Annotated in this window: 49 protein-coding genes and 1 tRNA gene (2 of these 50 running past the window's edge); 24 read left to right on the plus strand and 26 right to left on the minus strand. The window is 67.6% G+C overall.

Annotated elements, in window-relative coordinates:
• The 3 genes in view from ACWDSI_RS03190 to ACWDSI_RS03200 are tightly spaced (at most 30 nt apart) and all read right to left on the minus strand, a layout consistent with a single transcriptional unit that may run on beyond the window.
• A protein-coding gene (locus ACWDSI_RS03190) for a hypothetical protein (protein WP_449755633.1) crosses the window boundary here: on the minus strand, positions 1–99 show its 5' end (the start). The gene continues 198 nt to the left of window position 1, outside the view; the window shows 99 of its 297 coding nt (coding positions 1–99); it begins with the start codon at positions 97–99; its stop codon lies off the left edge, out of view.
• Positions 100–129: 30 nt separating this feature from the next.
• Positions 130–843 (minus strand): TIGR03089 family protein, encoded by a 714-nt coding sequence (locus ACWDSI_RS03195; RefSeq protein ID WP_449755634.1) that lies wholly within the window; start codon positions 841–843, stop codon positions 130–132.
• Positions 843–2,873: an LCP family glycopolymer transferase gene (locus ACWDSI_RS03200; protein WP_449755635.1), complete on the minus strand. Its 2,031-nt coding sequence runs from the start codon at positions 2,871–2,873 to the stop codon at positions 843–845. The genes ACWDSI_RS03195 and ACWDSI_RS03200 overlap by 1 nt, the downstream gene beginning before the upstream one ends.
• Before the next feature lie 279 nt (positions 2,874–3,152).
• Between ACWDSI_RS03200 and rfbD the strand changes: the two genes are divergently transcribed.
• The 3 genes from rfbD (at position 3,153) to ACWDSI_RS03215 (ending at position 6,204) form a co-directional block, all read left to right on the plus strand.
• On the plus strand, positions 3,153–4,121 hold the full coding sequence (gene rfbD, locus ACWDSI_RS03205; protein ID WP_449755636.1) for a dTDP-4-dehydrorhamnose reductase: 969 nt from the start codon (positions 3,153–3,155) through the stop codon (positions 4,119–4,121).
• Between the two features lie 53 nt (positions 4,122–4,174).
• Positions 4,175–5,050, plus strand: a complete 876-nt coding sequence (locus tag ACWDSI_RS03210; RefSeq protein WP_449755637.1) for a glycosyltransferase family 2 protein — start codon at positions 4,175–4,177, stop codon at positions 5,048–5,050.
• 83 nt (positions 5,051–5,133) lie between these two features.
• Positions 5,134–6,204 carry a sugar phosphate nucleotidyltransferase gene (locus ACWDSI_RS03215; RefSeq protein ID WP_449746230.1) on the plus strand — a complete coding sequence of 357 codons (1,071 nt, stop codon included), beginning with the start codon at positions 5,134–5,136 and terminating at the stop codon, positions 6,202–6,204.
• Between the two features lie 51 nt (positions 6,205–6,255).
• Here the strand turns inward: ACWDSI_RS03215 and ACWDSI_RS03220 are convergent, their stop codons facing one another.
• The gene (locus ACWDSI_RS03220; protein ID WP_449755638.1) at positions 6,256–6,915 is read right to left on the minus strand and encodes an O-methyltransferase; all 660 of its coding nucleotides are present in this window, start codon (positions 6,913–6,915) and stop codon (positions 6,256–6,258) included.
• 288 nt (positions 6,916–7,203) lie between these two features.
• On the opposite strand from ACWDSI_RS03220, the gene sigE reads away from it, so the two are divergent.
• The 4 genes from sigE to tatB all read left to right on the plus strand — a co-directional run bounded on the left by sigE (position 7,204) and on the right by tatB (position 10,580).
• Positions 7,204–7,854 (plus strand): RNA polymerase sigma factor SigE, encoded by a 651-nt coding sequence (sigE, locus tag ACWDSI_RS03225; RefSeq protein WP_449755639.1) that lies wholly within the window; start codon positions 7,204–7,206, stop codon positions 7,852–7,854.
• Positions 7,855–7,977: 123 nt separating this feature from the next.
• On the plus strand, positions 7,978–8,523 hold the full coding sequence (locus tag ACWDSI_RS03230) for a hypothetical protein (RefSeq protein ID WP_449746020.1): 546 nt from the start codon (positions 7,978–7,980) through the stop codon (positions 8,521–8,523).
• A 3-nt stretch (positions 8,524–8,526) separates the two neighbouring features.
• Positions 8,527–10,086: a trypsin-like peptidase domain-containing protein gene (locus ACWDSI_RS03235; RefSeq protein WP_449755640.1), complete on the plus strand. Its 1,560-nt coding sequence runs from the start codon at positions 8,527–8,529 to the stop codon at positions 10,084–10,086.
• 59 nt (positions 10,087–10,145) lie between these two features.
• Complete coding sequence (tatB, locus tag ACWDSI_RS03240) at positions 10,146–10,580, plus strand: Sec-independent protein translocase protein TatB (protein ID WP_449746018.1); 435 nt, start codon at positions 10,146–10,148, stop codon at positions 10,578–10,580.
• Between the two features lie 71 nt (positions 10,581–10,651).
• Here tatB and ACWDSI_RS03245 read toward each other — a convergent pair whose 3' ends face one another.
• The 4 genes from ACWDSI_RS03245 to ACWDSI_RS03260 form a co-directional block, all read right to left on the minus strand.
• The gene (locus ACWDSI_RS03245; RefSeq protein ID WP_449746017.1) at positions 10,652–11,797 is read right to left on the minus strand and encodes an Mrp/NBP35 family ATP-binding protein; all 1,146 of its coding nucleotides are present in this window, start codon (positions 11,795–11,797) and stop codon (positions 10,652–10,654) included.
• Between the two features lie 54 nt (positions 11,798–11,851).
• Positions 11,852–12,919: a lytic transglycosylase domain-containing protein gene (locus ACWDSI_RS03250; RefSeq protein ID WP_449746016.1), complete on the minus strand. Its 1,068-nt coding sequence runs from the start codon at positions 12,917–12,919 to the stop codon at positions 11,852–11,854.
• Positions 12,920–13,228: 309 nt separating this feature from the next.
• Positions 13,229–13,789 (minus strand): DUF1003 domain-containing protein, encoded by a 561-nt coding sequence (locus ACWDSI_RS03255; RefSeq protein ID WP_449746015.1) that lies wholly within the window; start codon positions 13,787–13,789, stop codon positions 13,229–13,231.
• A complete protein-coding gene (locus tag ACWDSI_RS03260) occupies positions 13,786–15,108 on the minus strand; it encodes a magnesium transporter MgtE N-terminal domain-containing protein (RefSeq protein WP_449755641.1) in 1,323 nt (440 codons plus the stop codon). The genes ACWDSI_RS03255 and ACWDSI_RS03260 overlap by 4 nt, the downstream gene beginning before the upstream one ends.
• Before the next feature lie 34 nt (positions 15,109–15,142).
• On the opposite strand from ACWDSI_RS03260, the gene ACWDSI_RS03265 reads away from it, so the two are divergent.
• From ACWDSI_RS03265 to ACWDSI_RS03285, 5 genes are all read left to right on the plus strand, one after another.
• Positions 15,143–15,631 (plus strand): general stress protein, encoded by a 489-nt coding sequence (locus ACWDSI_RS03265; protein ID WP_449746013.1) that lies wholly within the window; start codon positions 15,143–15,145, stop codon positions 15,629–15,631.
• Between the two features lie 265 nt (positions 15,632–15,896).
• Complete coding sequence (locus ACWDSI_RS03270) at positions 15,897–17,282, plus strand: extracellular solute-binding protein (RefSeq protein WP_449746229.1); 1,386 nt, start codon at positions 15,897–15,899, stop codon at positions 17,280–17,282.
• A complete protein-coding gene (locus ACWDSI_RS03275; RefSeq protein ID WP_449755642.1) occupies positions 17,279–18,451 on the plus strand; it encodes a carbohydrate ABC transporter permease in 1,173 nt (390 codons plus the stop codon). Before ACWDSI_RS03270 ends, ACWDSI_RS03275 begins: the two co-directional genes overlap by 4 nt.
• 6 nt (positions 18,452–18,457) lie before the next feature.
• Positions 18,458–19,288: a carbohydrate ABC transporter permease gene (locus ACWDSI_RS03280; RefSeq protein WP_449746011.1), complete on the plus strand. Its 831-nt coding sequence runs from the start codon at positions 18,458–18,460 to the stop codon at positions 19,286–19,288.
• 4 nt (positions 19,289–19,292) lie between these two features.
• Positions 19,293–20,471, plus strand: a complete 1,179-nt coding sequence (locus ACWDSI_RS03285; RefSeq protein WP_449746010.1) for an ABC transporter ATP-binding protein — start codon at positions 19,293–19,295, stop codon at positions 20,469–20,471.
• Between the two features lie 33 nt (positions 20,472–20,504).
• Here the strand turns inward: ACWDSI_RS03285 and ACWDSI_RS03290 are convergent, their stop codons facing one another.
• Entirely contained in the window at positions 20,505–21,362 is an 858-nt protein-coding gene (locus tag ACWDSI_RS03290; RefSeq protein WP_449746009.1) for a chromosome partitioning protein ParB, read from the minus strand.
• Entirely contained in the window at positions 21,352–22,038 is a 687-nt protein-coding gene (locus ACWDSI_RS03295; RefSeq protein ID WP_449755643.1) for a metallophosphoesterase family protein, read from the minus strand. Before ACWDSI_RS03295 ends, ACWDSI_RS03290 begins: the two co-directional genes overlap by 11 nt.
• Before the next feature lie 332 nt (positions 22,039–22,370).
• On the opposite strand from ACWDSI_RS03295, the gene ACWDSI_RS03300 reads away from it, so the two are divergent.
• Positions 22,371–24,110 carry a purine-cytosine permease family protein gene (locus ACWDSI_RS03300; RefSeq protein ID WP_449755644.1) on the plus strand — a complete coding sequence of 580 codons (1,740 nt, stop codon included), beginning with the start codon at positions 22,371–22,373 and terminating at the stop codon, positions 24,108–24,110.
• Between the two features lie 119 nt (positions 24,111–24,229).
• Here ACWDSI_RS03300 and ACWDSI_RS03305 read toward each other — a convergent pair whose 3' ends face one another.
• On the minus strand, positions 24,230–25,294 hold the full coding sequence (locus tag ACWDSI_RS03305; RefSeq protein ID WP_449755645.1) for a substrate-binding domain-containing protein: 1,065 nt from the start codon (positions 25,292–25,294) through the stop codon (positions 24,230–24,232).
• A 184-nt stretch (positions 25,295–25,478) separates the two neighbouring features.
• On the opposite strand from ACWDSI_RS03305, the gene ACWDSI_RS03310 reads away from it, so the two are divergent.
• The gene (locus ACWDSI_RS03310) at positions 25,479–25,925 is read left to right on the plus strand and encodes a MarR family transcriptional regulator (RefSeq protein ID WP_449755646.1); all 447 of its coding nucleotides are present in this window, start codon (positions 25,479–25,481) and stop codon (positions 25,923–25,925) included.
• A 369-nt stretch (positions 25,926–26,294) separates the two neighbouring features.
• Here ACWDSI_RS03310 and fmdA read toward each other — a convergent pair whose 3' ends face one another.
• Complete coding sequence (fmdA, locus tag ACWDSI_RS03315) at positions 26,295–27,548, minus strand: formamidase (protein ID WP_449755647.1); 1,254 nt, start codon at positions 27,546–27,548, stop codon at positions 26,295–26,297.
• A 163-nt stretch (positions 27,549–27,711) separates the two neighbouring features.
• Between fmdA and ACWDSI_RS03320 the strand changes: the two genes are divergently transcribed.
• Together ACWDSI_RS03320 and ACWDSI_RS03325 are read left to right on the plus strand one after the other, a co-directional pair.
• Positions 27,712–27,999, plus strand: coding sequence for a zinc ribbon domain-containing protein (locus tag ACWDSI_RS03320; protein ID WP_449746003.1), 288 nt, complete (start codon positions 27,712–27,714; stop codon positions 27,997–27,999).
• A gap of 23 nt (positions 28,000–28,022) precedes the next feature.
• Entirely contained in the window at positions 28,023–28,601 is a 579-nt protein-coding gene (locus ACWDSI_RS03325; RefSeq protein WP_449755648.1) for a suppressor of fused domain protein, read from the plus strand.
• A 47-nt stretch (positions 28,602–28,648) separates the two neighbouring features.
• Here the strand turns inward: ACWDSI_RS03325 and ACWDSI_RS03330 are convergent, their stop codons facing one another.
• Complete coding sequence (locus ACWDSI_RS03330; protein ID WP_449746228.1) at positions 28,649–29,731, minus strand: magnesium and cobalt transport protein CorA; 1,083 nt, start codon at positions 29,729–29,731, stop codon at positions 28,649–28,651.
• A 101-nt stretch (positions 29,732–29,832) separates the two neighbouring features.
• Here ACWDSI_RS03330 and ACWDSI_RS03335 point away from each other — a divergent pair, with 101 nt between their 5' ends.
• Positions 29,833–30,453: a MarC family protein gene (locus tag ACWDSI_RS03335; RefSeq protein WP_449746001.1), complete on the plus strand. Its 621-nt coding sequence runs from the start codon at positions 29,833–29,835 to the stop codon at positions 30,451–30,453.
• 69 nt (positions 30,454–30,522) lie between these two features.
• Positions 30,523–31,476, plus strand: coding sequence for a glycine betaine ABC transporter substrate-binding protein (locus tag ACWDSI_RS03340; RefSeq protein WP_449746000.1), 954 nt, complete (start codon positions 30,523–30,525; stop codon positions 31,474–31,476).
• 22 nt (positions 31,477–31,498) lie between these two features.
• On the opposite strand, the gene ACWDSI_RS03345 is transcribed toward ACWDSI_RS03340, so the two are convergent.
• From ACWDSI_RS03345 to ACWDSI_RS03365, 5 genes are all read right to left on the minus strand, one after another.
• Positions 31,499–32,065 (minus strand): NifU family protein, encoded by a 567-nt coding sequence (locus ACWDSI_RS03345; protein WP_449745999.1) that lies wholly within the window; start codon positions 32,063–32,065, stop codon positions 31,499–31,501.
• 10 nt (positions 32,066–32,075) lie between these two features.
• Positions 32,076–34,106 (minus strand): ferrous iron transporter B, encoded by a 2,031-nt coding sequence (gene feoB, locus ACWDSI_RS03350; RefSeq protein WP_449755649.1) that lies wholly within the window; start codon positions 34,104–34,106, stop codon positions 32,076–32,078.
• Complete coding sequence (locus ACWDSI_RS03355; RefSeq protein ID WP_449745997.1) at positions 34,103–34,366, minus strand: FeoA family protein; 264 nt, start codon at positions 34,364–34,366, stop codon at positions 34,103–34,105. Before ACWDSI_RS03355 ends, feoB begins: the two co-directional genes overlap by 4 nt.
• A gap of 146 nt (positions 34,367–34,512) precedes the next feature.
• Positions 34,513–35,343, minus strand: coding sequence for an SDR family NAD(P)-dependent oxidoreductase (locus ACWDSI_RS03360; protein ID WP_449745996.1), 831 nt, complete (start codon positions 35,341–35,343; stop codon positions 34,513–34,515).
• Between the two features lie 36 nt (positions 35,344–35,379).
• Entirely contained in the window at positions 35,380–37,005 is a 1,626-nt protein-coding gene (locus ACWDSI_RS03365; RefSeq protein WP_449745995.1) for a flavin-containing monooxygenase, read from the minus strand.
• 104 nt (positions 37,006–37,109) lie between these two features.
• On the opposite strand from ACWDSI_RS03365, the gene ACWDSI_RS03370 reads away from it, so the two are divergent.
• A complete protein-coding gene (locus ACWDSI_RS03370) occupies positions 37,110–37,691 on the plus strand; it encodes a TetR/AcrR family transcriptional regulator (protein WP_449746227.1) in 582 nt (193 codons plus the stop codon).
• Between the two features lie 70 nt (positions 37,692–37,761).
• On the opposite strand, the gene ACWDSI_RS03375 is transcribed toward ACWDSI_RS03370, so the two are convergent.
• From ACWDSI_RS03375 to ACWDSI_RS03400, 6 genes are all read right to left on the minus strand, one after another.
• A complete protein-coding gene (locus ACWDSI_RS03375; RefSeq protein WP_449755650.1) occupies positions 37,762–38,133 on the minus strand; it encodes a hypothetical protein in 372 nt (123 codons plus the stop codon).
• The gene (locus ACWDSI_RS03380; protein WP_449745993.1) at positions 38,130–39,647 is read right to left on the minus strand and encodes an APC family permease; all 1,518 of its coding nucleotides are present in this window, start codon (positions 39,645–39,647) and stop codon (positions 38,130–38,132) included. The genes ACWDSI_RS03375 and ACWDSI_RS03380 overlap by 4 nt, the downstream gene beginning before the upstream one ends.
• 262 nt (positions 39,648–39,909) lie before the next feature.
• Positions 39,910–43,836 carry a multifunctional oxoglutarate decarboxylase/oxoglutarate dehydrogenase thiamine pyrophosphate-binding subunit/dihydrolipoyllysine-residue succinyltransferase subunit gene (locus tag ACWDSI_RS03385; protein WP_449745992.1) on the minus strand — a complete coding sequence of 1,309 codons (3,927 nt, stop codon included), beginning with the start codon at positions 43,834–43,836 and terminating at the stop codon, positions 39,910–39,912.
• A gap of 178 nt (positions 43,837–44,014) precedes the next feature.
• Complete coding sequence (locus ACWDSI_RS03390) at positions 44,015–48,019, minus strand: ABC transporter ATP-binding protein (RefSeq protein WP_449755651.1); 4,005 nt, start codon at positions 48,017–48,019, stop codon at positions 44,015–44,017.
• Positions 48,016–48,813: a hypothetical protein gene (locus ACWDSI_RS03395; protein WP_449755652.1), complete on the minus strand. Its 798-nt coding sequence runs from the start codon at positions 48,811–48,813 to the stop codon at positions 48,016–48,018. The genes ACWDSI_RS03390 and ACWDSI_RS03395 overlap by 4 nt, the downstream gene beginning before the upstream one ends.
• Positions 48,810–49,844, minus strand: coding sequence for a glutathione S-transferase family protein (locus ACWDSI_RS03400; RefSeq protein WP_449745989.1), 1,035 nt, complete (start codon positions 49,842–49,844; stop codon positions 48,810–48,812). The genes ACWDSI_RS03395 and ACWDSI_RS03400 overlap by 4 nt, the downstream gene beginning before the upstream one ends.
• 99 nt (positions 49,845–49,943) lie before the next feature.
• Here ACWDSI_RS03400 and ACWDSI_RS03405 point away from each other — a divergent pair, with 99 nt between their 5' ends.
• The 5 genes from ACWDSI_RS03405 to ACWDSI_RS03425 all read left to right on the plus strand — a co-directional run bounded on the left by ACWDSI_RS03405 (position 49,944) and on the right by ACWDSI_RS03425 (position 56,626).
• The gene (locus tag ACWDSI_RS03405; protein ID WP_449745988.1) at positions 49,944–50,618 is read left to right on the plus strand and encodes a PadR family transcriptional regulator; all 675 of its coding nucleotides are present in this window, start codon (positions 49,944–49,946) and stop codon (positions 50,616–50,618) included.
• Positions 50,615–52,126, plus strand: coding sequence for an MFS transporter (locus ACWDSI_RS03410; protein WP_449745987.1), 1,512 nt, complete (start codon positions 50,615–50,617; stop codon positions 52,124–52,126). Before ACWDSI_RS03405 ends, ACWDSI_RS03410 begins: the two co-directional genes overlap by 4 nt.
• Positions 52,127–52,301: 175 nt before the next feature.
• On the plus strand, positions 52,302–53,534 hold the full coding sequence (locus ACWDSI_RS03415) for an exonuclease SbcCD subunit D (RefSeq protein WP_449755653.1): 1,233 nt from the start codon (positions 52,302–52,304) through the stop codon (positions 53,532–53,534).
• Entirely contained in the window at positions 53,531–56,497 is a 2,967-nt protein-coding gene (locus ACWDSI_RS03420) for an AAA family ATPase (RefSeq protein ID WP_449755654.1), read from the plus strand. The genes ACWDSI_RS03415 and ACWDSI_RS03420 overlap by 4 nt, the downstream gene beginning before the upstream one ends.
• A gap of 56 nt (positions 56,498–56,553) precedes the next feature.
• A tRNA-Arg gene (locus tag ACWDSI_RS03425) sits at positions 56,554–56,626 on the plus strand.
• A 74-nt stretch (positions 56,627–56,700) separates the two neighbouring features.
• Here ACWDSI_RS03425 and ACWDSI_RS03430 read toward each other — a convergent pair.
• Together ACWDSI_RS03430 and ACWDSI_RS03435 are read right to left on the minus strand one after the other, a co-directional pair.
• Positions 56,701–57,270 carry a dihydrofolate reductase family protein gene (locus ACWDSI_RS03430; protein WP_449745984.1) on the minus strand — a complete coding sequence of 190 codons (570 nt, stop codon included), beginning with the start codon at positions 57,268–57,270 and terminating at the stop codon, positions 56,701–56,703.
• Positions 57,261–57,671, minus strand: partial view of a TetR/AcrR family transcriptional regulator gene (locus tag ACWDSI_RS03435; RefSeq protein WP_449745983.1) — the 3' portion only. It continues 138 nt past the right edge of the window; 411 of the gene's 549 nt are visible here — the last part of the coding sequence; the start codon falls outside the window, past its right edge; the stop codon is at positions 57,261–57,263. The genes ACWDSI_RS03430 and ACWDSI_RS03435 overlap by 10 nt, the downstream gene beginning before the upstream one ends.

A 57,671-nucleotide genomic window follows, 5' to 3' on the forward strand; every position in this document is an offset into this window, starting at 1 on the left:
CGCCGATGTGGGCACGCTCGACGGGCGGGTGGGCACGCTCGACTCGGTTGTGGGCACGCTCGACTCGGTTGTGGGCACGCTCGACTCGGTTGTGGGCACGCTCGACCTGTGCTCGGAGCCCCGCGGGCATCAGCCCAGAACGACGTCCGCCTTCTCCGCGGCGGCCCGCGCGGCGAGGTCGGTGGTGTCGGCGGGTGCCACCCAGACCAGGCTGGCGCCCACACTGAGCGGGGCCAGCAGGTTCGCGACGACGCCGTCGTGGGTGTGCCACTCGCGGGTGGAGAACACACGACTTCCCGGCGCGATACCCGAATCCGCGGCGGCGGCACGGGCATCGGCCACAATCTCACGCCCGGTCCGGCCATCGAATGCGGCTCCGGCGTACCGCAGTCCGGGGTACTGATCGCCGTGCACCCGGACCGCCGACGCATAGTCGCCGACGCCCACCGGCAGATCACGGACGCCCAGCGCGAACGGATCGAGCGAAGCCACCAGCACCTCGTCGGCGTCGGGGTACCGATCGAGTCGTTCACGGCTGGTCAGCACCACCACGGCCTCGTCGGCATCGTCACCGTCGAGCTGCACCTGAGCCCCCGACCACCACGCACCCAGCAGGATTCCAGCGGTCTGCCAGTGTTCAGGAAGATCGACGACGACGAGATCGCCTGGGAGCACACCGATCTCGGCCACCAGGAAGTTCGCGGTCTTGGCTGCCCAGTTGCCGAGCGTCGCCGCCGACAACTCGGTACGTTCACCGGTCCGATCGTCGTAGAAGGTGAGAAGCGGCCGCGTCCAGTCGGTGACCGTGGCGAACAAGTCATCGGTCAGGGTGTCGCCGGCCATCAGTTCACGCAGACCGGTCCGTCGGTGCCTGCCGTGATCGGCGGCGCATTGTTCCCCACGCGCTCGCTGGCGGGCGTGTTGTCGGCCTGCGTTCCGGTGTCCGAGATCGATCCGGGGCCGTCGAAGGTGTTGGTCAGCAACAGTTTCAGCTGATGTTCGGGCAGTGAGGGGTCGGCCACCACACGCATCCCGCCGAGATCGCGGGACAGCAGCAGCGCACCGGCGTCGTCGGCGGAGCGTGCGTAGATCGCCGAATCCTGGATGTTGGCGGGTGTGCTGCTGGTCTTACCGGCCTGGAAACCCTTGTTGGTCAATATGTTCGACACGTTGCCGGCAAGTCCGTCGATGGTGCCGGCGTTGTTCACATCCACCTTGTAATCGCTGCGCTGGGTGGGAGCGTCCGGACGCTGCCCATCGAGCAGTTTGGTGGTGAATGCCTGTACCGCATTGGGGTCCACGGTCACCACGCTCTGCTGACCATCCTCGCTCCAGCCCTGCTCGTCGACCACCGGGATCGTGGCGAACTTGACCCGGCCGCCCGAGAGGTCTTTGAGCTGCTCGGCGAATTGGACGATGTCCCAGTCGTTGTCGATCACCACAGATCGCGACACCGCGTTCTCGAGGTCGCCGAGTTTGGAGGGATCGGTGAGCGTGTGCGCGGAGAGGATCTTCTGCGTCAACGACGCCATGTACACCTGTTGGCGCGTGATGCGGTCGAGGTCACCGCGCGGCAGATCATGGCGCTGCCGAACGAAACTCAGAGCCTGCGGCCCGTTGAGGGTTTGACGCCCGGCCCGGAACTTGGCACCCGAGAGCGGTTCGTCCACCGGCTCCTTCAGGCACACATCCACCCCGCCGACGGCCTTTGTCAGGAGGGCGAAGCCGAGCAATCCCACCTCGGCGTAGTGGTCGACGTGCACCCCGGTCAGATCCCCAACGGTGTCGATCAGGGCCTTGCGGCCGGCGAGGGTGCCTTCGCGCTCGGCCTCCGGCTCGCTCTTGCCCGCTTCCACCGCGCGGCGGCGAACGCCCTCCCGAGTGGTTCCGTAGGCCGCATTGATCTTGGACTTGCCGATTCCGGGCACCTCGACATATGAGTCGCGCGGGATCGAGATCGCCGTCGCCGACGATCCGTCGTTGGGGATGCGGATCAGCAGGATGGTGTCTGTGCTGGTGGATACGTCGTCGCCGGCACGCAGCCAGCGCAACTCCTGCTCCGACAGCGGATTGCCCTTCGCGTCGGTGCGTGAATCCATTCCCACCAAGAGAATGTCGACGGCCCCGTCGTCGGCGCCACCGAGGCCCAGTCCGGCGAGCTGGGTGATGCTGTTGGAGAGCCCGTTCATGCTCTTCCACGCGTAACCCGTGCACAGCAGCACGGCGACGGAGACCAGCGCCACCAGGCCGCGTCCCCAGGTCTTACGCGAGTCGAACCCGCCGAGGGACAGCCGACCGCGACGCCCCGGGGGTGCCGGCGGCGCAGTGGCGCCCGCCGTGTCGGCATCGGGCGACGCCGGTGGCGCCTCCCGCCGAGCAGCCGTCGGCTGAGCAGGCGTCGGCTGAGCAGTTGTGGACCGAGCAGGCTTGGTCCGGGGTTTCCCGGCCTTCTGCCGCCCGTCGCGGGTGTGGATCTCACCCGACGTGCGCTGTTTCGACGCCCGCCCGGGCCGCGCGGCCGGTCGCGTGGCGTCGGCGTCGACGGGCCGTGGCCGCTGCCCGGACTCGCGCTGCGACTGCGCCGGCCCACGCTGCTGCTGCGCAGACCCACGCTGTGCCGACCCACGCTGCGCAGACCCACGCTGTTCTGTCCCGCGCGCCGATTCCCCCCGTGCGCTCGTCTCGACACGGGGCTGCTGTTTGCGGGCCCGCGGAGTGGTCTCGTCCGGTCGCGGCTGTGCGCGCCGCGCACGCGGGGATGATCCCTGGTCACGACCGTCGGCCGCCGGTGGACGCCGACGTCGCGCGGCGTGGGGCTCGTCGCCGCGCGGAACGCCGGGTCGGCGTCGCGCGCCTTCGGGTCGAGACTCCACGGGTGGGTGATCCTTTGCGTTCGTCGAAGCCTGGCAGCACCGGCGGTGAAAGCCGGGCACCCACCGGCGTCGCGTTGCCGACGGGACACATGAGCATGCCGTTGTTCGAGTGGTGGCCGTTACTGATGTTGTTGTTCTGACGCCAGGCTACTGAAGTGAACAAAGAATCCACCGACGCAACGCCGACACCCGACCAGACGGCCCGACCAGACGACGCGGCATCGGTCACATCACAGCGCTCGGCGAGCGATCGCAGGTGCGGTACGGCACGATGTGCACATGCACGAGTCGGCCACCGGGGGGTCAGCGTTTCCCGTGGGCAGGCTCTGGGTGGTGGGAGCGGCAGGTCAGGTGGGATCCGCCCTGCTCAACGACCCACGCCCCGGATGGGAGATCGTCCCTCTCACCTCCGCGGACATCGACATCACCGACGCCGCGTCGGTACGTACCGCACTCGCTGACCTGGCGCGCGGCGACGTGCTGATCAACTGTGCCGCCTACACCAACGTCGACGGCGCCGAATCCGACCCCGAGGGCGCCGCTCTGGTCAACGCAATCGGACCGGGGCACCTTGCCACCCGCACCGCGGGAGTGGGGGCGTGGCTGATCCACATCTCCACCGACTACGTCTTCGGTGGTGCCGCCGCGGGCGGGCGCAGCGAAGATGCGCCGGAAATGCAGGTCAGGACCACCCCGTACGAGCCGGATGACGTGGACCTCACGGTCACCCCCGACACCGTCTACGGGGCCACCAAACTCGACGGCGAACTCGCCGCCCGTGCCGCCGACCCCCACACCACCGTGGTACGCACCGCGTGGGTCTACACCGGTGGTCCCGGCAGCCGCGACTTCGTCGGCACCATGCGCCGCCTCGAATCCGAGCGGGACGTCATCAGCGTCGTCGACGACCAAACCGGGTCGCCCACCTATGCACGTGACCTTGCCGCCGGTCTGTGGGAGCTCGCCGCACGCGCAGGCGACGAAACCGTCACCGGACGCGTCCTGCACGCCACCAACACGGGCGCGGCGACCTGGTTCGAGGTGGCGCGTGCGGTGTTCGCCGAACTGGGCGCCGACCCCGCCCGTGTCCATCCGGTGACCACCGACGAGTTCCCGCGGCCGGCACCGCGGCCGGCCTATTCGGTGCTCTCGCCCGCGGCGTGGACGTCGGCCGGATTGACGCCGCTGCGCGACTGGCGCGAGGCGTTGGCCGCCGCGGTGGCCCACGACGCCGTCGAGACCGGATGACGCGGCCCGGAGCGGTGCACGGCGACGTGCAGACGGTTGGTTACCCTGACCGAATGACGTCCCAGCTGGCCGTGGTCACGGTCACCTACTGGTCCGGCGGATACCTCGAGACCTTCCTGAAGAGCCTCGAGCACGCCAGCTGCGCGCTTCCGCCCGTGGTGATCGCCGACAACGGCTCCGGCGACGGCGCCCCGGAGGCCGCCGCCCGCGACCATGCGAACGTCCGGGTGATCGACACCGGCGGCAACCTCGGATACGGGGGCGGCATCAACCGCGCCGTCGCCGAACTCGACCCGGACATCGACCTCGTGGTGATCGCCAACCCCGACGTGGAATGGCAGCCGGGCGCGATCGACGAACTCGTCGCCGCGGCCGCGAGATGGCCGCGGGCAGGATCGCTGGGACCGCTGATCCGGGAACCCGACGGTTCGGTCTACCCGTCGGCGCGTCGTGTCCCCGACCTGGTGTCGGGCACCGGCCACGCCGTGCTCGGCTCGATCTGGAAATCCAACCCGTGGACGGCCACCTATCGGGCCGACGACGTGGCGCCCAGCGAGCGGCCGGTCGGCTGGCTGTCGGGTTCGTGCCTGCTGGTCCGCCGGGAGGCGTTCGACGCGATCGGTGGCTTCGACGAGCGGTATTTCATGTACATGGAAGACGTCGACCTCGGCGACCGGCTCGGCAAGGCCGGATGGCTCAACGTCTATGTGCCCGGAGCAGAGGTGGTGCACACCAAGGGGCACAGCGCCGGACGTGAACCCGAGTCGATGCTGCCCGCGCACCACCGCAGTGCCTACCGGTTCCAGGCCGACCGCAATCCCGGATTGCTGCGCGCCCCGCTGCGATTGGCGTTGCGTGCGGGACTCGCGGCGCGCTCGTGGCTCGCCGTGCGCGCTGCCCGCCGATCGACCGACCGCACCGTCCACTGACCACCGAAGAGGAGCCCTACGTGACCGGATTCAACGTCCCGGCGACGCACACACCTGCCGCGCAACCTTCCGTCGACGTCGACATGTCGCAGGTGCAGGCGGTGGTCCTCGTCGGCGGTAAGGGCACCCGACTGCGGCCACTGACCCTGTCGGCGCCCAAACCGATGCTGCCCGTCGCCGGTCTGCCGTTCCTCACCCACCTGCTGTCGCGGATTCGCGCGTCGGGCATCCGCGACGTGATCCTGGGGACCTCGTTCAAGGCCAACGTGTTCTCCGAGTACTACGGCGACGGCTCCAAACTCGATATGCGACTGCGCTACGTCACCGAGGACGAACCACTCGGCACCGGCGGCGGAATCCGCAACGTGCTCGACGAGCTCACCGCACCCGACATCGTGGTGTTCAACGGAGATGTGCTGTCGGGCACCGACATCCAGCAGGTCGTCGCCACCCACAAGAACACCGAGGCAGACGTCACGCTGCACCTGGTGCGCGTCGGCGACCCGCGCGCCTTCGGTTCGGTGCCCACCGACGACGAGGGCCGCGTCACCGCGTTCCTGGAGAAGACCCAGGATCCGCCCACCGACCAGATCAACGCGGGTACCTATGTGTTCAAACGGGAGATCATCGAGATGATCCCCGCGGGTCGTGAGGTGTCGGTGGAACGCGAGGTGTTCCCCAAACTCCTCGCGGAGGGCAGACGCGTTCAGGCCTACGTCGACAACACGTACTGGCGCGACATGGGCACCCCCGAGGATTTCGTTCGCGGGTCGGCCGACCTCGTGCGCGGGATCGCGCCGTCGCCCGCGCTCGGTGACCGCCACGGGGAATCGCTGGTCCATGAGGGAGCGGGCGTGGGACCCGGTGCGGTCCTCATCGGCGGCACCGTCGTCGGCCGCGGCGGCGAGATCGGTCCGCGGGCACGGCTCGACGGGGCGGTGATCTTCGACGGCGCAGTCATCGAGGCCGGCGCGGTGGTGGAACGCAGCATCGTCGGCTTCGGTGCGCGCATCGGCCCCCGGGCGCTCATCCGCGACACCGTGATCGGCGACGGAGCCGAGGTGGGCGCGCGCTGCGAACTGTTGCGTGGTGCCCGGGTGTGGCCCGGCGTGCAGCTTCCCGACGGTGGGGTGCGGTTCTCCACCGACGTCTGATTCTGCCGGCCAGGCGGTTGACCGGGACCGCGCGGGGATCAGGTGCGGGCGTCAGCGCGCCTTCGCGGCCGCCAGCACGCCCTCACCGAGCGGGATCACCACCGGCAGCAAACGGTCGTCGTCGGCGATGGCCAGCGCCGCCTCACGGGCCGCGGTGGTCAGCGGATCGGTACGGTCCGGATCGCCCACCGCACCCGACGCGGTCGCATTGTGGACCACCACCACACCACCGGGGCGCAGCATGCGGACGGCCTCGCGGACGAAGGCGGGGAGATCGATCAGCGGTCCGTCGATGAACACCAGGTCGTAGGACGCATCCGACAGTCGCGGCAACACCTCGCGGGGAGCGCCGTTGATCAGCCGCGTGCGACCGGGCGCGATGTCGGCGCCGGCGAACGATGCGCGCGCTGCCCGATGATGTTCGAGTTCGGGATCGATGGTCGTCAGCACCCCGTCGGAAGCCATCCCGCTCAACAGCCAGAGTCCGCTCACCCCGGTGCCGGTGCCGATCTCGGCGACCGCGCGTGCGTTGCCGCTGCGTGCCAGCAACGCGAGCAGCGCGCCGACCGCGGGGCTCACCGGGGATGCCCCCAACTCGGTGGCACGAGCGCGTGCGGCCACCAGCGCGTCGTCCTCCACGATCGCCGATTCCGCGTAGTCGATCATCGCGGCGGCCGGTGCGCCGGCGCCGTCCGGGCCTGAGTCGGTCATGCCAGTGACCTTAGGCCGCTCCGGCGGACAACCGGGAGCGGCGCGCCCTACCAGCGCGATCACGGGAAGCACCCATCCGCTTCGACGGCGGCTCCGACTTACTCAGTGAAACCTCAGGCACCTCACACGGCGACCACGGAACGGTGGGAGAAGGTGAGTCCACACCCCCGGAACGGGCACGGAATACCGCGTCGCTATCCGGGGTTCACCACAGTAAACATGCATCGGAGGGGATGGACGTGATTTCGGCACCCGACGATCATCGCGAGAAAGGAACCGGCCATCACCGTGTCTGATTCCGTGTCGCAGTCTGATGCCACGTCGCAGTCTGATGCCACGTCGCTCCCCGGCGAGATCGTCGATCCGCCGACCGGTACCGCCGGATTCGACGCGACCGGCGACAGTTACCTGATGCCGTCCTGGGACGAACTGGTCCGGGAGCACGCCGACCGGGTGTACCGCCTCGCCTACCGACTGTCGGGCAATCAGCACGATGCCGAGGATCTCACCCAGGAGACCTTCATCCGGGTGTTCCGCTCGCTGTCGAACTACCGTCCCGGCACCTTCGAGGGCTGGCTGCACCGCATCACGACCAATCTCTTCCTGGACATGGTGCGGCGCCGCAACAAGATTCGCATGGAAGCGCTGCCCGAGGAGTACGACCGGGTTCCGGCCGACACCCCTGATCCCGAACAGGTCTACGCCGATGCCAATCTGGACCCGGACCTGCAGGACGCGCTCGATTCGCTCACGCCGGATTTCCGCGCCGCCGTTGTGTTGTGCGACATCGAAGGTCTGTCGTACGAGGAGATCGCCGCGACCCTCGGTGTGAAGCTGGGCACCGTGCGCAGTCGCATCCACCGCGGCCGGCAGACCATTCGCGATCATCTCGCCGCCCGCGGCCACGACAATCGTCGTTCGGTCGCCGTCGGCTCCTGACACGACCCGGGGAACCCCTCACGACGCTGATCCGTTGGCAGCTTCGGATAGGCTGTGGTGCCGACACACCGCGCATGAATCCGTGCGACGAATGCCAGCCCGTGGAGAGGGGTGAGGGGACAGATGATGGACGGCCGACGGGGTCGACAGGATTCCGGAACGCTCGGCGACGACGTGACGCCGGAGAACCTGCGCCGACGTCGTCGCTCCGCATGGAATCCCTCGAGCTGGACACCGGCCACCACATCCTTCTCCGCAAACCCGACGCATCAGCAGCCCCGCACGCGCGGTGGCCAGCGGTTCGCCTCCACCGAGCACCTGGCACCCGAGGCCGTCGCCGCGTTCGTCGACGGTGAGCTCGGCATGACCGCCCACGTGCGCGCCACCCACCACCTCACCCTGTGCCCGGAGTGCATGTCCGCGGTCGACGCCCAGCTCGCCGCGCGCACCCGGCTGCGCGAGTCCGGCGCGGTGTCGGTTCCCGATTCGTTGCTCGGCCAGCTGGCCGAGATCCCGACCCGCGAGATCGATCTGTCGGAGATCCGCGCCGACCATCGTGCCGGCCGCGGCCGCCCGGCCCAGCAGCCCCCGATGTCCTTCCCCGCCGGCCTTCCCCCGGTCGATGTGCCGGGCACGCGAGGCCGCATGAACCGCTGGCGAGGCCGCTGACACGTGGCCGACGACGACACGACCTCCCCCGACAACACGACCACCCCCGACAACACGACCACCCCCGACAACTCACCGTTCAGCCGCGAAAACGCGGCGCGTACCGGCGGTACGGTGTCGCAGGTCGATTCCCACGACGCGGCACCCCGGCACGCTCCGGTGTCACCGTCGACGGCCCAGGTCTTCGGCCGGCCCGCCGGAGTGGACGGCTCCTTCGCGAACGCTCCCGGGGAGACCCGCGGGCCGCAGCCGCAGATCGCGCCGCCGGATCCGGTGCTGGCCGAGGCCTTCGGGCGTCCCGAGGGCACCACCGACACGCTGCAGCGCGACCCGCTCGCCACCTTCGGCGTCGACGAGCAGCCTGCGTCGTCGCCCGACCCGTGGCGCGACCCGGAGAGCCCCGCCTCCCTCGACACCCCTGCTCTCGCCCCTCCGACGCGGGAGGCACCTACCGTCGCAGGACCCAAGTTGTCGGTGAAGGATGTGCTGTTCGGTAACAAGATCGCGTGGCATGCCTTGGCGTCGCTCGCGGTGATCGCCTTGTTGATCGGGGTGGTCGGCGGCCTGGTGGGCCGGTACACCGCCGAGGTGGCCGCGCCGCTGAACAGCGACACGGTGACCCTCTCCACGGGTGGTTCCGATTCCGGTGACCAGCCGAGATCCGCGGTGGCGAAGGTTGCGCAGGCGGTGGAGAAATCGGTGGTCTCCGTCGACGTGCGCACCGCGAGCGCCTACGGCACCGGATCGGGTTTCGTCATCGACAAGGCCGGCTACATCCTGACCAACAATCACGTCATCTCCATGGCCGCCAACGACACCAGCGCCAAGCTCGAGGTGGTGTTCTTCGACCGTCAGCGCGTGCCCGCCCGCATCGTGGGACGCGACATCCGCACCGACTTGGCGGTTCTCAAGGTCGACAACGTCGACAACCTGACGGTGGCGAAGATCGGCAACTCCGACGATTTGCAGATCGGTGAGGAAGTGGTGGCCTTCGGCTCGCCCCTGGGCCTCGACCGCACCGTCACCAGCGGCATCATCAGCGCCACTCACCGCGCGGTGCCCTTGGCGCCCGACGCCGACTCCGACACCGACGCGGTGATCGACGCGATCCAGACCGACGCGTCGATCAACCCGGGCAATTCCGGTGGGCCGCTGGTGAACGAGTCGGCGGCCGTCATCGGCATCAACACCGCGATCGCCTCCGGCGCCGGGGGATCGGTGGGCCTTGGCTTCGCGATCCCGATCAATCAGGCCATCCCGATCGCGCAGACGCTCATCCGTGACGGCAAGGTGAATCATCCGCAGATCGGGGTGAGTGCGAGTTCGGTGCGTAACGACCGTGTTCTCGGGGCTCAGATCCGCAACGTGGTCGACGGGGGTCCGGCGGCGGCCGCCGGGGTCCGTGAAGGCGACGTGATCACCTCGTTCAACGGCCGTACCATCGAGAGCGCCGACGAATTGACGGTGGCCGTGCGCACGACGAAGATCGGTCAGCAGGTGCCGTTCACCTACTGGCGCGATGGCCGCACCTTCAACGGCACCATGACGACCGCCAGCGACTAGGGTGGGCGACGTTCGTATCCGGATCGCCGGGTGCGGTTCGCGACGAGCAGGGAAGTGCCATGTTCAGCAGTGTCGGTTGGGGCGAGATCCTCGTGCTGCTGATGGCCGGGTTGATCATCCTGGGACCCGAGCGACTCCCCGGTGCGGTGAGCTGGACCATGCAGTCGCTGCGCAAGGCGCGCGAGTACGCGACCGGCGCCACCGATCAACTCAAGAACGAGCTCGGTCCCGAGTTCGACGATCTGCGCAAACCGCTGTCCGATCTCAATGACCTGCGCGGCATGACGCCGCAGGCCCTGATCACCAAGCATCTCTTCGACGGGGACACCTCGGTGTTCACCAGCGGTGAGAGTGCCACCACCGTCGACCGTGATCGCGTGGCCACACCGCCCATCAAGCCGGTGTCGGCGCCGTTGCCCACCACCGAACCCACCGACACGTCCGGAGGCGGCGAACGGCGACGCCACGACGTCACCGACTGGGACGCCACCTGACCGCTGTCGGAGCCCTGGTGCCGTAGATCGGAGTCACCAGGTGACACCGAAATACGGCACAAGCCAGCCGGTCAGCCCCGTCGGGTGGTGTCGATGCCCAGGCTCATCCCGGCCAGGCCGCGCCGCCGCACCGCCAGCCGGTCGGCGACCGCGCGCAGGGCACGTCCCGACGCCGATTCCGGCGCCGACAACACGACGGGCACCCCGCTGTCGCCGCCCTCGCGCAGGGTGGTTTCCAACGGGATCTGTCCGAGCAGTTCCACCGTCGCGCCCACCGCACGGCTGAGCCGTTCGGCCACCTTCTCGCCGCCGCCGGACCCGAAGGGTTCCATCCGGGTGCCGTCGGGGAGTTCGAGCCACGACATGTTCTCCACCACGCCGAGAATCTTCTGCCGGGTCTGCAGGGCGATCGCCCCGGCGCGTTCGGCCACCTCGGCGGCCGCCTGCTGAGGTGTGGTGACCACCAGGATCTCCGCTCCGGGGATGAGCTGCGCGATCGAGATGGCGACGTCGCCGGTGCCGGGCGGCAGGTCGAGCAGCAACACGTCGAGGTCGCCCCAGTACACGTCGGCCAGGAACTGTTGCAGCGCACGGTGCAGCATCGGGCCACGCCAGGTGACCGGGGTGTTGCCGTCGGTGAACTGGCCGATCGAGATGAACCTCACGCCGTGACTGTTCGGCGGCATGATCATTTTCTCGACCTGCGTGGGTTTGGCGTCGCTGCCGAGCATGCGGGGCACCGAATGCCCGTAGATGTCGGCGTCGAGCACGCCGACCGACAGCCCCTTCTCGGCCAGAGCGCAGGCCAGATTGACGGTCACCGACGATTTGCCGACACCGCCCTTGCCCGACGCCACCGCGTAGACGCGAGTCAGCGAACCCGGCTGGGCGAAGGGGATCACCGGTTCGGCCTTGTCGCCGCGCAGCTTCTTGCGCAGTTCGGTGCGCTGTTCGTCGTCCATCACGTCGAGATCCACCCGGACCGCGCCGACCGCGGGTACGTCGGCGACCGCGGCCTGCACGCGGCCGGAGATCTCGGTGCGCATCGGACATCCCGAGGTGGTCAGATACACGGTCACGTCGACGCTGGCGTCGTCGTTGACCGCGATGGACTTGACCATGCCCAGGTCGGTGATCGGTTTGCCGATCTCGGGATCGTTGACCTTGCTCAGTGCGGCACGGATCGCCGATTCGGTGGGAAGCACTCCGGTAGTCATCTCCGCCAGCTTAGCGCCGGCGCCGGGGCACCGATCGCGGGCGCTCCCGCGTCCCTACCGCGTCGGTGTGGGCGTGGGTGAGGGGCCCGGAGCCTGCTTGGCCTTGGGCGAGGGTGCCGGAGCAGGTGCCGGCTGACCGGGCAGGGTGATACCCGGCGGCAGGCAGATCGGTCCGAGGCACTGCTGGGTGGGGGTGGTGGTCGACGGTGTGGTCGACGAGGTGTCCGAGCTGGTGCCCGGAGTGGATGACGGTGCCGACGGCTTGGACGTCGACGCCTTCGAGGAGGGGGGCCGCTTGGGCTCGGGAATCGGGTTGGTCGGCATCACTCCGGTGGCGTAGGCGCCCGCCCAGGCGAGGACGTTGGCCACGTAATCCATCGAGTGGTTGTACCGGTACACCGCGGCGACCTTGTTCTTGTCGGTCATGATGTCGGCGAACCCGGCGCACAGATACCTGCCGGCGGAGTAGGTGGCGTCGAAAACGTTGTTGGGGTCGGCCTTGCCGTCGCCGTTCGCGTCGGCCCCCCACGAGGCCCAGGTGCTCGGAATGAACTGCATCGGCCCCATGGCCCGCGCGTATCCGCCGCCGTGGCGGATCACCTCGTTGCCGGCCAGCGAGCCGTCGAGCACCGGACCCTCGATGGGGTTGATGGTGGTGCCGTACTGGTCCACCGAGCCGTTCGACGCGTGATTGGATTCGATCCGTCCGATACCCGCGAGGAGGAACCAGGGCAGCTTGCACTGCGGCTGCTCGGTGGCCATCCGGTTGGCGGCGAGCTTGTAGGCCTGCAGGACGATGCCGGGAATGCCCAGGGGGCCGGTCGGCAGGTCGGCGGCCACACGGTACTGCGGCGCGACGTCGGCGACCGACTGCGCCGGACGCTGCGGTGGAGGGGCGAAACCGAGGAGCGCGACCGGCTCGGCGAGAGCGACCTCGGCCAGCACGACCGGTTTCGGCGGTGCCGCCGACGGCGTGGGAACGCCGCCCTGCGCGCTCGACGTCGCGGCGGCCAGCACCATCGCGGCGAGCAGCGTGCCGCCGGTGCCCGCGGTCAGCACTCGACGGGGGATACCGGGACGACGCGGCCCCGTGGCGCGGCGCAGGATGCGCGGTGCTCTCATGCCCGCACACCTGTCTGACCGGTACCTCCCGGTCGCGTCGCCAACCCCGTCACCGTCACTCCGTCACCTCGTGATCGCCTTGTCGCCCACATCGGCCGTCGACACACGAAAGCGGACGACCCCGCGCGGACCCCCGTACTCGCGTAACGAGCGGTCCGGAGGCGATCAGCACTGCAACCTGTTGACACCGCGATCACCCCGGCACACTGTGACCCACCATACATATGGGTCGGGTGTCCCAAATGCGGAACCCGACAAGAGTTCACCATACGCATCTGATCGTTCAACAGAGCGTGGGAGTTACGCAGGTCACCGCGTCCGGGGCCGACGATCCTCCGGGTGTCCGTGACGCTGAACGGATCGGTCGGTGGCCGGTGCGTCCAGCCCGTTGGCGCGGGCCTCGAGTCGCTCGGTCAGCTCATCGAGGAGGTCGTCGAGTTCCCTGCGTAGATAGTCCCGCGAGACGGTGTCGCCGACGGCGAGGCGCACGGCGGCGAGCTCACGGGCCAAGAATTCGGTGTCGGCCTTTGTCTGCGCGGCGCGCGAACGGTCCTCGTCGAGCGCGACGCGGTCGCGGTTCTCCTGACGGTTCTGGGCGAGCAGGATGAGCGGTGCGGCGTATGCGGCCTGCGTGGAGAACGCGAGATTGAGCAGGATGAACGGGTAGGGGTCGAAACGCAGCGCCACCCAGCTGAGGTTGATGGCGATCCAGACGATCACGATCACGGTCTGGATCGCCAGGTAGCGCCCGGTTCCCAGGAACCGGGCGATGCGCTCGGCGTACACGCCGATGAGATCGGTGTCGACGTGGATCGAGGGCCGACGACGGTCCCGGGGGGTGTCGAGGCGGCGCCCACTCTGATCGCTCATGTGCGCACCTCCGGGGTTCCGCTTGAGCCCGCGGCGGACTCGGCGTCGTCCACGTCGTCGGGTTCGGTCTCACGCCAGTCGCGCGGCAGCAACTCGTCGAGTAGGTCGTCCACGCTGACCGCACCCAGCAGATGGTTCCCGTCATCGACCACGGGACCGCACACCAGGTTGTAGGTGGCGAAGTACCGTGTCACGGTTTCCAGTGAGTCCTCCGGGTTGAGCATCGCGAGGTCGGTGTCCAGGATGCCGCCGACAATGTTGGCCGGCGGCTCGCGCAGCAGCGCCTGCAGGTGGACGCACCCCAGATACTTGCCCGTCGGCGTGGCCGTCGGTGGCCGCACCACGAAGATCATGCTGGCCGCGGCGGGTGTGACGTCGGGGTCACGCACCCGTGCCAGCGCCTCGGCGATCGTGGTGGCTGCGGTGACGATCAACGGTTCTGGGGTCATCAGGCCGCCCGCGGTGTCGGGGGAGTGGATCAGCAATCGGCGGACGGGTTCGGACTCCTGCGGATCCATCCGGGCCAGCAGCGACTCGGCCTCGCTCGTCGACAACTCCCCGAGCACGTCGGCGGCGTCGTCGGGGTCCATCGCCTCGAGCACGTCGGCGGCACGGTCCACGCCCAGATGATTCAACAGTTCGGTCTGGTCGTCGGGCGGCAACTCCTGCAGCACGTCGGCCAGCCGCTCGTCGTGGAATGCCGCCGCGATCTCGTCGCGGCGCTTGGGCGGCAACTCGCGCAGCGCGTTGGCCACATCTGCTGCCCGCATTCCCTCGAACTGCGACAAAGCCTGTGCGACACCCTGTCCCGGTAGTTCCAGAGCGCTCTGGGTGAGGCCGTGGACGTGATTCCAGTCCACCACATGGGTCTCGCCGCGACGCAGTCCGCGGCGCACCGGACGTACGGCGACGCGCGAGATCACCCAGTCGCGGGTACGGGTGCGCTCGAGTCCCAGATCCACCACGGTGACGTCGATCCCGGCGAGGTCGGCGAGATCGGGGTCGTCGACGCGCACGCGCGTCTCGAGGATCTGCCCGATCGCCAGCGCCTCGCCCGGGCGAAGATTCAGCCGCCGCAGACTCACGTTTCCGGTGTTCAGTGTCACCGCCGTCGGATCGATCGCCGTGACCCGCAACATCGGCACGAAAATGCGTCGCCGGGTGGCCAGTTCGACCGCCAGACCGAGGACTCGGGGCTGCTGGCCGGGTAGACGCACCGCGACAACGGCGTCCCGAACACGGCCGATGGATTCGCCGTCGGGGCCGAGAACCACCAATCCGACTAATCTGGCCACGAACACCTTGCTCACCGACGCCATGGGGGTAAGGGTAGTTGCGAGCGGAGGACACGACATGACCAACCCGATGCGTCCCGGACGGCAGACCCCGGGCCTGCCCACACCACCGAAAGGGTGGCCGATCGGTTCGTACGCGACGTACGCCGAGGCGCAACGCGCCGTTGACTACCTCTCCGACGAGAACTTCACCGTGGAGGACGTCACCATCGTCGGTGTCGACCTCATGCAGGTGGAGCGGGTTCTCGGGCGGCTCACGTGGGGCAAGGTGATCGGCGGCGGCATCGTGTCGGGCGCGTGGCTCGGTCTGTTCTTCGGTCTGCTGGTGTCCATCGTGTTCACCGGTAATCCGCTGGCACCCATCATCTTCGGTCTCGTCGGCGGCGTCATCTTCGGCGTGATCTCCACGACCATCCCGTACGCGGCCACCCGCGGCCAGCGTGACTTCGCGTCGACGATGCAGTTGGTGGCAGGACGCTACGACGTGCTCTGTGACCCCAAGAGCGCGGAGAAGGCCCGCGACATGTTGGCCCGTCTGAATCCCTGATTCAGCCGAACGCATCACCGGCGGTTTCGGCCACGGTCCGGTCTCGATTCGAGAGATGTGGCACGGGTATGCCGATTGTGTTGCGGGTCACGTCTACTCGCGGCTAGCGTATCCTCCGAGCGGCACACGATGACGTGTGCTGAACTGCGTGCGACTTCGAGGAGGATGCGTGCGGAGCGATATCGGCAGGGTCGACGCAACACGTCGCGAGAAGCGGAAGGGCTCCGGACGGTTCCGGGCCAGAACGATCGTGGCGCTCGCCGCCATGGCCACGGGCATCCCGCTCGTCAGCGCCTGCGGCGCCGGGTACACCGCCGGCGTGCTCAATCTGTATCCACCCGCCGACGGTGCCACGTCGATCGCCTCGATGGCCGACAAGTGCTCACAGGAATCCGGCGGAAAATACCGCATCGTCACCACGCCGTTGCCCAAGTCCGCCGACGACCAGCGCCTGCAGCTCGCGCGGCGACTCGCGGGCAACGACAAGAGCCTCGACCTCATGGGCATGGACGTCGTGTGGACGGCCGAGTTCGCCGATGCGGGCTGGGTGGAGCCGGTGCCGGAGAAGTACGCCACCGAGGTCACCGCCCGCACGCTGGGCGGCCCACTCGAGACCGCCATCTGGAAGACCCCGTCGGACGACGAACGTCATCTGTACGCCATCCCGATCTGGACCAACACCCAGTTGCTCTGGTACCGCAAGGACGTCCTGCAGGACACACTCGGCAAATCAACCCCCGCCGACACCTGGGAGGGCATGGTGGCCGACGCCACCCGGAGCCTGGCCAAGGGTGGTCCGAGCTGGATCATGGTGCAGGGCAGGCAGTATGAGGGCCTGATGGTCTGGTTCAACTCCGTGCTCGCCAGTGCGGGCGGTTCCGTGGTGAGCCCCGACGACCCGAACAAGCAGACCCTCAACGACACCCCGGAGCACCGCGCGGCAACGGTCAAGGCGCTGCAGATCCTGAAGCTGATCGCGACCGCACCGGGTGCCGATCCCTCGCTCACCAACTCCGACGAGGGGGCCTCCCGTCTCGGCATGGAGTCCGGTCGCGCCATCTACCAGGTGAACTGGCCGTTCGTCCTCGCGTCGATGCGGGAGAACTCGGCGGCGGGCAGCGTCCCGTTCCTACCCGAGATGACCAGGTACAACAGCCTGATCTCCAACAGCGACAATCCGCCCACCGACGCCCAGTTGGCACCGGTGAACGATCTGGTGCGCACCAAGTTCAACTTCGCTCCGTATCCGGGTGTCGGCGGCGGGCTGCCCGCCAAGACCACCCTGGGCGGTCTTAACGTCGCGGTGGCCACCACCTCGCAGCAGAAGGATCTCGCGTTCCAGGCGGCGATGTGCATCACCAACGAGCGGGCGCAGAAGTTCTACTCGATCGACGCGGGCACACCGCCGGTCATCGCGTCGCTCTACAACGACCCGGACTTCCGCGCCGCCTATCCGATGGCCGATGAGATCAAGCGGCAGCTCGAGCCCGAGCATGCGGCACTGCGTCCCAAATCTCCCGACTACCAGGCGATCTCCACGTTGCTGCAGGCGAAGCTGTCGCCGGTGGGTTCGTGGGATCCCGAAACCCAGGTGGATGTGCTCGCCAAGGCGGTACAAAACGCCATCGACGGAAAGGGACTGATTCCATGACGACCGGTGAAGGCCAGTCTCCTGGTGACGATCCGCAGGAGCGCCCGCACGGCAGGCACGCGCTGCCCTCCGATGACGGCGCCGTCGACAACGACGCCCCGACGCAGGGTGGTCCGGGTTCCTATGGCGAGACCGTGCATTCGGATGCGTGGACACCGCCCGAACGGGTGAGCACCGCGGGATCGGCCGCGTCTGCCGCGACGCCCGCGGTGTCCGCACCCGCCGCGACTGCCACCGCCACCGCCGATCGGAAGCAGCCCGCGCTGCGTGAACCGAAGACCAAGGCGATCAGCGAGGGCAAGAAGGAGGAACGGCGACTGGCCTTCTGGCTGATCGCGCCGGCCGTGCTCCTGATGCTCGTCGTCACCGGATACCCCATCGTCTACGCCTTCTGGCTGTCGCTGAACAAGTCGAGCCTCTCGGCGCCGGGCGAACGCGAGTTCGTCTGGTTCAGCAACTATGTGACGGTGCTCGGCGACAGCTTCTGGTGGCAGGCGTTCTTCGTCACGGTCGGCATCACGGTGGTGTCGGTGGCGATCGAGTTCGTGCTGGGCTTCGCCCTCGCGATGGTCATGCACCGCACCATCTTCGGGCGCGGCACCATCCGCACCCTGGTGCTGATCCCGTACGGCATCGTGACGGTCGCGGCCGCGTTCTCGTGGTACTACGCGTGGACGCCGGGCACCGGCTACCTCGCGAACCTCTTACCCGACGGGTCTGCGCCGCTCACCCAGCACTGGCCGTCGCTGGGCATCATCGTCCTCGCCGAGGTGTGGAAGACAACGCCGTTCGTGGCGCTGCTGCTTCTGGCCGGACTCGCGCTGGTGCCCGACGACATGCTCAAGGCCGCCGAGGTCGACGGTGCGGGAGCGTGGACGAGATTGTGGCGCATCATCATTCCGCTGATGAAGCCGGCGATCCTGGTGGCGTTGCTGTTCCGTACGCTCGACGCGTTCCGCATCTTCGACAACATCTACGTGCTCACCGCGGGTAACAACAACACCGGCTCGGTGTCGATGCTCGGCTACAACAACCTGTTCCGTGCGTTCAACCTCGGTGTGGGGTCGGCGATCTCGATCCTGATCTTCTTCTGTGTGGCGATCATCGCCTTCGTGTTCATCAAGGGCTTCGGCACCGCGGCGCCCGGCTCCGAGAATGTCGAGAGGTAGGTCGTCGTGCGCACCACCGCCAAATCCAAGTTCTGGTGGACGATCGCGAACGTCGTCGTCGTCCTCTACGCGCTCATTCCGCTGTTGTGGATCATCAGCTTGTCGTTCAAGCCGCCGTCGAGCGTCACCGACGGGAATTTCATCCCGAAGGAGTGGACGCTCTCGAACTACTCGGGCATCTTCGACACCAGCGCCTTCACCAGCGCCTTGCGCAACTCCATCGGCATCGGGCTGATCACCACGCTCATCGCGGTCACGCTGGGCACGATGGCCGCCTACGCGGTGGCGCGCCTGGACTTTCCGGGCAAGAAGGCACTCATCGGTGCTGCACTCCTGATCGCGATGTTCCCCCAGATCTCGCTGGTGACACCGCTGTTCAACATCGAGCGGCGCCTGGGCATCTTCGACACCTGGATCGGCCTGATCCTGCCGTACATCACTTTCGCGCTGCCGTTGGCGATCTACACGCTCTCGGCCTTCTTCCGGGAGATCCCGTGGGAGCTGGAGAAGGCGGCGAAGATGGACGGCGCCACACCGTCGCAGGCGTTCCGCAAGGTGATCGTGCCGCTGGCCGCACCCGGCGTGGTGACCGCGGCCATCCTGGTGTTCATCTTCGCCTGGAACGACCTGTTGCTCGCGTTGTCGCTGACGTCCACCGAGCGAGCGATCACCGCACCCGTGGCGATCGCGAACTTCACCGGCAGTTCCCAGTTCGAGGAACCCACCGGATCGATCGCCGCCGCCGCGGTGGTGATCACCATCCCGATCATCATCTTTGTCTTGTTCTTCCAACGTCGAATCGTGGCCGGGCTGACCTCCGGCGCGGTGAAGGGATAGTCCCATGGCAGACATCGTGCTCGACCACGTCACCAAACAGTTCCCGGACGGCACCACCGCGGTGCACGACTTCAACCTGGAGATCGCCGACGGCGAGTTCATCATCCTCGTCGGTCCGTCGGGTTGCGGAAAGTCCACGGCGCTCAACATGATCGCGGGCCTCGAGGACATCAGTTCCGGCGAACTCCGCATCGGCGGCGAGCGGGTCAACGAACGCGCGCCCAAAGACCGCGACATCGCGATGGTGTTCCAGAGTTATGCGCTCTACCCGCACATGAGTGTGCGTGAGAACATCGCGTTCCCGCTGACGCTGGCGAAGCTGTCGAAGGCGGAGATCGCGGAGAAGGTCGATGAGGCGGCCAAGATCCTCGACCTGGGACCGTACCTGGATCGCAAGCCCTCCAACCTCTCCGGCGGCCAGCGTCAGCGTGTGGCGATGGGGCGTGCGATCGTGCGTCACCCCAAGGCGTTCCTGATGGACGAGCCGTTGTCGAACCTCGATGCCAAGCTGCGCGTGCAGATGCGCGCGGAGATCTCACGCCTGCAGAGCAGACTGAACACCACCACCGTGTACGTGACGCACGATCAGACCGAGGCGATGACGCTCGGCGATCGTGTGGTGGTGATGCGCAGCGGCTACATCCAGCAGGTGGGTAGCCCGCAGGAGCTCTACTCCGATCCGGTCAACGTGTTCGTCGCCGGGTTCATCGGTAGCCCGGCGATGAATTTCTTGCCCGGCAAGCTCACCGCGGACTCGATCGACACCCCGATCGGCACCCTGACGCTGACCGATCACAGCGAGATCGCCGCCGCCGCAAAGGAAGCGGGCTCCACCGGAGAGGTGCTCATCGGCATTCGGCCCGAGCAGCTCGAGGATGCCGCCTTGGTGGAGTCGTCGGTGCGTTCGGGTGGCGCCACGTTCAGCACCACCGTCGACGTTCTCGAATCGATGGGCTCGGACAAGTTCGCGTACTTCACGCTCGATTCCGGCGGTGCGTCCAACGACGCACTGGCCGAGTTGTCGGCCGATGCGGGAACCGATTTCGGCACCGGCGAGATGGTTGCGCGGCTGTCCCCGGAATCGACGGCGTCGCGCGGTTCGCAGCTCGAACTGTTCTACGAGCCCTCGCGCGTGCTCGTGTTCGATCAGCAGTCGGGAGCGTCGCTGCGCCGTCGCCACTGACCAACCGCGGGGCGGCGGGCACGCGGGTGTGCGCTACCGCCGGCGGCGACGAGGGGTGTCGCGCAGTTCGTGGATGATGTTGTCGTCCCAGATGTGTTTGCGGACCAGGCGATACCGTTCGCCGGCCAGCCACATGTAGAGTTCGGCGTCACTCTCGATCTCGGGGCGCACCTCGGCCCGCCGTGCCATCCGGACCACCGGCAGGAACTCCTCACCGAACCAGCGGCGCGCCACCTCCGAGCGACCGAGGTAGTCACCGACCTCCTGGGTGAGCCGGAATCCCCACGCCTCCACCGCTTCGGCGAGTTCGGCGTAGTCGAAGGGATCGCTGAGCCGGATCGCATCGGCCTGCGAACCCACCAGCGGCACGCGAGCCAGGAACAGCCGGCGATGATCCTTGAGAACCAGGTCGGAGGGCGCATTGATGTCGTCGGGCGAAATGCGCGTGTGGATCTCGGTCACATAGGCGTCGATCGTGTGCAGATGGCGTGCGATCGCGATGGAGACCCGATGGTGTCCGTCGACGACGAAGTGCATCGAGCCGATTCGGTACAACTGCACGGGGGGTAGTGATGCGCCCCGGCGCTGTGCGGCAGCGAGTCGTTGCCAACGCTCGCGGATACGGGATGACGTCGGCCGGAAGTACTTGTCGAAATCCTTGGTGCGGTCGACGCTTCCGACGATGGAGGCGACCTCCACCTGCTGCAACCCGAGCGCGGTTTCACCGGTGCGGCCGAGCGCGGCCACCACCTCGTCGAACGGGAGGATGGTGTTGACGTCGTTGGGCGCTCGGGTGAACCAGTGTGTCAGGCGGGCGAGTTCGGCCTGGCGTCGCATACGCGCGAAGTCGTTTTGTGCGTCCGCGTCCGGGAATCCGGTGTCACGCGCCATATCGTCGTCTCACGATGGTGAAATCCTGGCTGCCGGGCTCGATGTCGAACTGACAATAGCCCACCACGTTCATCGAGATGGTGTGGTCGCCGATCATTCGGTCCGGTGGTCGGGTGCCGTGCGGGTGGATGTGTCCGTGTACCAGCAGCGCCGGGTCGAGGGCGTCGACGAGACCGTGATAGCAGGCGAAGCCGCGGTGTGGGCCGTCGGTGTCGTCGCCGATGCCGCGTGCGGGGCTGTGCGTGAGCAGGATGTCGGGCCGGATGTGTCGTAAACCGGTGGCCACGCGCAGTTTCGTGCTCCGGCAACGTTGAGCCACCTCGGTGTACTGGTTGGGGCCACCGTTGTAGCGGACGCTGCCGCCCAGTCCGGCGATGCGCAGTCCGGCGACGGTCACCGTGCGGGCGTCGGCATTGATCGCTCCCCGCGGGCCCGGGTCGCCCGCGGGCAGACCGGCCATGGTCCAGCCGGTACGGCCGCGTCGGTATCCGCGGAGATCCCGGTCGTGGTTGCCGGGCACATAGACGCACGGGGCGTCGTAGAGTTCGGCGAGGGTTTCCAGGTAATCGAACGGGAGATCGCCCGCACCCAGGATGAGCTCGGGCCGTCCCTCGATTCCGATGCCGAAGGCGAGCGTGTCGACCACCTCGTCGGCCACCGCGAGTACCAGGACCATTTCTCCAGGCTATCGCGGTTCGGTGCGGGCATTCGTGTCCGGTTTCGTGGGCATGCTGACGTCGGAGGCGGTGGAAACGGACGCGCGCCATCGGGTTTACCATCTCTTTAACGTGAGGTCCGATATTCGTTCTGGCGCAACGATTTCGAAAAACTGGATCGGTGTGTAAACGCGTTGTGTCGCACCCGTAACGTTCCATTTGGAGTAGTGCCATATGGAAGTAACCGTGTTAGCTTTCCCCTGACTCGGGCAAATCCGGTCACAGCCCCCGTCTGCACAGGTCGTCGGTGCCCTGGTGACGGCCAGATTCGCACAGAACGGAAAGAGTTCCCATGACCTCATCCGAACAGCCAGTCGGCGAGATCCAGGTCCACCCGACGCCATCGCCGCCGGGCACCAGCCCCTACCAGCGGTTTGTCAATTGGGCCTCGCAGGACACCATCGAGGACTACTCACTGCGATACGCGCCCAAATCGTTCCGCAAATGGTCGCCCATGGCGTGTTCGGTCGCGGCACTCGGCGGCATCGCGTACCTCGCGGACTATTCGATCGGGGCGTCGATCGCGGTGGCGCACGGATCGGCCAGTGCGATCGTGGCCATCCTGGTTGCGGCCGTGACGATCTTCCTGACCGGCATCCCGATCGCCTACTACGCAGCCAAGTACAACATCGACATGGATCTGCTGACCCGGGGCGCAGGCTTCGGCTATTTCGGATCGACCCTCACCAGCCTCATCTACGCCAGCTTCTGCTTCATCTTCTTCGCCCTCGAGGGATCGATCATGGCGCAGGCGATGTTGCGTGCGTTCCACATCCCGCTCCCGGTGGGATACATCATCGGATCACTCATCATCATCCCGCTGGTGCTGTACGGGATGACGGCCCTGGCGAAGTTCCAGGTGTGGACGCAACCGTTGTGGCTGATCCTGTTCATCCTGCCCATCGTCTTCATCGCCGTCGCCGACCCAGAGGGATTCAACGGATTCCTGACATGGGCGGGCGACGGTGGCAGTTCCCGGGTCACGGCCATCGGGGTGGGTGCCGGTGCGGGCGTGGCGCTCTCGCTGATCGCGCAGATCGGCGAACAGGTCGATTACCTGCGATTCATGCCCGAGAAGTCCGAGACGAGCCCGGTGCGTTGGTGGACCGCGGTGCTCGCGGCAGGCCCGGGATGGGTGATCCTCGGTGCGGCCAAACAGATCTGCGGTGTGTTCCTGTGCTTCTACGTCGCCGGCAAGGTCGGCTTCACCGCGGCCACCGAGCCGATCGAGCAGTTCCTCGGGGGGTTCGGCTCGGTGATCCACAACAACGCCGTCGCACTGGCGCTCGCCACCTTGATGGTTCTGTTGTCGCAGGTCAAGATCAACGTGACCAACGCCTACTCCGGGTCGCTGTCGTGGTCGAACTTCTTCAGCCGTGTGCTGCATGTGCACCCGGGTCGCGTGGTCTATCTCGGCCTGCACATCGCGATCGCGCTGGCGTTGATGCTGAGCAACATGTTCGCCGTTCTCAACACCATCCTCGGCTTCTACTCGAACGTGGCGATCGCCTGGATCGGCGCGATCGTCGCCGACCTCGTGATCAACAAGCCGCTGCTGAAGCTGAGTCCGTCCTACGTGGAGTTCAAGCGCGCCTACCTGTACTCGATCAATCCGGTCGGATTCTTCTCGATGCTGGCCGGTTCGGTGCTCTCGATCATGGCGTTCTACAACATGTTCGGCGATTTCATGGCGGCCTGGTCGCCGTACCTTGCACTGGCCGTCTCGTTCATCCTGTCACCGCTGATCTGTATCGGCACCAAGGGTAAGTACTATCTCGCCCGACCCAACCCGATCCGTGAGGAGATCGAGGAGGAACCGGCCTACGCGGCCCAGACCCTGCTCGACGTGGTGGACCAGAAGCGTTACGAACTGCCGGACATGGTGCACGACTGCCCGTTCCATCACGGTCCCGTGTCGTCACTGACGTGCACTCTCACCAAGGATTGCCACGACATGTGCAAGAAGCCGGGGTACACCGAAACCGTGAGTCCCGAGGAACTGAAGTCGCAGATCTCGCCCGCGATGACCTGATCAACCGAAGGCGGCCGATACCGCCGCGTCGGGAAGCCCCGATGCGGCGGTATCGCTGTGGCGGGTGGGTCTGATCGTGCCGCGACGACGTTTTCGGCCCTCGCCGGGGTGGTCGACTTCTACGCACCGAGTTCGGTGATCACCTGGAACTCCATGTCGTGGGCGTCGGCCAGGAAGACCGGCTGGTGGGTGTGGCTGCCGCGCATCTCCACTGCGCCCCGCGGACCGGAGTAGGTGACGCCGGGAGCAGCGCGACGAATCGCCTCGGTGTCGAGATCGCGCGCGGCACGCGCCAGGGACGACAGCAACATCAGGCCCTCGTAGCAGGACTCTCCGATGTTGTTGAGGGCCGGCGCCGCCGAGCCGAAACGCGCAGTGTAACGACCGCCGAAGTCGAGGCTCGCCGCGGTGGGGATGCTCTCGAAATAGCCGCAGGCGGTGAACAATCCGCGTGTGCTCTCGGGGCCGCTCGCACACAGCACGTCCTCGCCGACCATCATCGACAACCTGATGTGTCGCTCGTCGAGGTGGGCGGCGGCAAATGCGCGGTTGAACGCGGCGTTGTCGGCACCCACCATCAGCACCAGCACACCGTCGGCGTCGCTACGCGAGATCAGTTCGAGCATGGGGGAGAAGTCGCGGCCACCGAGGGTGACGAACGCGTCGCCGGCGAATTCCATTGCCTCCGAATGCAGAAACGACCGGGTGACGGCCGCGGTTCGTCGCGGCCAGACGTAGTCGTTACCCACCACGCACCAGCGACGCACCCCCCGATGCTCACGCAGCCACCGCATCGCCGGAAACAGTTGCTGCTCGGGGGTTTCACCCACCATATAGACACCGTCGTTACTCTCGCCGCCCTCGTAGAAGGTGGTGTAGACGTACGGGACGCGGCCCGCGGTATGGGGGGTGATCACGTTGCGCGCGTTGGACAGATGCCAGCCGACCACTCCGTCGACGAGTCGCTGGTCGATCAGCCGGTCCATCGTCGCCGACAGCACCGGCAAGGGCGCGCCCGCGTCGACGAGGTGTAGGCGGACCGGGCGATCCAGAATGCCGCCACTCGCGTTGATGTCGGCGAGGGCGAGCTCGGCACTGGCCTCGCACGAGGGACCGAACATTCCCGCCGGCCCGCTCGTCGGCACCACCAGCGCGATATCGACGGTCGAGCGGTTCGTCGACATGCGCGACCGGTGATCGGCAGCATGCGATGAGGGGACGGCGTCGACGCCTCGAGAAGGATGATGCGGGAATTCGACCACGGCGGGAACTTTCGGCGCGAGTGCAGTGTTCGACGTTGAGCTACGGTACCGTATGTCGCCTGTTGCCGCACCGGGTCGGGGCGCTGGGCAGTATGCTGGAGGCATCATGGACCATTCCACCGCCGCCCGTGCCGCCGCCGTCGAGGAGCTCTCGCGCGTGCTCGCCGCGACGTCCGCGCAATTCGACCACGCGGTCGCGGCCGATCTGGACGGTCTCACGCCGACGCAGTGGCATGTGCTCTCGGCGCTCGAAGGTGGTGTGGGCGAACCGATGTCGGCACTCGCGGCTATCACCCTGCTGCCCGGACCAAGCCTCACCCGGCTGATCGACGGCATGATCGACGACAATCTGGTGCTTCGCAAGGTCGACGAGACCGACCGTCGTCGAGTGCTGGTGTTCGTCACCCGGCGCGGCGCCGCGCTGTGCTCCCGCATTCGCGCGAAAGTGGGCCGCTCGCAGGGTGTTGCCGATCTGATCGCCGATCCGGACGGTCCCGCGGCCCGGCTCGTCGCGCTGGTCGCGGAGCTCTCGCCCGCGGACTCGATGCGCTGACGCGACCCACCCCGCCGGTCGAGCGCCCCCGCTGGTTGAGCGTCGCTTCGCTGGTTGAGCTTGTCGAAACCACCCCCCGCTGGTCGAGCGCCCCCGCTGGTTGAGCGTCGTTTCGCTGGTTGAGCCTGTCGAAACCACCCCGCTGGTCGAGCACCCCCCGCTGGTCGAGCGCCCCCCGCTGGTTGAGCCTGTCGAAACCATCGGGCACGCTCGACGAGGATCTGGGCACGCTCGACGAGGATCTGGGCACGCTCGACGGGGCTCTGGGCACGCTCGACGGGGATCCGGGCACGCTCGACTCGGATCTGGGCACGCTCGGCTCGGATTTGGGCACGCTCGACGGGGATCCGGGCACGCTCGACCGGGAGGTCAGAAGCTGGCGTGCGGTGCACCCATGCCGGGATCGATCTGCACCGGACCGGCCGCTGACGGCGCCACCGGAAAATCGAAGATGGCGGTCGGAATGTACACGGTGGCACAGGAATTGGGGATGTCCACCACGCCGGACAGGCGCCCTTCGATCGGCGCCGAGCCCAACAGGAGGTACGCCTGCTCGGGGCTGTAGCCGAACTTGGTGAGGTAGTCGATGGCGTGCAGGCAGGCGCGCTGATACGAGAGGTCGGAGTCGAGGTAGCGCTGTTCACCGTCGAGCGTCACCGAAGTGCCCGAGAAGGCGATCCACTCCGAGTACTGCGGATCGGTGTTGCCGGGCATGAAGATCGCGTTCTCACGGACACCGTAGGTGTCCATGCCGCCCTTGATGAGGTCGACGTGGAGATCCATGAAGCCACCCATCTCGATGGCCCCGCAGAAGGTGATCTCGCCGTCGCCCTGCGAGAAGTGCAGGTCACCGAACGACAGCTTGGCCCCCGGAACGAACACCGGATAGAACACCCGCGTGCCCTTGGTGAGGTTCTTGATGTCCTGATTGCCGCCGTTCTCGCGTGGGGGAGCGGTGCGGGCCGCCTCGCCGGCCACCCGGGTGAAGTCGTCGCCGGTCAGCGAGCCGAGTATCGCGCTGTCGGGCAGCGGGGGCAGTGCCAGTGGCGGCACGCGATCGGGATCGGTGGCGATCAACGCACCCTCGCGGGCGTTCCAGGTGGCCAGCAGATCGGCCGACGGTGCGGTGCCCATCAGGCCCGGGTGCACGATCCCGGTGTACTTCACATGCGGCACGTGCCGGCTGGTGGCACTCTGGCCGGCGAAATCCCAGACGGCCTTGTAGGCGTCGGGGAACTGCTCGGTGAGGAATCCGCCGCCATTCTGCCTCGCGAAGATGCCCGTGTAGCCCCATCCCTGACCGGCCAGTGGCCCCGAATCCTCCTGCGGGATGGGCCCGACGTCGAGGATGTCGACGATCAGCAGGTCACCGGGTTCGGCGCCCTCGATCGCGAACGGACCCGACAGGCAGTGCACTCCGGCCAGCGGCGCATTGAGGATGTCGTCGGCCGAATCGTCGTTGTGGATGGCTCCGTCGAACCATTCGCGGCAATGCGCGCGGAAGGTGTCACCCGGCTTCACCGTCACCGCCGCGGGGATGTCCGGGTGCCAGCGGTTGTGTCCGACGAGCTGCTGCTCGGTGAACGGCTTGGACGAGTCGAGGGGGAAGAGTAGTTCGGGCATGACAGATCTCCTCGGGCACGTAGGACACATTAGTTTCGTATGGAATTATTCGACATCGACGATATCGCGATTGTCGCTCGTTCGCGTTAATTACGTATGACGTTGTGGGCGAACGATGATTGAGTGGTGGTGTGTGGCTTGCCGATGGGGTTAGTCTCCCTTCGTGCCGACCTACGTGTTCCGTTGTCCCGACTCGTGCGGCGATGTCGAAGAGCTCTTTTCGATGGCCGCGGTACCCGACGACGTGCCGTGTCCGACGTGCGGGTCGTCGGCACGTCGCACCATCGCCGCGCCCGTGCTGGGGGTGGGCAACAGCGCGGCCATGCGAGCACACGATGCCACCCGGGCCACCGCGGACGCGCCGGCCGTGGTGTCGGCTCTGCCGGGTCGCCGCGGCCGAGGAACACCGGTCACCACCAATCCGCTGCATCGCCGCCTGCCCCGACCCTGATGCGGGCCACTACGGTGGACGTCGTGAGTCCTTCGGTCACCGACGCAATCAGCAGTCATCTCGCGCAGCTATTCGGGACCGCGCCGCAGCGCGCATCGGTGACGTTTCTGGGTGTGGAACCGATCGAGGTCGCGCGATTCACCTCCGGTTCCGAGGTGATCTACGTGACCGTGGGATGCGCCCGGCACCCGATGGCCGACCCCACCGACCTCAACCCCGATCCGGTACGCGGCCCGCGCGCAGAACTCGTGGTACGGATGCACGCGGGCGCACCGCTGCCCGGCCTGCATCGCCGGATGGCCACCATCGCCGCCGCCGCGCCGGCGGTGGAGGGACTGATCCTGGCGCCGGACGCACTGCTCGATCTCGGTGAACCATTGTGGGACGGCGCACCTTTCACTGCATTCGTCACCGCCGCAGACGATCTGGGTGAGATGGCGCTCGACGAGCCACGGGAACCGGTTCAGTTCCTGCGGGCCGTGCCGGTCACCGCCAACGAGGCGGCATGGATGCGGCTCAAGGGGATCGAGGCGTTGCGCGAGGCGTGGGCCGAAGCAGGTATCGACATCGCCGACCCGGCGCGCTCACCGGCCACCATGTGACCGCAGCGCCGAAAACCGCCGTCGGGCAGTGACCGCAACCGGCTTGGTCACAGCCAGTTGGACCGACGGAAGACCACCCACAGCCCGCCGCAGACGATCAGCAGCGCGAGCGAGATCAGACCGAAACCCTGCCGGTCGTGCATACCGGGCAGGATGTCGAAGTTCATGCCATAGAGGCCGGCCACCATGGTGGGCACCGCACCGATCGCCACCCACGCCGAGATCTTGCGCATATCGCTGTTCTGCTGGATGCTCACCTTCGCCGCCGCCGCGTCGATGAGCGAACTGAGCACCTCGTCGTACTCGATGACCCGATCGATCACGGTGGTGAGGTGATCGGCCACGTCACGAAAGTGACGCCGAATCTCTTTGGGCACCATGGCATTCTGTGCGGCCAGTCGCGACATCGGACCCGAGAGCGGGGTCACTGCCCGGCGGAGTTCGAGCACCTCGCGTTTGAGTAGGTACACCGGTTCGATGTTGAGCCAGCGGTCCTTTCCGCCGAAGACCGACGACTCGGTTGCCACGATGTCGACCTCCATCCGCTCGGTCACTCCCACGTAGCTGTCCACCACGAGGTCGGCGATGGCGTGCAGCACCGCCGTCGGTCCCAGCGACAGGCGTTCGGGCCGGGCCTCGAGACGGCGACGCAGCCCCGAGAGATGAGTGTGGTCGCCGTGCCGGACGGTGATCACGAAGTCGCTGCCGGTGAAGACCATGATCTCGCCGGTCTCGACCACCTCGCTGGCCTTCTCCATCGACTCGTGTTCCACGTACTTCACGGTGCGCAGCACCAGGAACTGCATGTCGTCGTAGATCTCCAGCTTGGGGCGCTGGTGGGCGTGCACCGCGTCCTCGACAACGAGTTCGTGCAGGCCGAACACGTTGGCCACGCCGGTCATCTGCTCGTCGTCGGGGGCGTGCAGGCCGAGCCAGACAAACCCCTCACCGGTCTCGCGTACCTGCGCCAGCGCCTCGGGGTAGGTCAGCCGGCCGTGCTGGCGGATGCCGTCGACGTACACCGCGCAGTCGACGACGGCCCGGGCCGCGGGCACCGGGATGCGCGGGAGCGGTTTGCGTTCGCGCGGGAAGGGACGCAGTCCCCGCCCACCCGGACCGAGGTGGGGCATCGAGGGCACGTGGTGATGCTACTCCGCGCGATGGGACGCGGCCGCGCGCCATCGTGGCCGCATCACCGGGCCAGACCGCCGCCGCAACTTATGATCGGCGGGTGTCTTTCGACGTCACGGTGTACACGACGACCCTGATCACGCTGCTGGTGATCATGGATCCGCCCGGACAGATCCCGCTGTTCCTCAGCCTGGTGGGTCATCGGTCACCCGAGTACCGCCGGCGCGCCGCGTGGCAGGCGCCGCTGGTGAGTCTGCTGGTGATCACCATCTTCGCCATCGGCGGAAAGGCGATTCTCACCTACCTGCACATCGGCATCCCCGCGCTGCAGGGTGCCGGTGGTCTGCTGTTGCTGCTGGTGGCGCTCCAACTGCTCACCGGCCTGGGCAATGTGGGGTCACCGCAGGCCGCCGACGACGTCAACGTCGCCCTGGTGCCGCTGGGTACACCGCTGCTGGCCGGTCCGGGAGCGATCGCGGCGGTGATCGTCCAGGTGAGCGCGGTCAAGGGTGATGCCGGTGGCTATCTCGCGATCGCCGCCGCCATCATCAGCGTGCACATCGTGGTGGCGGTGGTGCTGCGCTACTCGACATTTCTCATCCGCGTCCTCGGGACCGGTGGCATCACGCTGCTCGCCAAGATCGCAGGCCTGCTGCTGGCGGCGATTGCGGTACAGCTGATCGCCGACTCGGTGACCGGATTCGTCAACGCGGCCGGGTGAATGCGGCCGGCCCGGACATGGCCGTCGGGCCGCGATCGAGACCCGAGGGCACACGCTACGGTGAGATCCGTGCGGAAACGGATGCGTTCGGCGATCGTGGCGGTGACCGTCGCGCTCGTCGGGGTGGGGCTGGTGGCGGGATGCTCCTCGGCCGGTTCGCCGCACCGGGAACTGGTCGTGGGCACCGCGGACGACCCGGCGCTGCGGGTGATGGCCGAGATCTACGCCGGTGCGTTGCGCAACATCGGCACTCCGGTGTCCGGTGACATCCGCACCGGCGACGACGTGACCCTGTTCGCGGAGATGGACCGCGCACAGCTCGATCTGTTTCCGGCGTTCACCGGTCAACTCCTGCACACACTCGCCCCGGAACTGACGCCCACTGGGTCCGACGAGGTGTACTCGGATCTCAACCGCTCTTTGCCGCAAGGTGTTTCGGTGGGAGATGCCACGCCCGTCAGTGATGCGCCGCAGGTGTTCGTGTCCACCGCGCTGGCCACGTCGAGCGATGCGTCGTCGCTGGCCGACTGCGACCGGCTGCCCGCCGGGCTGCCGGTGGTCACCGTCGGTGAACCCGACCCGACGACGATGGCGGCCCTTGCCGCCGCCGGTTGCCGATTCGGCCCGGTCGAGACCGTGGGTTCGACGCAGGACGCGTTCACGCGGATCGCCACCGGCCGCAGCGTCGGCGTTCTCAGTGCGCTCGACGCGGCCGGTGCGCAGACCACCGACGCCGGCAAATCGTCCCCGCCGGTCCACGCGCTCCGCGCCGCGCCGACCTCCACCGATGCGACAACGCAGGCAGCAGGGGAGACGACCATCGCGGCACCGAAAGGTCCGGTGGCCGAAGACCTCGTGCCGGTCTACCGCACCGTCGCGCTGACCCGCGACGAGGTGAAGCAGATCAACAAGGTGGCCGGCGAGATCACCACCGCGGATCTTGCCACCCTGGCGCGCGCGGCGGCCGACGGTGCCAATCCCCACGACCTGGCGGTTACCTGGCTCGGCGAGCACGGCCTCTAGGGCGTCGGCTCACGCCAGGGGTTCACACCTGGCGCAGCGACCGGAAACCCGGTTCACGTTCGAGGCGCCGGGCCAGATGTCGACCCAGCGTGAGGCCTGCCGCCGGGCAACCGTGGCAGTTGCCGGTGAGCGAGACGCTGACCACGCCGTCGCTGACGTCGACGAGATCGATGTGCCCGCCGTGCGACGCGATGTAGCCGGCCACCTCACCGTGCAGGATGCAGTCCACGGCGTCGGCGAGTTCGGCGTCGGCGGCCGCCGACATCAGCCGTGCGGCCTCGGCGGGCTGCGCACCCGCACCGGCCGTGTCGTCGGGCCAGCCACCGGGAGCCGACAAGACCTCGAACAGGGCGCTGCGGATGCGGACGCCGTCGGTGGCCGCGCGCGCCGGGTCCGCGACGGTGGTGCTCACCGAACCAGGTTCCAGACGCACGTGGCGCAGCACCCCCTCGTCGGCGAGCCGCCGCAGGGGTGCGGGCAGCCGAGCGGCGTCGACGTCGCCGCTGGTGCGCACCAACCCGGGCCCCACCCGCCATCGGATGGTGGCGGGCGCGGCCGGATCGACCGACGGCAGCAGCAGGAGGTTCATCGTGATCGGCTCAGGTCAGGGCCGCGGTGATCTGGTGCCCGAGGAAACCGGCGACCCAGGCGAGCACGAACATGTACGTCCACGCGGTCATCGGCCAGCGCCAACTATTGGTCTCGCGCCGAATGGCACCCACGGTGGACATGCACTGCAGGGCGTAGACGAAGAACAGCAGCATCGCGACGATCGTCGGCGGGGTGAACACTTTCTGGCCCTCGTGGGGGCCCTGCGTGTAGGTCATCGAAGCCAGTGCGGCCGAGGGGTCCTCGGGGTCCTCGGCGGCAGAGATCTGACCGAGCGTGGAGACCACCACCTCGCGTGCCGCGAACGAACCGACGATGCCGATGTCGATGCGCCAGTCGAAGCCCAACGGAGCGAAGACCGGCTCGACGAACTTGCCGACCGACGCCGCGAAGCTGTTCTCCATCACATAGGACCGGGCCTCCGACTCGCCCGCCGCCTCGGCGTCCTCCCGGGACGCTCCCTGTGCGATCTGGGTTGCCACCGTGCTAGTGCGGACCTGTTCGGCTTGCTGGGTGTGGGCGGGCAACGAGAGCAGCAGCCACAACACGATGGAGGTGAGCAGGATGATCTTGCCGACCTTGCGCAGGAACATCCGGGTGGAGTCCCACATCATCAGCAGCACCGATTTCAGCGACGGCAACCGGTAGGGCGGCATCTCCATGTAGAAGGGCATGAGACCGCTGCGCAGCGACCGGGTGCGTTTGAACACGAACGCCGCGATCATCGCCGACACCCCACCGAGCAGGTACAGACCGAACATCACCACGCCCTGGGTCTGCAGCGGTCCCACCCGCGCACCGGAGGGGATCAGCATGCCGGTCAGCAGGACGAAGACGGGAAGCCGAGCCGAACAGGTGATCAGCGGCGCCGACATCGCCGTGGCGATCCGGTCCTTCGACGACGGCATCGTGCGGGTGGCCATGATGCCGGGCACCGCGCAGGCGAACGACGACAGCATCGCGACGAATGCGCGCCCCTCCAGACCCGCGCGACTCATCACCCGGTCGGTGAGAAACGCCGCCCGGGACATGTAGCCGATGTTCTCCATGACGGAGATGAGCAGGAACATCAGCAGGATCTGCGGCACGAAGACGAGCACGCTGCCCACACCGCCGATCAGCGCGGTGGACAGGAAGTCGGCGAGCACCGGCAGCGTCACGTGGTCGGCGACGAGGGTGCCCAGCCACGCGAAAAACGACTCGATCCAGCCCTGGGCAGGGGCTGCCACGGCGAAGACCACCTGGAAGAACAGGAACATCACCAGCAGGAACACGAGGGTACCGAGCACCGGGTGCAGCAGTAGCCGGTCGACGACGGTGGTGGTGGTGTGTTTGTCGGGGGCGCGGAATCCGCTCAGTGACAGCACGGAGTCGGCCCAGTCGCCGAATTCCGGGGTCTCGGCCGTGGGTGGTGGCACGGGTGGGCGGGACCACGACCCGGGGTCGGCGAGCAACTCGCGCACCGGTTCCAGTGACTGTTTGCGAGTGCCGATCACCGCGCAGACCGGCACGCCGAGCGCGTCGGAGAGGGCGTCGGGATCGACGAACCCGTTACGTCGTTCCATCTCGTCGGTCATCGTGAGGACCACGGCGACGGGGATGTCGAGGGCAAGGGTTTCGGCGACCAGGCTCAGCGACCGGCGCAACACGGTGGAATCGACCACGACGAGCGCGGCGTCCGGCCGCCGCGCGCCGGTGAGGTCGTCGTTGAGCAGATCGGCGACGACCTGCTCGTCGGGCGAGATCGGATCGAGGCTGTAGGCGCCGGGCAGGTCCTCCAGGTTGATCACCGCTGTGCCCGCCGAACGGCCACCGGCCAGGGCGGGGACCCGGCACCGGCCCACCGAGCGGGACACGGTGACGCCCGGGTAGTTCGCGGTTTTCATGCGCAGGCCGGTCAGGGCGTTGAAGACCGACGTCTTGCCGGCGTTCGGGCTACCGATCAGCGCGACACTCTCGACGGCTTCGCCGGCGTCGTCGACCGATGAGGCGTCGGCGCCCGGGGTGTGGCAGTCGCTCATGAGGACGGTACTTCGCACAGCACCGCGTCGGCTTCGCGCGCGCGCAAACAGATCTCGTAATCCATCACCCGGTACACGGCCGGATCGCCCAGCGGGGCGCGCCGGCTCTTGTGGACCGTGGTGCCCGCGACGAACCCGAGGCTGATCAGTCGGCGGCGAACCTGGGGCGGACAGTCGTCGCGGAAGGAGTGCACCGTGGCCGACACCCCGAGGGGAAGTTGGCTCAATGCGACGGTGACGATCTCGCGGCTCAGTGTCATCCCTCGTTCGCCTCGTTTCCCGTCCGGTGTGGACTCGTTTCGTACTCGTTCACCAGAGTAGGTTGGCTTGCCTAGCCTGCACAGAGTAAATCGACCCTACGGGGAGGAATGCACTCGCACGGGCCCGAGGTGAGGAAACGTACCGGTCAGTGGAAGGTCGAGGACACGCGTTTGGTGACCCAGGCCACGATGCCCTGGTATTTCGAGGCCACGAGACGGACCCACAGGTCGAGCACGATCGCGTCGGCGCCGACGAGCACCCGGGCCCTGTTCTTCTTGACGCCCTTGATGATGGTCGCGGCGGCGTCCGCCGACGAGGTGCGGGCGAGGTAGCGGTCGAAGAACTTGGCGAAGGCGGCCTGGTCGTACTCGTCGGCGACGGTGGCGTTGCGGGCGATCGCGGTCTTGATGCCGCCCGGGTGCACGCAGGTCACCTTCACCGGATGCTTGGCGATCATCATTTCCTGGTTCAGCGACTCGGTGAAGCCGCGGACCGCGAATTTCGCCGAGTTGTAAGCGGCCTGACCGGGCTCGGACAAGAGGCCGAACAGCGACGAGGTGTTGACGATGTGACCGTCGCCTGAGGCGATGAGGTGCGGCAGGAATGCCTTGGTGCCGTTGACGACTCCCCAGAAATCGACATCCATCACCCGCTCGATGTCCTTGAACTCGGTGCGTTCGACCTCACCGTGATGCGCGATGCCCGCGTTGTTGAAGACGACGTTGACCTTGCCGTAGTGGGCCATCACGGTGTCCGCGTAGTCGAGGACCGCCTCACGCTCGGCGACGTTGAGCAGTTGTGCGTGCACGGGTGCACCGACCTCGGTGACGAGCTTCTCGGTGATCGCCAGGCCGTTCGGGTTGACGTCGGAGATCGCGAGCTTGGCGCCCTGGCGGGCCAGCTGGACGGCCAGATCGCGGCCCATGCCCGACCCGGCGCCGGTGACGACGACGACCTTGTCGCGGAAGTTCTTCATTGTTTGTTCTCCTCGGTGGGGGTGGTTTCGACAAGCTCAACCAGCGGAAAGGGGCTCAACCAGCGGAATTTCCCGCTGATCGAGCTTGTCCGCCCGCTGATCGAGCTTGTCCGCCCGCTGATCGAGCTTGTCCGCCCGCTGATCGAGCTTGTCGAGATCACCTCGCGTGACGTCGAACGCGGCGACGTCGAACTTCCGCGTCGCACGGCGGAAGTTGAAGGTGAACCCGGGCCATAGCGTCGTGATGTTGCCGTGTGCGTCCTTGTACCAGGACGAGCACCCGCCGTTCACCCAGACGCTCGAGCGCAGCGTCTGCTGGATCTTCGCGTTGTAGCCGTCCTGCGCACGCGCGGTGACATCGACGCGGGTGAGGCCCGCCTGCCGCACGGTCTTGACGTAGTCCACCAGGTAGTTCAGCTGCGACTCGATCATGTACACCATCGAGGTGTGGCCGAGCCCGGTCGACGGACCGATCATGAGCATCAGATTGGGAAACCCGTGGACGAACGAGCCCTTGTATCCCTGCATGCCGCCGCCCGCCCACACCTGGGCCAGGCTGCGCCCGTCGGCTCCGATGATGCCGTCGAACATGGGGGAGTCGGTGACGTGGAAGCCGGTGGCCACCACCAGTACGTCGATGTCACGCGCGGTGCCGTCGGCGGTCACCACCCCGGTCGGGGTGATGCGCGCGATCGGGTCGGTGACCAGATCGACGTTGGGTCGGTCGAGCGCGGGATACCAGTCGTTGGAACGCAGGATGCGTTTGCAGCCGATCTCGAAACGCGGGGTGACCTCGGCGCGCAGGGTGGCGTCACGGATGCCGCGGAAGATGTTGGCGCGAGCCAGCGCCTCGACGGGCTTGAGTGCCGCCGGGGCGTAGGTCATCCCGAAGGCGATGAACTCGTTGAAGGTGTAGATCCCTGCGCGACTGGCCTTCTGCAGACCGGGAATGTGCTCGAAGGCCCAGTGGTCGAGCGATGTGTAGGGGCGCTCGGTGCGCGGCACGATCCACGGAGCGGTGCGTTGGTACACGTCGAGACGCTCGACCGTCTTGGCCAACTCGGGCACCACCTGGATGGCCGACGCGCCGGTGCCGATCACCGCGACACGCTTTCCGGCGAGTTCGACGCTGCTGTCCCACCGCGCGGTGTGCATCACGGTCCCGGCGAACGAGTCGATGCCCTCGATGTCGGGGAGGTTCGGTTCACACAGCGGTCCGACGGCACCGACGAGGTGCCGGGCGCGGTAGCGAGCGACTCCGTCCCCGGTGCGTGAACCCTCCGAGGATCCGGCGGGCGCCGTGTCGATCAGCCAGCGAAGGCTGCTCTCGTCCCATTCGGCACGGGTGACCTCGGTGCCGAAACGCGTCTTGTCCCGGATTCCGTGACGATCGGCGACGCTGTTGATGTAGCGGTGGATCTCGGGCTGATGCGAGTAGGACCTCGACCATTCCGGATTCGGCGCGAAAGAGTAGGAGTACAGGTTCGACGGGACGTCACAAGCCGCGCCCGGATACGTGTTGTCGCGCCAGGTTCCGCCGAAATCGGTACCGCGGTCGAGGATGACGAAATCGTCGTCACCGTTGCGCGTGAGGGCGATGGCCGCGCCCAGTCCCGAGAAGCCGGCCCCGACGATGGCGATCTCGACGTCGTGCGTTGTCATGTAGGTCACCCTAGGACCCTATTGAACGTCCGTCAATACGCTATTGAACATGAATCAATAGATCGGCATAGACTGGACGGGTGACTCGAGCCAAGCGCACCCGGATGAGTCCGGAGGCCCGTCGCGAGCAGCTCATCGACCTGGGCCTGGAGATGGTGTCGCAACGCCCGCTCGATGAGGTCTCCATCGACGCGATCGCCGAGGTCGCCGGTGTGTCGCGGGCGCTGTTGTTCCACTACTTCGATTCGAAGCAGGATTTCCACGTCGCGATCGCGCGCGCCCAGGGGGAGCGGATGCTCGCGCTGACCGCACCCGACGAGTCCCTCGGCGATCCGGTGGCGATCCTGGCCGGGTCGCTGTCGGCGTTTGTCGACTACGTCAGCGAACACCGACTCGCCTACACCGCGTTCCTCCGCGGCTCCTCGAGTGCCGACCCGGCGATGCGGGCGGTGATCGACGCGACGCGACAGGAGATGGTCGACCGCATCTTGCGATATGCCCCCCACCTCGGCGTCGAGGTGACCCCGACGGCACGGATGGGCACCTTCGGGTGGATCGCCTTCGTGGAAGAGGTCACGATCGGATGGCTCCACGATCGGCGGATCGGTCGCGACGAGCTGCTGGCGCTGATCACCGGGTCGCTACCGGCCCTCGCGCCGGTGTTCGGCGGGATATCTGCTCGCTGAGCTGTCTGCGCCCGGCAGCGATGCGGGGTTCAGCCGCCCCCGGTCACTGAGTGACGCCCGGCCGACCCGGCTACGCGGGGCGGACGCCGATCGGGCTGCGCACCAACTGTTTCGCGCGCTCGAGGCGTTTGCGGTAGGTGGGTCGGGCCATGAGTGCCACGATTCCCGCGACAACCGGGAGGCCTACGGCCCAGGCGGGGTTGATCACGATGAGGACCACGCTCACCACCGCCAGGAGTGCGAGGACCGCCCATACGCCGCGCCGGAGCAGGCGCAGTTCGGTGGCGCCGGCGAGAATCGCCCACACCGCGCTGCCCTCGGCACGCCATGTCCGCGTGCATGCGGGGCAGGTCCACTCGGTGGCCGTCACCGTCATCGGATGCGACGCCTCTGTGCCGCAACCACATCGGAAGTTGACCGGAACACTGGTGCCCATGGTCATGCCCCCGCCGTCGCTGCCGGTGTGGACTCGACCACCGGGATGTCCATGGTGTGATCGCGCATGGTGAACCGCGTCCGGTCTTGCACCGTGCGGCGGTAGATGTAGAGCACGCAGCCCAGCACCAGCAGGCTCACCCCCACGATGAACTCGTTGATGCCGCCGTAGCCCGTCTTGGAGAAGGAGGTCGATCCGACCACCAGGATCACCAGATTGAACACGGCCAGCGCGCCGGCCACCCACAGCCACGGCGTCGACAGTCGCATCGGGCGAGCCAGGCCGGGACGGTCCTTGCGCAGCAGCAGCACAGCGGAGAGGGCGAACACGTGGCACAGTACGTAGCCCATGTTGCTTGCCGCGAGCACCGCGACCGTCGTCGGAAGGAACAGCACCGCACAGATGTTGGCGGCCACGTCGACGTACATCCCGCGGTTGGGGACATTGTGCTTGTTGACGTGGTCGAACCACGTGATCGTCATGCCGCTGCGCGCCATTCCGTAGAGCGTGCGGGCGCCACCGGCACTCGCGGCGTTCATGCCCAGAAGGAAGCTGCCGATCATGAAGACGATGACGACATTCGAGAGCGCTCCACCGACCTCGCGGTGCAGAAGATCCGCATAGAAGCCCATGGGTGCGTCGGCCATGGCCTGCTGACTGACGATGCCGCCGAGCGCGACGGGCAAGATGGCGTAGACGGCCAGACAGAACATCGCTGCGCGGATCAGTGCCTTCTGGGTGTCGCGTTCGGTGTCGTGGTACTCGGGTGCAAAGGTTGCGCACACCTCGATCCCGTAGGCGGACCATGCGTTCAGATAGAGCCACACCAGGCCGAGTTGGATTGCGCCCCAGGTGCTTCCGCCGGCCCCGAGCAGGCCCCACGACAGGTTCGAGAAGGAGAAGCCGGTCATGAAGAAGGGCACGATCATGAACAGGATCAGCGGGATGAACAGCAGGGTGCCGGTGAGATAGCCCATCAGCTTCATGGGCTTGACGCCCATGGAATTGATGATCCAGAGGGCGATGATCAGCACCACCGCGATCACTCGCGGCAGGTCGAGATGGACCACGTGGACAAAACTCCAGGTCTGGTTCGGGAACCACTGTGCCTGAACGAGACTGCCGGTGGTGAGGCCGAAGATCGCGAGCACCGACGACCATCCCGCCCAGTAGCCGATGGCCGACATCGGTCCGGCGAGGCTGAACCGGGAGCGCCACCCTTCGAAGGCGTACATCGCGATGCCTCCGGAGTGCTCCGGGAACATCGTGGCCGGCTCGGTGTAGATCTTGTTCTGCAGCACGGCGATCACCATCGAGCCGAGCCAGAATGCCAGCGCGCCGAGCGCACCGATCTGTCCGGTGGTGTAGCCGATGCTGGCGATGATGAACCCCGGATTCGACAGCGCCATGACGAACCCGTCGTACCAGTGCATCGTCTTGAGGAGTTGGCGTTCGTCGACGTCGGCGACCGCAAGTTCGTGCGCAGGTACCACCATGTCGGGATGATTGGGGATGGTCATGTGTCGGTCCTTCTGAACAGGGGCTGGGCGGTGCACTCGACGGCGTGGATGCCACGAAATCCACTGCCGGCGAACTGTGTCCACCGCAATGAGACCGCCGGTGCGTTTCCATTCCATCAACCAAATGTTTCAGCGTGTGACCAAATGTCTACTCGCAGTAGACAAGTCCGAAAGGCCGGATTCGGGTGTCCGGATCGTCCGATAACGACGAGGGCCGCACCCGTGAATGGGTGCGGCCCTCGTCGTGTGTAGAGGCTCTCGACTAGCCGAACGCCTCGTCGATGATCTCCTGCTGCTCCACGGCATGCACCTTGGAGGAGCCCGAACTCGGCGCCGACATCGGCCGCCGCGACACGCGGCGAAGGCCGGTCAGCAGGTCCGGCAGCATCTCGGGCAGCCACAGCCCGAGGAACGGCCACGATCCCTGATTGGCCGGTTCCTCCTGCACCCAGAAGAACTCCGACGCGTTCGGGTACTGGGTGAGGGTGTCGTGCAGACGGCGATGGGGCACCGGGTAGAGCTGCTCCACGCGAACCACCGCGACGTCGTCGCGCTGATCCTTGTCGCGGCGGGCGGCGAGCTCGTAATAGAGCTTTCCGCTCACCAGCAGCACTCGCTTCACCTTGCTGCGGTCGCCGTCGTTCTTGGCGAAGTTCGGATCGTCGATCACCGAGCGGAACTTGTCCTCGGTGAAGTCCTCGACCGGGCTGACGGCGGCCTTGTTGCGCAGCATCGACTTCGGTGTGAACACGATCAGCGGGCGGCTGATGCCGTCGAGGACGTGCCGGCGCAGCAGGTGGAAGTAGCTCGCCGGGGTCGACGGCAACGCCACGGTCATCGAACCCTCCGCGCACAGCTGCAGGAACCGTTCGATTCGTCCGGACGTGTGGTCGGGACCCTGACCCTCGTGGCCGTGCGGCAGCAGCAGCACGACGTCGGAGGTCTGGCCCCACTTGGCCTCGCCGGAGCTGATGAACTCATCGATCACCGACTGAGCGCCGTTGACGAAGTCGCCGAACTGCGCTTCCCACAGCACCAGCGCGTCGGGGTTGCCCACCGAGTAGCCGTACTCGAAGCCCACCACCGCGAATTCCGACAGCGGCGAGTCGAACACCATGAATCGGCCCTCGGGATCGTCTCCCTCCAAGGGGCGCAGATGATTCAGCGGGGTGTACTCCGACCCGTTGTCACGGTCGATGAGCACCGAGTGACGTTGGGTGAAGGTGCCGCGTCGCGAGTCCTGGCCGGACAGGCGCACGGTGCGTCCCTCGAGCACCAACGACCCGAAGGCCAGCAACTCGGCGAACGCCCAGTCGATGTGGCCGTCGCGCGACATCTCGTGGCGGCGCTTGAGCACCGGCATGACACGTGGGTGCGGAGTGAAACCGTCGGGGGTCTGATAGAAGGCGTCGCCGATCCGCTCGAGTACCGTCTTGTCGACCGCGGTGACCAGCTTCTGCGGCAGCGGCTGGTCGGATTCCACCGACTCGCTGGGTTCGGGACGGAACTTCTCGAGTTCCTTGACCTCGTTGAACACCCGCTCGAGCTGACCCTGGTAGTCGCGCAGCGCGTCCTCGGCCTCCTTGGTGGAGATGTCGCCGCGGCCGATCAGGGCCTCGGTGTAGGACTTGCGCACGCCCCTCTTGGTGTCGATGACCTCGTACATCGCCGGCTGCGTCATCGACGGGTCGTCGCCCTCGTTGTGTCCGCGGCGGCGGAAGCACACCAGGTCGATCACGACATCCTTGTGGAAGGCCTCGCGGTAGTCGACGGCCAGCTTGGCCGCCCACACGCAGGCCTCCGGATCGTCACCGTTGACGTGCAGGATCGGCGCGCCGATCATCTTCGCCACGTCGGTGCAGTACTCACTGGAACGCGAATGCTCCGGAGCGGTGGTGAAGCCCACCTGGTTGTTCACCACGATGTGGACGGTGCCGCCGGTGCGGTAGCCCGGCAACAACGCCATGTTGAGGGTTTCGGCCACCACGCCCTGACCCGCGAACGCGGCGTCGCCGTGCAGCATCAGCGGCAGAATCGAGAACTCCTGGCCCTCGGGCAGCAGATCCTGCTTGGCGCGCACGAGCCCTTCGAGCACGGGGTCGACGGCCTCGAGGTGGCTGGGGTTGGCGGTGAGCGAGACGTTGATCTCGTTCTCGCCGAACATCTGGTAGTACTTGCCCTCCGCGCCGAGGTGGTATTTCACGTCACCCGAACCGTGTGCCTGCGACGGGTTCAGGTTGCCCTCGAACTCGGTGAAGATCTTCGAATACGGCTTGCCGACGATGTTGGCCAGCACGTTGAGGCGCCCACGGTGCGGCATGCCGATCACGACCTCGCTGAGGGCGTGCTCGGCGCTCTGGTCGATCACCGCGTCCATCATCGGGATCACCGACTCGGCGCCCTCCAGTGAGAAGCGCTTCTGCCCGACGTACTTGGTCTGCAGGAAGGTCTCGAACGCCTCGGCCGCGTTCAGCTTGGACAGGATGTACTTCTGCTCACCGACGGGCGGCTTGACGTGCTTGATCTCCACCCGTTCCTGCACCCAGCGCTGCTGCTCCGGTTCGAGGATGTGGGTGTACTCCACGCCCACATGCCGGCAGTAGGCGTCGCGCAGGATGGACAGCACATCGCGCAGCTTCATCCTGTCCTGGCCGTGGAAACCGCCGACGTTGAAGGTGCGGTCGAGATCCCAGAGGGTCAGGCCGTAGGTGAGGATGTCGAGATCGGGGTGCGAGGCGCGGGCGTCGCTGTCCATCATCAGCGGGTCGATGTCGGCCATCAGGTGCCCGCGGTTGCGGTAGGCCGCGATGATCTCGAGCACGCGGGTGTTCTTGTCCACCGCGCCGGCGGGAATGTCGCGGCGCCAGCGCACCGGCTCGTAGGGGATGTGGAAGGCGGTGAAGATCTCGTCGTAGAAGGCGTCGTCGAGGAGCAGTTCGTGGATCGTGCGCAGGAAGTCGCCCGACTCGGCACCCTGGATGATGCGATGGTCGTAGGTGGAGGTGAGCGTCATCAGTTTGCCCACACCGAGTTCGGCGATCTGCTCGTCGCTGGCGCCCTGGAACTCCGCGGGGTACTCCATCGCGCCGGCACCGATGATCGCACCCTGGCCCTTCATCAGCCGCGGCACGGAGTGCACGGTGCCGATGGTGCCCGGGTTGGTGAGCGAAATCGTCACGCCCGCAAAGTCTTCGGCGGTGAGCTTGCCGTCACGGGCGCGTCGCACGATGTCCTGGTACGCGGTGTAGAACTCCGCGAACCCCATCGTCTCGCATCCCTTGATGGCCGCGACCACCAGCGAACGGTTGCCGTCCTTGCCGACGAGATCGATGGCCAGGCCCAGATTGGTGTGGGCGGGGGTCACCACATTGGGCTTGCCGTCGACCTCGGCGAAGTGCCGGTTCATGTTCGGGAACGATTTGATCGCCTGCACGATCGCGTACCCGAGGATGTGGGTGAAGCTGATCTTGCCGCCGCGGGTGCGGGCGAGGTGATTGTTGACGACGATGCGGTTGTCGATCATCGCCTTCGCCGGGATGGCGCGCACGCTCGTCGCGGTGGGCACCTGCAGCGACGCGGTCATGTTCTTGGCCACGGCCGCCGCCGCGCCGCGCAACACCTTCTCGGTGTCGTCGGACTTGCCGTCGCCGGCCTTGGCGCCGCCGGCCGAGACCGGGGTGGTGGCGGGTGTCTTCTGCGAACGTGCCGAACCGTCGCGGCTGGCGATGCTCTGACCCGACGCCGCCTTGGTGGCGGTGGATTCGCGTGCGGGACTCTTGGGTGTGGCCGGACGCGGCGCCGGACCCGAATCGAGGGAGATCTGGCGGCTGGCGGTGCGTTCGCGGCCCGACGCGGTCTGTGTGTCCGACGGCGGCTGCGTTGCCGAGGGGCGTGAGCTCTTCGTCGCAGACTGCGCCGGCGAGGCGGACTGCGTCTTGGCGGGGGGCTGTGTCTTCGCAGCGGATTGGGTCTTCGCAGCGGATTGGGTCTTCGCAGCGGATTGAGTCGTCGACGGGGCGTCGGCACCGTTGGAGTGCCCGTTACCGGATGCGCCGTTCGTCGATGGATCGTAGTTCTTCAGCAGGTCGTGCCAGCTGGGATCCACCGAGTCGGGATCCTTCTTGAACTGCTGGTACATTTCCTCGACCAGCCATGTGTTTTGTCCGAAATCCGAAATCGAACTGCTCACAGCGGTATCTCGCCTCAATTCCCTCTGGTGTCGGGTCGCTTCCACGCTGCCGTCTCTTGTGAAGACTAGCCGCGAACCACCTGCAGATGCTACGCGTGCAACCGCCGTGGCTTGCGTGCCGCCCGATAACGGTGCGCCACACTCCCGCGGTCCCCGGCCCAACAGACGAAATCGGTGCTCAGCCGCGGTTCTCCGCGGGGGCGATACCGTCGGCGTCGGGATCGACACCAGCCTCCCAGAACGCGCGGTACCTACCTCCCAACGTGAGCAACTCGGTGTGTGTTCCCGACTCCACCACACGGCCACCCTCGACCACCGCGATGCGGTCGGCCCGCGCCGCTGTGGCGAGTCGATGGGCGACGATCACCGACGTCCGACGATGTGTGAGCGCCTGACCGGCGGCGAGCACCAGCGCCTCGGTGGCCTGGTCGAGTGTCGCGGTGGCCTCGTCGAGGAGCAGCAGGTCGGGGGAGACCAGTTCGGCCCGGGCCAGCGCCACCAGCTGGCGCTGACCCGACGAGAGTCCCTGACCGCGTTCGCCGATCGGATGGCGCATGCCGCCTGGAAGTCGGGCGATCATGTCCGTGGCGCCCACCGCGGCGGCGGCGGCCGCAATCGACCGGCGGTCGGCGTCGGGACGCCCGTAGGCGATGTTGTCGGCGACCGAGCCGGTGAACAGATGCGGTTCCTGCGGCACGATGCCGATCCGGCTGCGGTAGCTCTCGAGCGTCACGTCGCGGATGTCGGTGCCGTCCATCCGCACCGACCCCGACGTGGGGTCGTAGAAGCGAGCGAGCAGTTTCACCACCGTCGACTTTCCCGCGCCGGTGCGGCCCACCAGGGCCAGCGACGACCCGGCCGGAATGGTGAGGTTCACGTCGCTCAGCGCGTCGGCGGCGGCCCCGGAGTAGCGGAATCCCACCGCGTCGAGCGCGGCGTCGCCGCGGAAGCCGCCCGGTCCCACCGGCACCGCATCCGGGCGCGTCCGCAGCGAACTCGGCGTGCGCAGCAAGTCGCCGATCCGCCGCAGGCCCACCATCGCCTGCTGGTATCCGTCGAACACCTGCGAGAGCTGCTGCACAGGACCGAAGAGCATCGACAGATAGAGGATGAACGCCACCAGCGTGCCCGGCGACAACGCTCCGGTGCTGATCTGATGGGCGCCCACCGCGATCGCGACGGCGGTGGCCACATCCGACATGAGCGTGATGAACGGGAAGTACACCGAGATCGCGCGCTGTGAGGTCATCCGGGCGGCCACCCACTCGTGGGTGAGGCCGGTGAACCGTGCGGTCGCGACATCGCCGTTGCGATAGGTCTGCGTCGTCTTGATGCCCGCGATGTTCTCCTGGAAGTCGGCGTTGACGGCGCTGACGAGTTCGCGGGAGCGGGTGTAGGCGCGGGCGGCGACGCGCCGGAACACCAGCGTGGCGATCACGAGCACCGGGAAGACCGGCAGGATCAGCAGTCCGAGTGAGAGGTCGGTGAACAGCAGCGCCACGCTGACTCCCACGAGTGTCAGCACCGCCACGATCGCCGAGGTCAGTCCCGTCTGCAGGAAGGTCGACAACGCGTCGACGTCGGTGGTCATGCGCGTCATGATCCGGCCCGACAGTTCGCGCTCGTAGTAGTCGAGGCCGAGGCGTTGCAGGTGGGCGTAGCTGCGCACCCGCAGCCCGAACAGGACCCGTTCACCCGCGCGGGTGGAGGTCAGCGTCATCGCCCACCCGACCAGCCAGCCGACGGCGACCAACGCGACGCCCACGGCCGACACCTCCCAGACACGCGCCTCGTCGTTGGTGGTGGCGGCGTTGATCACCCCGCTGGCCAGGGTCGGGAAGGCCAGACCGACGAGGGTGTCGACGGAGATCAACACCACCGCCGCGACCAACAGCCACCGCACCGGGACGAGGATGCCGCGCAACGAGAACCGAGGATTCTCCCGTCGCATGTCGACGATGTCGATGCGAGGGTCGTCGGCGGCGGGTGGCAGGCGGTCCACCGCGCTCAAGAGTTCGGGCGTGGCCTGCATCGCGCCGAGTGCGCTGGCCACGCCACCGCCCCGGCCGCCGCGCCCGGCAGCCGGCGGGGGCGTGGGCAGGCGGGGTGCGAGGTCGGTGGCGTCGGGTGCCCGCTGGGGCGCGTCGTCGGGCCACAGCCGCGACATCAGCTCCGCGGAGACCGCCGGCGGCGGTGGCGGCGGCGAGTCGTCGTCGGTGGCCAACGGGATGTCGGCGCCGAGCATCAGCTCGCGGAAACGTGCGCTGCGCGCGTCGAGTTCGGCGACGGTGCCCAAGTCGGTGATGCGGCCGTCGTCGAGCACGGCCACCCGGTCGGCGAGCATCAGCGTCGAGCGGCGGTGGGCCAGCACGAGCATCGTGGGCCGGATGTGTGCGCCGCCGCCCCCGGGACCGCCGAAGCGAAGGTCGCGCAGGATGCGCATCTCGGTGGTGGCGTCGACCGCCGACGTCGCGTCGTCGAGGACGAGGACGCGCGGTGCGGCGTAGAGCGCCCGGGCCAGGGCGACGCGTTGACGCTGTCCGCCCGACAGGGTCAGCCCACGCTCACCGACCACGGTGTCGAAGCCGTCGGGCAACGCCTCGATGAACTCCAGCGCGTCGGCGCGACGGGCCGCGTCGACGAGGCGGGGGTCGGCCGCCCCGGTGGGATCGGCCGCGGCGCGTGGTCCGAGCGCGATGTTGGTGGCGATGGTGTCGGAGTAGAGGAACGGTTCGTCGAAGACCACCGAGACGGCTTCGTGCAGCGCGTCGGGGGACAACCCGGCGATCGGATGTGCGCCGCCACGGCCCGTCAGGCTGATCTCGCCGGCATCGGGCCGCACATAGCGGCTGGCCAGCTCGGCCAGCGTCGACTTGCCCGACCCGGGCGGCCCCACCACCGCGACGCATTCACCGGGCGCGATGCGCAGGTCGACGCCGTCGAGCACGGTGCGGTCGCCGTAACCGAACCGCACGTCGCGGAAGGTCAGTCCGAGCGGACCGTCGGGTAGGGCGCCGGTGTTGTCGTCGTCGGGGTCGGTGGGTGCGTCGATGACCTCATAGACGCGGTCGACGGCGGCGCGCGCGAGTTGCGCGCTCACCAGCACGTTGGTGAGCAACCTCGCCAGCGCCGTCATCGACGCCACGTATGTGGAGAACGCCAGGAAGGTGCCCACGGTGATCTCGCCGTGCAGGGTCAGATAACCGCCGAGCGCGATCACCGCGACCATGCCGAGCTGCGGGATCGCCGACATCGTGGGCGTGAAGCGGGCATTGATCCGGCCCGCCCGCAGCCGTTTGGCGTAGAGGTCGCGGCTGAGATCGGCCAGTTCATCGACGGCCCGTGATTCCTGTCCGAAGCCCTTGACCACGCGCACGCCCGTCACCGTCTCCTCGACGTGCTGCGCGACGTCGGCGGCGGCCTGCTGCGCCGACCAGGTGGCCGCGAACAGTGTGCGCCGAGTGGTGAACACCACCAGACCGACCACCGGCAGCACCGCCAGTGCCACCACGGTCAGCAGCGGAGACAGGTAGGCCATGATGCCGATGGCGATCACCACCTGCACCGCCGCACCCGCCGACAGCGGCACCATCGCCAGCAGCCCCTGCACGATCTGCAGGTCGGAGATCGAGCGTGACACCACCTGACCGGTGCGGATGTCCTGCTGGGTGAGGCCGTCGAGATGCAGCAGTGTGCGCAGCAGTTGCAGGCGCAGCGCGTTCTGCACGTTGATCGAGAGCCTGCCCGCGGTGAGTCGTCGACCGAACTGGCACGCGTATCGCACCACGGCGAGAATCAGCAACGCCGACACGATCACCGGAATCGTCAGCGCATCGTGCACTGCGCCGGAATCACTCGGCCCGCTCCCGGCGCCGGTCACATTAGGCCCGCTCGCTGCGCTCCCGGCGCCGGTGGCATTCGGCCCGCTCGCTGCGCTCCCGGCGCCGGTCGCCCGGTCGAGGGCCGCCTTGGCCAGCAGCGGTGCGACGAGATCCACGGCGACGGCGACGAGCGTCACCCCGAGGGTGATCAGCACCAGCGCGCGATATCTCCAGCACTCGGCGGCGAGCCGCCGAATCCATCCCTGCTGCGAACTGCGCGCACCGAACGCCGCGGGTACGCGGTCGGGGGTGGGGGAGGCGTCGCGGGCCGACGCCCACGTATCGGTTGTCGTGTCGGTCACCGATCTCCGGGATACGCATTCCCCGAGCGCAGGCCGGGTTGGGTCACCACGCTGCCGTCGATCACGGCGCCACCACCGGCGGGTCGTGTCCACACCGCCGGTGGTGGGCCGAATGCCTCACGTGCACTGTTCACCACTCGTCTGCCCAGAGCGCGGTTGCCCGCACCGCCGATCACCGCGCCGATGCCTGCGGGCATCATCTTGCCGACGATGAGGGGTGCCCGTTTGACGGCGTACTTCTTGGTCACCTTGCTCACCAGCCACTTGTTGAGTGCGGTCAGTCGTCCGCCGGGGATGCTGGCCGTGCCGAGCCGCCGCAGCGCACCACCACCACCGCGGGTGCCCACGAGCCGTCCGAGGGCCACCACGCCCTCCTCACCGAGCGCCACGGTGAGGACCAGCGTCTTGCGTCGCTCGGTCTCCTCCACGGGAATGCCGTGCACCTCGGCGATCGCCAGCGCGAGCAGCGCCGATGCTTCCAGGAACAGCACGGTCTCGCCGGTCATGGCGCCGAGTGCGGCAAACGTGCCGACCCCGGGGATCGCGGCGGTGGCGCCCACTGCGCTGCCCGAACCGGTCACCCCGTGCAGGAATCGCTTCTCGAGCCGGCGGATGATCTGCGCGGGCGAGTCGTCGGGATGTGCGCGGCGCAGGCTGTCGACGTACTTCGCGACGGCGGGTGCCTGCAGTTGCTGTGCACGGTCGAGCAGGCCGCCGGTCACCTCGACAGCCTTGCGGGGCGGACGCTGCCCAGTGCGGTTGGTGGTGCCAGCGCGTTTGGTGGTGTCGGTCATGATGTCGGAACCCAATCGTCGGCGGGAACGGTTTCGGCGGGAAGCGGCGGTGGGGGCGGCGTGCCATCGCCGAAGGGCCGCCCGCCCAGCTCCTCGCGATGGTGTGGGGTGAGCCAATTCCGCAGATCCGGCCCATCGGGCACGATTCCGGTGGGATTGATGTCGCGGTGGACGAGGTAGTAGTGCTGCTTGATCTGGGTGAAGTCCGTGGTGTCGCCGAACCCGGGGGTCTGGAACAGGTCGCGCGCATACGCCCACAGCACCGGCATCTCGGCGAGCTTGCTCCGGTTGCACTTGAAGTGCCCGTGATAGACGGGATCGAAACGTGCGAGCGTCGTGAACAGGCGAACGTCCGCCTCGGTGATCGTGTCGCCCACCAGATACCGGCGGTCGGTGAGGCGATCGGAGAGTTCGTCGAGCTTGGTGAACAACCGCGCGTAGGCCGTGTCGTAGGACTCCTGGCTTCCCGCGAAGCCACAGCGGTAGACGCCGTTGTTGACCTCGGTGTAGACGCCGCGGTTCACCTCGTCGATCTCGTCGCGCAGGTGTTCGGGGTAGAGGTCGGGGGCCCCGTCGCGGTGATACTGCGTCCACTCGAGTTCGAAGTCGATGGTGATCTGCGGGAAATCGTTGGTCACCACCGCACCCGACGGGATGTCGACGACGGCGGGCACCGTGATGCCCTTCGGATAGCCGGGAAACCGCTTCTCGTAGGCGTCCTTGAGGCGTGGGATGCCCAGGACGGGGTCGACGCCGCCGGGATCGAGATCGAAGGTCCACGAGTTCTTGTCGTGCGTCGGCCCGCACAGGCCCAGCGAGATCGCGTGCTCCAGACCGAGGAGACGTCGCACGATGAGCGTCCTGTTGGCCCACGGGCAGGCACGGGCGGCCACCAGACGATAGCGGCCCGGCTCCACCGGGTAGCCGTCGCGTCCGTCGCGGGTGATGCGGGTGTCGATGTACTTCGTGTCGCGGACGAATTCTTGCCCACCGGTGACGTAGGACCCTTGCGCGGCGGCTTCCGTGCTCATGGTGTCCACAGTAATGATTCCGCAGGGGGTTGGCGGGAGCTCCCCGGATCGGTATATTCCACTTGGAATATTTGGTTCGGATCATCGAGGAGGTCTCTCGTGGCTGAGCGACGACCACTCGCGCCGCTGGCGATCCTGGTCCTCGGTCTTCTGGTGGAACGTCCGATGCACCCGTACGAGATGTTCCAGACGACGGTCGAACGCAACGAGGATCGGCTGGTCAAATTCCGTCCCGGCACGCTGTATCACACCGTTGACCGGCTTTCGGTGGACGGGCTGATCGAGGTGCACGAGGTCCGCCGCGAGGGCAACCGGCCCGAACGCACCGTCTACACCGTCACCGACACGGGTCGGGCCGCCCTCGATCGCAGTCTGATGCAGATTCTCGAGAGCCCGGCCGAGGAGTACCCGGAACTGTATCTCGCGTTGTCCGAGGCTCATTCACTTCCGCGGGCCACCGTCGCCGATCTGCTCGAGTCCCGGCTGCAGTCGATGCGGACCGAGTGCGAGACCTTCGAGGCGGCCGCCACCTCCGCGGCCGCCCGGGGCAAGCCGGAGATGTTCTACCTCGACGTCGGCTGCCGCGTCGCCACCCTGCGAGTGCAGATCGAGTGGCTGACCGACGTGGTCACGCGGATGCGAAACCACACGATCGAGTGGACCGACGACCCCGGCTCCACCTACTCCTGCCGCCAGCCGGCCGACACATCGACCGCACCAGAGCAGTCCACCGCGCACGATCCGTCCACAGCACAGAAAGCGTCCACCTCATGACAGCTCCCACCTTCAAGGCGGTGACCAACCGCCCATGGCTCTCGCTGATGGCGTTGTGCGTCGGCTTCTTCATGATCCTCGTCGACATGACGATCGTCGCCGTCGCGCAGCCCGACATCATGGTCGCGCTCGGCACCGACGTCAACGGCATCGTGTGGGTGACCAGCGCCTACCTGCTGACCTACGCGGTGCCGCTGCTGATCGCCGGCCGACTCGGCGACAAGATCGGCCCGAAGAAGGTGTATCAGGCAGGCCTGCTGCTGTTCACCGTCGCCAGCGTGTGGTGTGGCTTCGCCGGTTCGATCGGCGAGCTGATCGCCGCACGTGCACTTCAGGGCGTCGGTGCCGCGCTCATCACGCCGCAGACGATGGCGCTGATCACACGCATCTTCCCGCCGGAGAAGCGTGGCGCGGCCATGGGCGTGTGGGGCACGGTGGCCGGTGTGGCCACGCTGGTGGGCCCGCTGCTCGGCGGCATCCTCACCGACAACTTCGGTTGGGAATGGATCTTCTTCGTCAACCTGCCGGTCGGTGTGATCGGTCTGATCCTGGCCGCGACGCTGGTTCCCGACGTGACCACCCACGACCACACCTTCGACTGGATCGGGGTGATCCTGTCCGGAATCGGCTTGTCCGCCCTGGTGTTCGGTATCCAGGACGGCGAGAAGTACGACTGGAACAGCTGGATCATCGGACTCATCGTCGTCGGCCTGGCGTTCATGGTGGCATTCGTCTACTGGGAGTCCAAGCTCAAGACCGAGCCCCTCGTACCGTTGTCGCTGTTCCGGGATCGCAACTTCAGCCTGTCCAACATCGGTATCGCGTCGATGGGCTTCGCGGTCGCCGGCATGATGATCCCGCTGATGTTCTTCCTGCAGCTCGTCGGCGGCATGAGCCCCACGCAGTCGGCGGTGATGATGGTGCCGATGGCCGTCCTGACCGGCATCCTCGCGCCCATTGTCGGGCGCATCCTCGACAATGTGCATCCCCGCATGATCGTGTGCTCGTCGCTGTTGTTGATGTCGATCGCCATCGGCTGGCTCGCCATGATCACCACGCCGACCACGCCGGTCTGGGAGCTCGTCATCCCGCTCGCCCTCATGGGCGTCGCCTCGGCCGGCATCTGGGCGCCGCTGGCGGCCACCGCCACCCGCAACCTGCCGTGGCAACAGGCCGGCGCCGGTGCCGGCGTGTACAACACCACCCGGGTCATCGGTTCGGTGATCGGTTCGGCCGCGGTGGGAGCGCTGATGCAGACCCGGCTGGCCGCCGAACTGCCCGGGATGAACACCGACCAGCGGCAGTCCACGGTGATGCAACTGCCGGAGATGATCCGCGATCCGTTCGCCACCGCGATGGGACAGTCGCTGTACCTCCCGGCCGCGGTGCTGCTGATCGGGGTGGTCGCGACGATGTTCTACGAGAAGCCCAAGCACCGCGACTACCCGCCGATGCCGACCGCGGCGGCCGTGGCCGAGGGCGAGGTCGAGGAGGCGGGCGCGGCCTGAGGTCTCCCGCCGTCTGACCCGAGAAACCCCGCCCCGCGTCAGAAACGCTGCGCATGCGCGGTGTTCCTCGCGTGAGGTGGGGTTTCTGTCGGTGTGAGCGGGGCCTCCCAGGGCCGTGGGAGGCCCCCGCCGCGCCTCCCCGATTCTGTCGGTGGGCTTTCGTACGGTGTTGACCATGCGAATCCTGCACACCTCCGACTGGCACCTGGGCCGCACCTTCCACGGCGTGGACCTGCTCGCCGATCAGCGGCGGGCGCTGCGCCATCTGGCCGACGTGGTGGCCCGGGAGTCGGTCGATGTGGTGGTCGTCGCGGGCGATGTGTACGACCGTTCGGTCCCGCCGGCCGATGCGGTCCGGATCTACGACGAGGGACTCGCGCAGATCGCTGCGGCGGGAGCGCAACTCGTCGTCACCTCGGGCAATCACGACTCGCCCACACGGCTCGGCGCCGCATCCGGCTTCGCCGCCGCCGGCGGACTGCACCTGCGCACGTCGATCGCCGACATCGACCGGCCGGTGGTGCTGTCCGACGACCACGGGGAGGTCGCGTTCTATGGCATTCCCTATCTCGAACCGGACACCGCCAGAACGGAATTGGGAGTCACCGATGGCCGTGGCCACGGTGCGGTGCTCGGTGCGGCGATGGACCGGATCCGCGCCGATGTCGCCGCCCGCGGCGTGCGGTCGGTGGTGGCAGCGCACGGGTTCGTGGTGGGCGGGCAGGCGTCGTCGTCGGAACGGTCGATCAGTGTCGGGGGAGTGGAAACGGTGTCGGCCGAGACTTTTTCGGGAGTCGACTACGTCGCCCTCGGCCATCTGCACTCGCCGCAGGAGATCGCTGCCACGGTCCGCTACAGCGGTTCGTTGCTGCCCTACTCCTTCGGTGAGCGAGCACATCGCAAGGCGGTGTGGCTCGTCGACCTCGACGCCGACGGGGTCGCCGACGTCCGGCGGTGCGAGCTGCCGGTGGTCCGTGGGCTGAGCAGCCTGCGCGGCACCCTGGACGAATTGCTCACCGATCCGGCACATGCCGGTGCCGAGGAGCACTACGTCGAGGCGACGCTGACCGATTCGGTGCGGCCGGTGGACGCGATGCGCGCTCTGCGCGAACGCTTTCCACATGCGGTGCACCTGCACTGGGAACGGCCCGACGACGGGGCGGGCGTCGATTACCGCTCCCGCGTCACCGGGCGCGGCGACGCCGAGATCGTCGATTCGTTCATCACCGATGTCCGCGACGAGCCGACCGCGGGTGAGCGTGCCCTGATCGCGTTGGCGCTGAAGCACGTGGTCGGGGAGCCGGAGTCGGAAAACGCTGCCGGACAAGAGCTTGCGCTGTTCGGGATCGACACGGTGGCCGGGATCGAGACGGTGGCCCGGATCGATACGGTAGCGGAGTCGGCATGAGACTGCATCGACTGTGGATGCGTGCGTTCGGTCCCTTCGCCGACGACGTGACCATCGATCTCGACGAGCTCGGCGCTGACGGACTGTTCCTGTTGCACGGGGCCACCGGCGCCGGCAAGACCACCGTTCTCGACGCCGTCGCCTTCGCGCTGTTCGGACGGGTGCCCGGCGCTCGCCAAGAGGGCCGGCGGCTGCATTCCGATCACGCCCCGGCCGAACAGGTTCCGGAGGTGGAACTCGAAGCCACCATCGGCGGTCGGCGACTGCGGATCGTCCGGTCGCCGGCGCACGAGCGACCCAAGAAACGCGGCACCGGCACCACCCCGGTCTACGCGAAGGCCACCTTGGAATGGGTCGACGGATCGGGTGTCACGCTCACGCGACTCGACGAGATCGGCGAGACCGTCACCGAACTCCTGGGCATGAGCGCCGACCAGTTCTTCCAGGTGGTGCTGCTGCCACAGGGAGATTTCGCCCGGTTCCTGCGCGCGCCCAACGACGATCGAGAAGCGTTGCTGGAGAAACTCTTCGACACCGCGCGGTTCGGCGACGTGGAGGACTGGCTGCGCGAGCGGGCCCGGCGCAGCGCCGAAGAGCTGGACAAGAAGGACGCGGCACTCGACCGGCTGGCCACACAGATCGCGGCGGTGGCCGGTATCGAGGCACCCGCCGAACCGGACGTGCCGTGGGCTCAAAGCTGTCTGGACGCTGCGCGTGACGCCCGGCTGGCGGCGGCCGGCGTACTCGATTCGGCGCGTACCGAGTTGGATCAGGCACTCAACGCCCACCAGCGGGGCGCCGCCCGGGCCGCCGACCGCCGACGGGGACTCGACGCCCGCACGCGGCTCGCGCAACTCGACAGTTCGGACGCCGAGACCGAGGCCGCACGCACGGCGCTGAGCGCTGCGCGACGCGCTGCGCCCATCGCCCCGATCGCCGACGACCACCAACGCTCCGAAGCGGCGTTGGATCGTGCGCTTCGGGCGTGCGCGGACGCCGGCACTGAGCTCGCGCGGCACGAGGAGGCGGCATCGTTGCGCGAAGCCGACGACGCCACGCTCGCGGCCGCGATCGACGGCTGGAGCGCCGACCACGGCAAGTGGGAACCGCTGGCCCGTCGCGTGGCCGAACGCCCCGGCATCGTGGCCGATCTCGCGGCGCTGGAAGCCGACATCGCCACCGCCGACGCGCGCCTCGCCGAACTCGACGCGGCGCTGGGCGACGCGCCTGCCCGACGTGAGGCTGCGGAGCGGGCACAGGCTGCGGCGACCGAGGCCCGTGCATCACTACCAGGACTGCGCGCCCGCCTCGAACGGCTCGACGCGGTGTCGACGGCGCTGACCGAACGTGACGAACTGATCGCGCAGATCGACCGGGCGCAGCGCAGGCTCGCCGATGCCCATGAGGCGCACAATGCGGCGCGGGAACGGTTGCTGGACCTGCGCGATCGTCGACTCACCGGCATGGCGGCCGAACTGGCCGGCAAGCTCGTCGACGGAAAGCCCTGTGCCGTCTGTGGATCGGCCGAGCATCCGGCCCCGGCCACCGGCAGCGGAGCGACGGTCACCGACGCCGACGAGGCCGCCGCCGCCGAGATCGACAAGCGCGCGGCCGGCGATCGGCAGTCTGCGCAGTCGACGCTCGACACCTACCGCGAACGACGCGCCCAGCGCGACACGATCGTCGGTGACGCCACCGCGGAGCAGGTGGCCGCCGAACATCGCAGTGTCGCAACGACACTCGGCGACGCCGAACGGCTGACCGAAGCCATGCCCGAGTTGGTGCAGGCCGTGGACGACATCGACGCACAGATTCGCTCCTGGCAGCAGGCACGGTCCGACATCGGCGCCGCACAGTCCGCACGCCGCGAACGTGCCACCACCGTGCGCGGCACGCTCGACGCGCTCGACGTAGAGGTGGCCGAGGCCACCGGCGGACGCGGTGGGGTGGCGCAGCGGCGCGCCGAACTCGCCGAGCTCATCCGACTCGGAAACGCGCTGCGCGACGCGCGCCGGGAGAAGGCGCTGGCCGGTGACCGGCGCGATGACGGGCTCCGTCGGCTCGAGAAGGCCTGCACCGAAGCAGGTTTCGAAAGCTCGTCCGCGGCGTTGGAGGCACTCGCCACAGCGGCGGAGATCGAAGCGTGGGAGTCGATGCTGGAGCAGGTCGCCTCGATTCGCTCCGCGGCAGAGCAGACCCTCGCCGAATCCGATGTGATCGCGGCGCTTGCCGCGGAGCCCGTGGACCTGGACGCGTTGGCAGCCACTCGCGAGGCCGCCCAGCAGAGCTGCGATACCGCTGCCGGCACGGACGCGATCGCCGTGCAGCGGGTGACGCAGCTCGAACAGCATGTCGCGGCGTTCTGGGCGGCCTTCGACGCGGTGGTGCCCGTGCGTGCCCGGCATGCCGAGGTGCAGGGGCTTGCCGAACTGGTGAGCGGTCGCGGGCACAACGCCAAGAAGATGACGTTGCGCTCCTACGTCCTGGCGGCGCGGCTGGAGGAGGTCCTCATCGCCGCATCGGCGCGGCTGCGGCAGATGTCGGCCGGTCGCTACGAGTTCGCGCACTCCGATGCGATCGGCCCGCGCGGCCGGCGCGGCGGGCTGGGTATCGAGGTGCGCGACGAGTACACCGGCGTGACCCGTGCGGCCACCACGCTCTCGGGTGGCGAAACCTTCTTCGCCTCCCTCGCACTGGCCCTCGGACTTGCCGACGTCGTGTCGGCCGAGTCCGGCGGGCGGGTGCTCGACACCATCTTCATCGACGAAGGTTTCGGCACCCTCGATCCCGAGGCGCTCGACCTGGTGATGGGCGTTCTCGACGAGTTGCGCGCCGGTGGCCGCGTGGTCGGCGTGGTGAGCCACGTGGACGAACTGCGCGCCCGCATTCCCGCCCAGTTGGAGGTGCTGCGGGGCGAATCGGGCTCGACGGTCCGCACACTGGGAGCGGTCGGCGTGTCGTGACCTGCCCGCTTTGGGTGCCGGGCCGCGCGTACGTTAGGCTTGCTCTCGCCCATTGAGCCCCCGTAGCTCAGGGGATAGAGCGTCTGCCTCCGGAGCAGAAGGCCGCAGGTTCGAATCCTGCCGGGGGCACTTCTTTATCGTGACGCAGTCGCCGCGGTCGGTTCGATTGCGTGTGGGGAGCCGACCAAGGCGCGCGGTCGAGCTCAGCCGTGGTGGACTCGATACGTCGCGTGGACCATTCCTCCGCTTGACGCGTTGGTGGCCACGAGCTCGAGTTGAGTGTCTACGTCGAGCGCCCCGAACAGCGGCAATCCCGCGCCGATGAGTACCGGTACCCAGGCGATGGTGATCTCGTCGATCAGGCCGGCGCGAAGGAAGGTCTGGATGACCTGTCCTCCGTCAACGTAAACCTGGTCAGCTGCGCTCGAGTCCAGTCGTTGGGTTGCCTCTGGCAGATCGCGGGCGACGCTGATGCGGTCATCGTCGTTGTTCAGCGTTGTCGATAGAACGATGACTTGTTTGCCGTGGTAGGGCCAGCGATCGAAGGTCAAGACCTTCTCATAGGTTCCTCGGCCCATCACCAGATGGTCCACACTGGGAAAGAACGTCTCCCACCCCTCGACTTCTACGCTGCTGGTGATGCGCGCGTGGTCGGGCCCTGGCTGCGGATCTGTGAGCCAGTCGATGTCTCCGTCGCGTCGCGCGATGTACCCATCGAGGCTGACCCCGATGAACACCCGTCCTGTCCAGATGCGTTGTGCGGTCATGTCCATGCCCCCAGGAGTTCGTCGAGTGTTCGAGATGCTGCGGTGGGATCCGGTAGGGCGGCGCTGCGCAGCATCGATCCGTGTAGTGCGTCGAACAGCAGTGCCGCCCCGCGGGTTGGATCCCGAAGACCGGGCAATTCGAGCCGCCGCAGCAGCCCGGACAGGTAACTGATCTCTTTGCCCCAGCCTTCGACGAGCAGTGGGCGCAGGGAGTCGTCGATGAGGTCATCGACAAGATTGACCAACCCGTAGGCAACCGCGTGCGATCCACCGGCGATGAAGCGTTCTGCAACCCACGCCCGCAGCTCGTCCTCGACCGGTACGACACCGTGTGGCGCGCCCGGAATGGAGTCGATCCAGCGACGACTCAGGGCTTGCAAGACGCCGCTGCGAGAGCCGAACCGTTT

The sequence above is a fragment of the Gordonia sp. NPDC003429 genome (assembly GCF_053588575.1).

Coding starts and splice junctions, on each gene's coding strand:
- ACWDSI_RS03195 (WP_449755634.1), bottom strand. CDS start 843: ATGGCCGGCGACACCCTGACCGATGACTTGTTCGCCACGGTCACCGAC.
- rfbD (WP_449755636.1), top strand. CDS start 3,153: ATGCACGAGTCGGCCACCGGGGGGTCAGCGTTTCCCGTGGGCAGGCTC.
- ACWDSI_RS03210 (WP_449755637.1), top strand. CDS start 4,175: ATGACGTCCCAGCTGGCCGTGGTCACGGTCACCTACTGGTCCGGCGGA.
- ACWDSI_RS03215 (WP_449746230.1), top strand. CDS start 5,134: ATGTCGCAGGTGCAGGCGGTGGTCCTCGTCGGCGGTAAGGGCACCCGA.
- ACWDSI_RS03220 (WP_449755638.1), bottom strand. CDS start 6,915: ATGACCGACTCAGGCCCGGACGGCGCCGGCGCACCGGCCGCCGCGATG.
- ACWDSI_RS03230 (WP_449746020.1), top strand. CDS start 7,978: ATGATGGACGGCCGACGGGGTCGACAGGATTCCGGAACGCTCGGCGAC.
- tatB (WP_449746018.1), top strand. CDS start 10,146: ATGTTCAGCAGTGTCGGTTGGGGCGAGATCCTCGTGCTGCTGATGGCC.
- ACWDSI_RS03245 (WP_449746017.1), bottom strand. CDS start 11,797: ATGACTACCGGAGTGCTTCCCACCGAATCGGCGATCCGTGCCGCACTG.
- ACWDSI_RS03250 (WP_449746016.1), bottom strand. CDS start 12,919: ATGAGAGCACCGCGCATCCTGCGCCGCGCCACGGGGCCGCGTCGTCCC.
- ACWDSI_RS03255 (WP_449746015.1), bottom strand. CDS start 13,789: ATGAGCGATCAGAGTGGGCGCCGCCTCGACACCCCCCGGGACCGTCGT.
- ACWDSI_RS03260 (WP_449755641.1), bottom strand. CDS start 15,108: ATGGCGTCGGTGAGCAAGGTGTTCGTGGCCAGATTAGTCGGATTGGTG.
- ACWDSI_RS03265 (WP_449746013.1), top strand. CDS start 15,143: ATGACCAACCCGATGCGTCCCGGACGGCAGACCCCGGGCCTGCCCACA.
- ACWDSI_RS03270 (WP_449746229.1), top strand. CDS start 15,897: ATGGCCACGGGCATCCCGCTCGTCAGCGCCTGCGGCGCCGGGTACACC.
- ACWDSI_RS03275 (WP_449755642.1), top strand. CDS start 17,279: ATGACGACCGGTGAAGGCCAGTCTCCTGGTGACGATCCGCAGGAGCGC.
- ACWDSI_RS03285 (WP_449746010.1), top strand. CDS start 19,293: ATGGCAGACATCGTGCTCGACCACGTCACCAAACAGTTCCCGGACGGC.
- ACWDSI_RS03290 (WP_449746009.1), bottom strand. CDS start 21,362: ATGGCGCGTGACACCGGATTCCCGGACGCGGACGCACAAAACGACTTC.
- ACWDSI_RS03295 (WP_449755643.1), bottom strand. CDS start 22,038: ATGGTCCTGGTACTCGCGGTGGCCGACGAGGTGGTCGACACGCTCGCC.
- ACWDSI_RS03300 (WP_449755644.1), top strand. CDS start 22,371: ATGACCTCATCCGAACAGCCAGTCGGCGAGATCCAGGTCCACCCGACG.
- ACWDSI_RS03305 (WP_449755645.1), bottom strand. CDS start 25,294: ATGTCGACGAACCGCTCGACCGTCGATATCGCGCTGGTGGTGCCGACG.
- ACWDSI_RS03310 (WP_449755646.1), top strand. CDS start 25,479: ATGGACCATTCCACCGCCGCCCGTGCCGCCGCCGTCGAGGAGCTCTCG.
- fmdA (WP_449755647.1), bottom strand. CDS start 27,548: ATGCCCGAACTACTCTTCCCCCTCGACTCGTCCAAGCCGTTCACCGAG.
- ACWDSI_RS03330 (WP_449746228.1), bottom strand. CDS start 29,731: ATGCCCCACCTCGGTCCGGGTGGGCGGGGACTGCGTCCCTTCCCGCGC.
- ACWDSI_RS03345 (WP_449745999.1), bottom strand. CDS start 32,065: ATGAACCTCCTGCTGCTGCCGTCGGTCGATCCGGCCGCGCCCGCCACC.
- feoB (WP_449755649.1), bottom strand. CDS start 34,106: ATGAGCGACTGCCACACCCCGGGCGCCGACGCCTCATCGGTCGACGAC.
- ACWDSI_RS03355 (WP_449745997.1), bottom strand. CDS start 34,366: ATGACACTGAGCCGCGAGATCGTCACCGTCGCATTGAGCCAACTTCCC.
- ACWDSI_RS03360 (WP_449745996.1), bottom strand. CDS start 35,343: ATGAAGAACTTCCGCGACAAGGTCGTCGTCGTCACCGGCGCCGGGTCG.
- ACWDSI_RS03365 (WP_449745995.1), bottom strand. CDS start 37,005: ATGACAACGCACGACGTCGAGATCGCCATCGTCGGGGCCGGCTTCTCG.
- ACWDSI_RS03370 (WP_449746227.1), top strand. CDS start 37,110: ATGAGTCCGGAGGCCCGTCGCGAGCAGCTCATCGACCTGGGCCTGGAG.
- ACWDSI_RS03375 (WP_449755650.1), bottom strand. CDS start 38,133: ATGACCATGGGCACCAGTGTTCCGGTCAACTTCCGATGTGGTTGCGGC.
- ACWDSI_RS03380 (WP_449745993.1), bottom strand. CDS start 39,647: ATGACCATCCCCAATCATCCCGACATGGTGGTACCTGCGCACGAACTT.
- ACWDSI_RS03395 (WP_449755652.1), bottom strand. CDS start 48,813: ATGACCGACACCACCAAACGCGCTGGCACCACCAACCGCACTGGGCAG.
- ACWDSI_RS03400 (WP_449745989.1), bottom strand. CDS start 49,844: ATGAGCACGGAAGCCGCCGCGCAAGGGTCCTACGTCACCGGTGGGCAA.
- ACWDSI_RS03410 (WP_449745987.1), top strand. CDS start 50,615: ATGACAGCTCCCACCTTCAAGGCGGTGACCAACCGCCCATGGCTCTCG.
- ACWDSI_RS03415 (WP_449755653.1), top strand. CDS start 52,302: ATGCGAATCCTGCACACCTCCGACTGGCACCTGGGCCGCACCTTCCAC.
- ACWDSI_RS03420 (WP_449755654.1), top strand. CDS start 53,531: ATGAGACTGCATCGACTGTGGATGCGTGCGTTCGGTCCCTTCGCCGAC.
- ACWDSI_RS03430 (WP_449745984.1), bottom strand. CDS start 57,270: ATGGACATGACCGCACAACGCATCTGGACAGGACGGGTGTTCATCGGG.